This window comes from Agromyces sp. NPDC058484, from assembly GCF_042720415.1.
GTDB lineage: Bacteria > Actinomycetota > Actinomycetes > Actinomycetales > Microbacteriaceae > Agromyces.
Window position 1 is genome coordinate 57,069 of sequence record NZ_JBHXMP010000013.1, and the last position, 55,028, is coordinate 112,096.

Annotated in this window: 59 protein-coding genes and 1 pseudogene (2 of these 60 cut by a window edge); 17 read left to right on the plus strand and 43 right to left on the minus strand. The window is 69.7% G+C overall.

The window, feature by feature from the left end:
• The 4 genes from ACFWN7_RS11940 to ACFWN7_RS11955 form a co-directional block, all read right to left on the minus strand.
• Positions 1-92 carry the start of an ATP-binding cassette domain-containing protein gene (locus tag ACFWN7_RS11940; RefSeq protein WP_376939028.1) on the minus strand. 673 nt of this gene lie to the left of the window's left edge, so 92 of the gene's 765 nt are visible here — the first part of the coding sequence; the start codon lies at positions 90-92; its stop codon lies off the left edge, out of view.
• Positions 89-1,099, minus strand: a complete 1,011-nt coding sequence (locus ACFWN7_RS11945) for an ABC transporter permease (protein ID WP_376939029.1) — start codon at positions 1,097-1,099, stop codon at positions 89-91. The genes ACFWN7_RS11940 and ACFWN7_RS11945 overlap by 4 nt, the downstream gene beginning before the upstream one ends.
• A 30-nt stretch (positions 1,100-1,129) precedes the next feature.
• Entirely contained in the window at positions 1,130-2,167 is a 1,038-nt protein-coding gene (locus ACFWN7_RS11950) for a substrate-binding domain-containing protein (RefSeq protein ID WP_376939086.1), read from the minus strand.
• 219 nt (positions 2,168-2,386) lie between these two features.
• Complete coding sequence (locus tag ACFWN7_RS11955; RefSeq protein WP_376939030.1) at positions 2,387-2,629, minus strand: hypothetical protein; 243 nt, start codon at positions 2,627-2,629, stop codon at positions 2,387-2,389.
• 324 nt (positions 2,630-2,953) lie between these two features.
• Here ACFWN7_RS11955 and ACFWN7_RS11960 point away from each other — a divergent pair.
• Together ACFWN7_RS11960 and ACFWN7_RS11965 are read left to right on the plus strand one after the other, a co-directional pair.
• Positions 2,954-3,166: pseudogene (locus tag ACFWN7_RS11960) on the plus strand (GntR family transcriptional regulator); the annotation flags it as partial.
• 6 nt (positions 3,167-3,172) lie between these two features.
• A complete protein-coding gene (locus ACFWN7_RS11965; RefSeq protein WP_376939087.1) occupies positions 3,173-3,706 on the plus strand; it encodes a GntR family transcriptional regulator in 534 nt (177 codons plus the stop codon).
• Positions 3,707-3,727: 21 nt separating this feature from the next.
• Here ACFWN7_RS11965 and ACFWN7_RS11970 read toward each other — a convergent pair whose 3' ends face one another.
• From ACFWN7_RS11970 to ACFWN7_RS11995, 6 genes are all read right to left on the minus strand, one after another.
• A complete protein-coding gene (locus ACFWN7_RS11970; protein WP_376939031.1) occupies positions 3,728-5,128 on the minus strand; it encodes an L-fuculokinase in 1,401 nt (466 codons plus the stop codon).
• 93 nt (positions 5,129-5,221) lie between these two features.
• The gene (locus ACFWN7_RS11975; protein ID WP_376939032.1) at positions 5,222-6,670 is read right to left on the minus strand and encodes an FGGY family carbohydrate kinase; all 1,449 of its coding nucleotides are present in this window, start codon (positions 6,668-6,670) and stop codon (positions 5,222-5,224) included.
• A complete protein-coding gene (locus ACFWN7_RS11980) occupies positions 6,667-8,109 on the minus strand; it encodes an L-fuculokinase (RefSeq protein WP_376939033.1) in 1,443 nt (480 codons plus the stop codon). The genes ACFWN7_RS11975 and ACFWN7_RS11980 overlap by 4 nt, the downstream gene beginning before the upstream one ends.
• Before the next feature lie 13 nt (positions 8,110-8,122).
• Positions 8,123-8,962, minus strand: coding sequence for a class II fructose-bisphosphate aldolase (locus tag ACFWN7_RS11985; protein ID WP_376939034.1), 840 nt, complete (start codon positions 8,960-8,962; stop codon positions 8,123-8,125).
• Positions 8,963-9,090: 128 nt separating this feature from the next.
• Positions 9,091-10,134, minus strand: coding sequence for an NAD(P)-dependent alcohol dehydrogenase (locus ACFWN7_RS11990; RefSeq protein WP_376939035.1), 1,044 nt, complete (start codon positions 10,132-10,134; stop codon positions 9,091-9,093).
• Positions 10,131-10,880, minus strand: coding sequence for a DUF4386 domain-containing protein (locus ACFWN7_RS11995; protein ID WP_376939036.1), 750 nt, complete (start codon positions 10,878-10,880; stop codon positions 10,131-10,133). Before ACFWN7_RS11995 ends, ACFWN7_RS11990 begins: the two co-directional genes overlap by 4 nt.
• 125 nt (positions 10,881-11,005) lie before the next feature.
• On the opposite strand from ACFWN7_RS11995, the gene ACFWN7_RS12000 reads away from it, so the two are divergent.
• From ACFWN7_RS12000 to ACFWN7_RS12015, 4 genes are all read left to right on the plus strand, one after another.
• Entirely contained in the window at positions 11,006-11,746 is a 741-nt protein-coding gene (locus ACFWN7_RS12000) for a TetR/AcrR family transcriptional regulator (RefSeq protein WP_376939037.1), read from the plus strand.
• Positions 11,747-11,949: 203 nt separating this feature from the next.
• Positions 11,950-13,872, plus strand: coding sequence for a chitobiase/beta-hexosaminidase C-terminal domain-containing protein (locus ACFWN7_RS12005; RefSeq protein WP_376939038.1), 1,923 nt, complete (start codon positions 11,950-11,952; stop codon positions 13,870-13,872).
• On the plus strand, positions 13,869-14,408 hold the full coding sequence (locus tag ACFWN7_RS12010; protein WP_376939039.1) for a hypothetical protein: 540 nt from the start codon (positions 13,869-13,871) through the stop codon (positions 14,406-14,408). Before ACFWN7_RS12005 ends, ACFWN7_RS12010 begins: the two co-directional genes overlap by 4 nt.
• A gap of 3 nt (positions 14,409-14,411) precedes the next feature.
• Positions 14,412-14,936 carry a hypothetical protein gene (locus tag ACFWN7_RS12015; RefSeq protein WP_376939040.1) on the plus strand — a complete coding sequence of 175 codons (525 nt, stop codon included), beginning with the start codon at positions 14,412-14,414 and terminating at the stop codon, positions 14,934-14,936.
• A 303-nt stretch (positions 14,937-15,239) separates the two neighbouring features.
• Here the strand turns inward: ACFWN7_RS12015 and ACFWN7_RS12020 are convergent, their stop codons facing one another.
• On the minus strand, positions 15,240-15,581 hold the full coding sequence (locus ACFWN7_RS12020) for a type II toxin-antitoxin system PemK/MazF family toxin (RefSeq protein ID WP_376939041.1): 342 nt from the start codon (positions 15,579-15,581) through the stop codon (positions 15,240-15,242).
• Positions 15,578-15,778: a hypothetical protein gene (locus ACFWN7_RS12025; protein ID WP_376939042.1), complete on the minus strand. Its 201-nt coding sequence runs from the start codon at positions 15,776-15,778 to the stop codon at positions 15,578-15,580. Before ACFWN7_RS12025 ends, ACFWN7_RS12020 begins: the two co-directional genes overlap by 4 nt.
• A gap of 389 nt (positions 15,779-16,167) precedes the next feature.
• Here ACFWN7_RS12025 and ACFWN7_RS12030 point away from each other — a divergent pair, with 389 nt between their 5' ends.
• Together ACFWN7_RS12030 and ACFWN7_RS12035 are read left to right on the plus strand one after the other, a co-directional pair.
• Complete coding sequence (locus tag ACFWN7_RS12030) at positions 16,168-16,413, plus strand: YlcI/YnfO family protein (protein WP_376939043.1); 246 nt, start codon at positions 16,168-16,170, stop codon at positions 16,411-16,413.
• Positions 16,413-16,715: a type II toxin-antitoxin system PemK/MazF family toxin gene (locus ACFWN7_RS12035; protein ID WP_376939044.1), complete on the plus strand. Its 303-nt coding sequence runs from the start codon at positions 16,413-16,415 to the stop codon at positions 16,713-16,715. Before ACFWN7_RS12030 ends, ACFWN7_RS12035 begins: the two co-directional genes overlap by 1 nt.
• A 99-nt stretch (positions 16,716-16,814) precedes the next feature.
• Here the strand turns inward: ACFWN7_RS12035 and ACFWN7_RS12040 are convergent, their stop codons facing one another.
• Complete coding sequence (locus tag ACFWN7_RS12040) at positions 16,815-18,164, minus strand: hypothetical protein (protein ID WP_376939045.1); 1,350 nt, start codon at positions 18,162-18,164, stop codon at positions 16,815-16,817.
• A 272-nt stretch (positions 18,165-18,436) separates the two neighbouring features.
• On the opposite strand from ACFWN7_RS12040, the gene ACFWN7_RS12045 reads away from it, so the two are divergent.
• A complete protein-coding gene (locus ACFWN7_RS12045; RefSeq protein WP_376939046.1) occupies positions 18,437-20,275 on the plus strand; it encodes a glycosyltransferase in 1,839 nt (612 codons plus the stop codon).
• Positions 20,276-20,289: 14 nt separating this feature from the next.
• Here the strand turns inward: ACFWN7_RS12045 and ACFWN7_RS12050 are convergent, their stop codons facing one another.
• The 5 genes from ACFWN7_RS12050 to ACFWN7_RS12070 form a co-directional block, all read right to left on the minus strand.
• Positions 20,290-21,474, minus strand: coding sequence for a low temperature requirement protein A (locus ACFWN7_RS12050; protein ID WP_376939047.1), 1,185 nt, complete (start codon positions 21,472-21,474; stop codon positions 20,290-20,292).
• A gap of 25 nt (positions 21,475-21,499) precedes the next feature.
• The gene (locus ACFWN7_RS12055) at positions 21,500-22,336 is read right to left on the minus strand and encodes a class II glutamine amidotransferase (RefSeq protein ID WP_376939048.1); all 837 of its coding nucleotides are present in this window, start codon (positions 22,334-22,336) and stop codon (positions 21,500-21,502) included.
• Positions 22,337-22,470: 134 nt separating this feature from the next.
• On the minus strand, positions 22,471-23,058 hold the full coding sequence (locus tag ACFWN7_RS12060; RefSeq protein ID WP_376939049.1) for a hypothetical protein: 588 nt from the start codon (positions 23,056-23,058) through the stop codon (positions 22,471-22,473).
• Between the two features lie 77 nt (positions 23,059-23,135).
• Positions 23,136-23,603 (minus strand): DUF4383 domain-containing protein, encoded by a 468-nt coding sequence (locus tag ACFWN7_RS12065; RefSeq protein WP_376939050.1) that lies wholly within the window; start codon positions 23,601-23,603, stop codon positions 23,136-23,138.
• Positions 23,604-23,750: 147 nt separating this feature from the next.
• The gene (locus tag ACFWN7_RS12070; protein WP_376939051.1) at positions 23,751-25,070 is read right to left on the minus strand and encodes a serine hydrolase domain-containing protein; all 1,320 of its coding nucleotides are present in this window, start codon (positions 25,068-25,070) and stop codon (positions 23,751-23,753) included.
• A 150-nt stretch (positions 25,071-25,220) separates the two neighbouring features.
• On the opposite strand from ACFWN7_RS12070, the gene ACFWN7_RS12075 reads away from it, so the two are divergent.
• Both ACFWN7_RS12075 and ACFWN7_RS12080 read left to right on the plus strand, forming a co-directional pair.
• Positions 25,221-25,628 carry a DUF4383 domain-containing protein gene (locus ACFWN7_RS12075; RefSeq protein WP_376939052.1) on the plus strand — a complete coding sequence of 136 codons (408 nt, stop codon included), beginning with the start codon at positions 25,221-25,223 and terminating at the stop codon, positions 25,626-25,628.
• 11 nt (positions 25,629-25,639) lie between these two features.
• Positions 25,640-26,275 carry a hypothetical protein gene (locus ACFWN7_RS12080; protein ID WP_376939053.1) on the plus strand — a complete coding sequence of 212 codons (636 nt, stop codon included), beginning with the start codon at positions 25,640-25,642 and terminating at the stop codon, positions 26,273-26,275.
• Positions 26,276-26,408: 133 nt separating this feature from the next.
• Here ACFWN7_RS12080 and ACFWN7_RS12085 read toward each other — a convergent pair whose 3' ends face one another.
• Positions 26,409-27,740, minus strand: coding sequence for an ATP-dependent RecD-like DNA helicase (locus ACFWN7_RS12085; protein ID WP_376939054.1), 1,332 nt, complete (start codon positions 27,738-27,740; stop codon positions 26,409-26,411).
• Positions 27,741-27,985: 245 nt separating this feature from the next.
• On the opposite strand from ACFWN7_RS12085, the gene ACFWN7_RS12090 reads away from it, so the two are divergent.
• The gene (locus ACFWN7_RS12090; RefSeq protein ID WP_376939055.1) at positions 27,986-28,993 is read left to right on the plus strand and encodes a hypothetical protein; all 1,008 of its coding nucleotides are present in this window, start codon (positions 27,986-27,988) and stop codon (positions 28,991-28,993) included.
• A gap of 74 nt (positions 28,994-29,067) precedes the next feature.
• Here ACFWN7_RS12090 and ACFWN7_RS12095 read toward each other — a convergent pair whose 3' ends face one another.
• The 16 genes from ACFWN7_RS12095 to ACFWN7_RS12170 form a co-directional block, all read right to left on the minus strand.
• A complete protein-coding gene (locus ACFWN7_RS12095; RefSeq protein ID WP_376939056.1) occupies positions 29,068-31,044 on the minus strand; it encodes a cytochrome c oxidase assembly protein in 1,977 nt (658 codons plus the stop codon).
• Between the two features lie 133 nt (positions 31,045-31,177).
• Positions 31,178-31,465: an HU family DNA-binding protein gene (locus tag ACFWN7_RS12100; RefSeq protein ID WP_376939057.1), complete on the minus strand. Its 288-nt coding sequence runs from the start codon at positions 31,463-31,465 to the stop codon at positions 31,178-31,180.
• A gap of 395 nt (positions 31,466-31,860) precedes the next feature.
• Positions 31,861-32,166 carry a 30S ribosomal protein S14 gene (rpsN, locus tag ACFWN7_RS12105; RefSeq protein WP_376939058.1) on the minus strand — a complete coding sequence of 102 codons (306 nt, stop codon included), beginning with the start codon at positions 32,164-32,166 and terminating at the stop codon, positions 31,861-31,863.
• A gap of 3 nt (positions 32,167-32,169) precedes the next feature.
• Positions 32,170-32,337, minus strand: a complete 168-nt coding sequence (rpmG, locus tag ACFWN7_RS12110; RefSeq protein WP_021760158.1) for a 50S ribosomal protein L33 — start codon at positions 32,335-32,337, stop codon at positions 32,170-32,172.
• Positions 32,337-32,573 (minus strand): 50S ribosomal protein L28, encoded by a 237-nt coding sequence (gene rpmB, locus ACFWN7_RS12115; RefSeq protein ID WP_136708936.1) that lies wholly within the window; start codon positions 32,571-32,573, stop codon positions 32,337-32,339. The genes rpmG and rpmB overlap by 1 nt, the downstream gene beginning before the upstream one ends.
• A gap of 203 nt (positions 32,574-32,776) precedes the next feature.
• Positions 32,777-35,179, minus strand: coding sequence for an AAA family ATPase (locus tag ACFWN7_RS12120; protein WP_376939059.1), 2,403 nt, complete (start codon positions 35,177-35,179; stop codon positions 32,777-32,779).
• 77 nt (positions 35,180-35,256) lie between these two features.
• Positions 35,257-35,460 carry a hypothetical protein gene (locus ACFWN7_RS12125; protein WP_376939060.1) on the minus strand — a complete coding sequence of 68 codons (204 nt, stop codon included), beginning with the start codon at positions 35,458-35,460 and terminating at the stop codon, positions 35,257-35,259.
• A 60-nt stretch (positions 35,461-35,520) separates the two neighbouring features.
• Positions 35,521-35,712, minus strand: a complete 192-nt coding sequence (locus ACFWN7_RS12130; RefSeq protein ID WP_376939061.1) for a hypothetical protein — start codon at positions 35,710-35,712, stop codon at positions 35,521-35,523.
• Between the two features lie 123 nt (positions 35,713-35,835).
• Positions 35,836-36,600, minus strand: coding sequence for a hypothetical protein (locus ACFWN7_RS12135; protein ID WP_376939062.1), 765 nt, complete (start codon positions 36,598-36,600; stop codon positions 35,836-35,838).
• Between the two features lie 31 nt (positions 36,601-36,631).
• On the minus strand, positions 36,632-37,453 hold the full coding sequence (locus tag ACFWN7_RS12140; protein WP_376939063.1) for a BTAD domain-containing putative transcriptional regulator: 822 nt from the start codon (positions 37,451-37,453) through the stop codon (positions 36,632-36,634).
• Positions 37,454-37,594: 141 nt separating this feature from the next.
• A complete protein-coding gene (locus ACFWN7_RS12145) occupies positions 37,595-37,795 on the minus strand; it encodes a hypothetical protein (RefSeq protein ID WP_376939064.1) in 201 nt (66 codons plus the stop codon).
• Between the two features lie 177 nt (positions 37,796-37,972).
• A complete protein-coding gene (locus tag ACFWN7_RS12150) occupies positions 37,973-38,386 on the minus strand; it encodes a Fur family transcriptional regulator (RefSeq protein WP_376939065.1) in 414 nt (137 codons plus the stop codon).
• Positions 38,383-39,225, minus strand: coding sequence for a metal ABC transporter permease (locus ACFWN7_RS12155; protein WP_376939066.1), 843 nt, complete (start codon positions 39,223-39,225; stop codon positions 38,383-38,385). The genes ACFWN7_RS12150 and ACFWN7_RS12155 overlap by 4 nt, the downstream gene beginning before the upstream one ends.
• Positions 39,225-40,100 (minus strand): metal ABC transporter permease, encoded by an 876-nt coding sequence (locus ACFWN7_RS12160; RefSeq protein WP_376939067.1) that lies wholly within the window; start codon positions 40,098-40,100, stop codon positions 39,225-39,227. The genes ACFWN7_RS12155 and ACFWN7_RS12160 overlap by 1 nt, the downstream gene beginning before the upstream one ends.
• Before the next feature lie 22 nt (positions 40,101-40,122).
• Positions 40,123-40,914, minus strand: coding sequence for a metal ABC transporter ATP-binding protein (locus ACFWN7_RS12165; RefSeq protein WP_376939068.1), 792 nt, complete (start codon positions 40,912-40,914; stop codon positions 40,123-40,125).
• Between the two features lie 4 nt (positions 40,915-40,918).
• Positions 40,919-42,037, minus strand: coding sequence for a metal ABC transporter substrate-binding protein (locus tag ACFWN7_RS12170; RefSeq protein ID WP_376939069.1), 1,119 nt, complete (start codon positions 42,035-42,037; stop codon positions 40,919-40,921).
• A gap of 153 nt (positions 42,038-42,190) precedes the next feature.
• Between ACFWN7_RS12170 and ACFWN7_RS12175 the strand changes: the two genes are divergently transcribed.
• Positions 42,191-42,676 (plus strand): GNAT family N-acetyltransferase, encoded by a 486-nt coding sequence (locus ACFWN7_RS12175; RefSeq protein WP_376939070.1) that lies wholly within the window; start codon positions 42,191-42,193, stop codon positions 42,674-42,676.
• 18 nt (positions 42,677-42,694) lie between these two features.
• Here the strand turns inward: ACFWN7_RS12175 and ACFWN7_RS12180 are convergent, their stop codons facing one another.
• From ACFWN7_RS12180 to ACFWN7_RS12195, 4 genes are all read right to left on the minus strand, one after another.
• On the minus strand, positions 42,695-44,194 hold the full coding sequence (locus ACFWN7_RS12180) for a dihydrolipoamide acetyltransferase family protein (RefSeq protein WP_376939071.1): 1,500 nt from the start codon (positions 44,192-44,194) through the stop codon (positions 42,695-42,697).
• 139 nt (positions 44,195-44,333) lie between these two features.
• Positions 44,334-45,293, minus strand: a complete 960-nt coding sequence (locus tag ACFWN7_RS12185; protein WP_376939088.1) for an alpha-ketoacid dehydrogenase subunit beta — start codon at positions 45,291-45,293, stop codon at positions 44,334-44,336.
• 170 nt (positions 45,294-45,463) lie between these two features.
• Positions 45,464-46,597 carry a thiamine pyrophosphate-dependent dehydrogenase E1 component subunit alpha gene (locus tag ACFWN7_RS12190; protein ID WP_376939072.1) on the minus strand — a complete coding sequence of 378 codons (1,134 nt, stop codon included), beginning with the start codon at positions 46,595-46,597 and terminating at the stop codon, positions 45,464-45,466.
• A gap of 16 nt (positions 46,598-46,613) precedes the next feature.
• Positions 46,614-47,738: a histidinol-phosphate transaminase gene (locus tag ACFWN7_RS12195; protein WP_376939073.1), complete on the minus strand. Its 1,125-nt coding sequence runs from the start codon at positions 47,736-47,738 to the stop codon at positions 46,614-46,616.
• A 52-nt stretch (positions 47,739-47,790) separates the two neighbouring features.
• Between ACFWN7_RS12195 and ACFWN7_RS12200 the strand changes: the two genes are divergently transcribed.
• A complete protein-coding gene (locus ACFWN7_RS12200; protein WP_376939074.1) occupies positions 47,791-48,180 on the plus strand; it encodes a phage holin family protein in 390 nt (129 codons plus the stop codon).
• Here the strand turns inward: ACFWN7_RS12200 and ACFWN7_RS12205 are convergent.
• From ACFWN7_RS12205 to ACFWN7_RS12220, 4 genes are all read right to left on the minus strand, one after another.
• A complete protein-coding gene (locus ACFWN7_RS12205; protein ID WP_376939075.1) occupies positions 48,149-49,627 on the minus strand; it encodes a hypothetical protein in 1,479 nt (492 codons plus the stop codon). The genes ACFWN7_RS12200 and ACFWN7_RS12205 overlap by 32 nt on opposite strands.
• Positions 49,624-49,950, minus strand: coding sequence for a hypothetical protein (locus ACFWN7_RS12210; protein ID WP_376939076.1), 327 nt, complete (start codon positions 49,948-49,950; stop codon positions 49,624-49,626). Before ACFWN7_RS12210 ends, ACFWN7_RS12205 begins: the two co-directional genes overlap by 4 nt.
• Positions 49,951-50,048: 98 nt before the next feature.
• On the minus strand, positions 50,049-50,939 hold the full coding sequence (locus tag ACFWN7_RS12215; protein ID WP_376939077.1) for an aminoglycoside phosphotransferase family protein: 891 nt from the start codon (positions 50,937-50,939) through the stop codon (positions 50,049-50,051).
• Between the two features lie 308 nt (positions 50,940-51,247).
• The gene (locus ACFWN7_RS12220) at positions 51,248-51,829 is read right to left on the minus strand and encodes a hypothetical protein (RefSeq protein ID WP_376939078.1); all 582 of its coding nucleotides are present in this window, start codon (positions 51,827-51,829) and stop codon (positions 51,248-51,250) included.
• A gap of 627 nt (positions 51,830-52,456) precedes the next feature.
• Between ACFWN7_RS12220 and ACFWN7_RS12225 the strand changes: the two genes are divergently transcribed.
• From ACFWN7_RS12225 to purB, 3 genes are all read left to right on the plus strand, one after another.
• Positions 52,457-53,572 (plus strand): hypothetical protein, encoded by a 1,116-nt coding sequence (locus ACFWN7_RS12225; protein ID WP_376939079.1) that lies wholly within the window; start codon positions 52,457-52,459, stop codon positions 53,570-53,572.
• A 182-nt stretch (positions 53,573-53,754) separates the two neighbouring features.
• Positions 53,755-54,282, plus strand: coding sequence for a low molecular weight protein-tyrosine-phosphatase (locus ACFWN7_RS12230; RefSeq protein WP_376939080.1), 528 nt, complete (start codon positions 53,755-53,757; stop codon positions 54,280-54,282).
• A protein-coding gene (gene purB, locus ACFWN7_RS12235) for an adenylosuccinate lyase (protein ID WP_376939081.1) crosses the window boundary here: on the plus strand, positions 54,279-55,028 show its 5' portion. The gene runs 660 nt beyond the window's last position; only the first 750 of its 1,410 coding nucleotides appear in the window; it begins with the start codon at positions 54,279-54,281; its stop codon lies off the right edge, out of view. Before ACFWN7_RS12230 ends, purB begins: the two co-directional genes overlap by 4 nt.

A 55,028-nucleotide genomic window follows, 5' to 3' on the forward strand; every position in this document is an offset into this window, starting at 1 on the left:
ACTTCGACGTCCACACCGTCGAGCCCGACGACGTGTCCGAAGCGCTTGGTGAGGCCGCGGGCGGACAGCACGGGGATGGTCGTGTCGGTCATCGTGATCTCCTGATCCACTGGTCGAGGGCGACGGCGAAGAGAACGAGGACGCCGACGGCGAGCAAACGGAATTGCGCGTCGACTCCGGCAAGGGACAGGCCGACGGTGAGCGACTGGACGATGACCGCCCCGATCAGGGTTCCGACCACGCCGCCTCGGCCGCCGAAGAGGCTCGTGCCTCCGATGACGACGGCGGTGATGCTCTGGAGGTTGCCGTCGACGATGCCGTTCGGAGTCGCGGCATCCGCGCGCCCGATGAGCACCCATGCGGCGATGGCGTAGGTCAGGCCCGCCACGATGTAGACGCTGAGGACGACTCGATTGACGCGGATACCGGCGAGGCGGGCTGCCTCGGGGTCGCCGCCGACGGCATAGACGTGAGTGCCCCAGGCGGTGCGGGCGAGCGCGTAGCCGATGACGAGGTACATCACGAGGACTATGACGACGCCGATCGTGAGGCTGAAACTGCCGATCCTGAACGTTTCTCCCGTCCAGGACAGCAGATCCGGCATCTGGTCGGCCGGCGTGCTCTGAGCGCCCGAGATGAGCAGGCTGAGGGCGGTGAAGATGCTCAGCGTGCCCAGCGTGACGATGAAGGGTGGCAGCGCGATTCTGGTGACGAGGGCGCCATTCAGTGCGCCGGCCGCGACACCGACGATGCCGCCGATCAGGAGCACGAGCCAGCCCGGCGTACCGAGGGATGTGCTGATCTCGGCCATCACCAGAGACGAAAGGATGGCGATCGCACCGACGGAGAGGTCGATCCCGGCGGTCAGGATGATGAGCGTCTGGCCGACTGCCAGCGCGGCGATGACGGCGGTCTGCTGGAGCAGCAGGGAGAGGGTCTGCGGGTCGCCGAAGCGAGGGTTGGCGATCGTGAATGCAGCGACGATGATCAGGAGAATGATCGCGGGGCTGAGCGCCGGGTGGCTGTGCAGCAGTCGCTGCACAGCCACCGTGGGGCGCTTCCACGACATGCCCACGGCCGCAGCTGTGGAGTCGGACATGGTTTCGCTCCTAGTCGATAGCGGTTCGGATCAGCCCCAGCAGGTGGACTGAGCCTCTTCGGACGGGGTGAACTCGAGGTCGAAGCCCTCGGCGGCGACCAGCTCGGTGCCGGTGTTGAAGAACTCGAGACCGTCGGACGGTGCGGGCAGCTCGCCGCCGCGGGCGACACTCGCGATGGCTTCGACGCCCTTCTGCGCCATCACCACCGGGAACTGCATCGACGTCGCGCCGAGCTGACCCGAGGCGACGAGGTCGACGCCGTCGCACGCGCCGTCGATGGAGACGATCGTGATCTGGTCCTCGAGCCCGGCGGCTTCGATCGCGGCGTACGCGCCGGCCGCGGCGGGCTCGTTGATCGTGTAGACGAGGTTGATGTCGGAGTTGCCGCTGAGGCACGTCTCCATGGCGGAGCGGCCGCCATCCTGGGCACCGGTCGTCGGCTCCTGACAGGCGATCTCGTACTCGCCGCCCGAATAGTCGCCGGTCTTCGCCTCGTCGCCGTTCACAGCGGGGTCGCCGACGTCGATTCCCATGCCGGTCAGGAAGCCCTGATCGCGGTTCAGGTCGGTCTGGATGACGCGGTCATTGAACTGGTCGAGGAGCGCGATGACCGCCTTCTCGCCGTTCATCTGCTTGGCGGCCCATTCACCGATCTGCTCGCCTGCCGCGAAGTTGTCGGTCGCGAAGGTCAGGTCGACGACGTCGGCCGGGTCGGTCGGCGTGTCGAGACCGATGACGATCAGCCCGGCCTCGCGGGCTCGCTCGATCGCGTCGTTGACTCCCGGACCGCTGGGCAGGATGAGGATGCCATCGTCGCCGCGGGTCATCGCGTTCTCGATCGCCTGGATCTGGCCCTGCTCGTCGCCGTCCTTCGATCCGGCCTCGACGGTGATGTGGACGTTGTCCTTCTCCGCCTGCTCCTGAGCACCCTGCTCGAGAGCGACGAAGAAGGGATTCACCAGGTCCTTGAGGATGAGCGTGACGTTGACCGTCTCGTCCTCCCCGACTCCGCCACCGGCGCTGTCGCCTTGGGCGGCGCCGCTGCAGGCGGAAACGCCGGCCACCATGCCGATCGCGCCAAGGAGCACGATCCCCTTCTTCCAGTTCAGCTGCGCCACGCGCAAACCTCCTTGTTTGTGCCGTTATCTCTCGGTGCCGAGAGGAGCGAACTCCCCCACTTGAGGAGTACCGGTCTCACGATACTGGACATTGTACGGCTTGTCTAGTCTGTACGTACAAGACTGAACGTCGCCTATCGGATGCCGCGATCATCCGGGGTCGAGGGGTCAGTTGACGATCTGCACCTTGACCTGGTCGGGGCGCTTCGCGGCCGCCATCGCGGTCGCGTACTCGTCGAGCGGGAAGGTCGACGTGACGAGTCCGCCGAGCTCGTCTTGCAGGTCGACCATGCGCTCAGCAGCTTCGGGATACTTCTCGGCCAGGGAGTTGGAGCCGATGATGCTGAGCTCCTTCGCGAAGACGTCGTACGGGTACAGCGGGACGGTGGCAGTGGGTGAGGCAACGCCCATCTGGACGAGGCGCCCACGGGGACCGAGCGAAGCGATGGCCTGTCCGATCGCCACGGCGTGACCGCTGGGTGCAGCCGGCGAGCAGGCCGACGGAGAGACCAGCGACTCCGAGACCGGCGAGGCCTCGCTTCCAGTTCAGGTGCGCCACGCGCAACCTCCTTGTTCATGTGCGTGACCGCTCTCGGTGCCGAGGGCGATGCGCCATCGGAACGGCGCGGGAACAACGTAGACCACTCCTGTCCGTGTTGTCTAGGCTGTACGTACATAACTGTCGGTAGGATCAAGACAGTCCGGTTTACTCGATGACGCCGAAGGAGTGTGGCAGTGTCGCAGACGATCGAACGGGACTCGCCCGTCCCGTACTACGAACAGCTCTTCGGGATCCTGCGGGATCGCATCAGCGATGGGGACTTCCAAGCCGATGAGCGGCTCCCCAGCGAGTTGGAGTTGTGTCGCGAGTTCGGCCTGTCCCGCGCCACCGTTCGGCAGACGCTTGCGAAACTCGAGAGCGAGGGATATGCCCGGAGGGTTCCGCGTCGCGGCATGTTCGCCGCCGCACCGGGTGAGTCATCCGGCTGGACGGTGCAAGACACGCAGGGCTTCCTGGAGCTCCAGTTGCGCCACGGCCGCACCGGCGTGGCGACCACGGTGACCGACGCGCGCTTCGTCGATCCTCCGCAGCATGTGGCGAAAGCGTTGCGTTTGCAGAACGGAGAGCGCGTGTTCGCGCTCGAGCGAGTCCGTTCGCTCGAAGGCGAGGTGGCCATGTTCAGCACGAACTGGTTCCCGAGCGAGGTCGGCACGACGATCTCCGAAGCGCGGGACGTGCTCGACGGGAGTGGCTCGCTGAACAGCACACTTCGCGATGCGGGGTTCGTCATCAGCGGCGCGCACCGAATCGTGGATGCCATGCGCGCTCCGGCGAACGTCGCCGCTCACCTGCACATCGACGAGGACCAGCCCGTGCTGCGAGTGCGTTCGCTGTCGTGGGACAGCAACGAACTGCGCTTCGACTACTACGAGACGTGGGTTCTGACCGATGTCGTCCCGCTCGAGGTGAATGTCGTCACAGGCTGAGCACCTCATGGAGCAACAGGCTCACGAGGCGTCGTCCCGGCCGACCGCACTCCTCCCGCTGAGTGCCCGAACCGGATCCGGCGTCCACCCACGCGCTCGCGCGGCAAGCAGCGCGGCGCTGACCGCGGTCACTTCCGGTTCGAGGATCGGTTCGGCCCGGTAGCCGTTGATCGTCTCCTTGATGCTCACCCACCCGGGCGATCGCGCCCACCCGCCGGCGAGCCGCACACCGCTTCCTTCGGCGAGACTTCGAACGGCCTCGACGGCGTCACGACCGGAGCGTGCGAGCGCGCCCAGCACGGCGGATGCGCGAGCGAACGGATCCCGTGGGGCGGCCACGGAGTACGACGGGCGTCCTCCGCCACGTCGCCCGGGAAGGAATGCCCCGGAATCGAGAACTGCGGCAGGCGCGACGCGCCCGTCGAGAAGAGCGCGGATGTGTCGAGCGACCTGCGGGTCCTGCGACGCCCACTCCACGTTTCGCGTGAGTTCCTCCACCCGAAGGAGGGTGGTCCCGTGCGACTGGATTCCGGGCGCGATGTCGACATGCCGCCGTCGCGGCAATCCGACCGGAAGTCGAGACTGGGCGACCACGACCTCGGCGGTGCCCATCGAGTCGAGCACGACTCCGGGGTCCATCTGATCGACACCCCACCCGCCGACCGGATGGTCATGACCGCCCGCCACGACGACCGCATCGCGGGCGATCGCACCGGCTTCCAGTAGTGCGGTCGATCTGAGGTCGCCGACGATCTCGCCGACGGCGAGCACCGTCGGGAGCAGGTCGGCCGATCCCAGCGTCAGTTCGACACGATCCGACGCCCAGCGTCTGTCGCCGGAGTGCCATGCGCCCGTCCGGGATGCGAGGGTGTCGCTCATGAACGGGACGTCGGTCCAGAGGACCGCGGGGAGGTCGGCCAGTCCGATCCAGTAGCGCGCCCGGCCTGGCGGGATCCGGGTGCGAGCCCATTCCCATCCGATGATGGTGCGGGCTGGATCGCTGTCGGTGTCGAAGAGGTCGTCATCGTGGAGGTGCGGACGCAGTCTTCGGAAGATCCCTTGCCGCCGCGGGTCGAACCATGCCAGTGCCGGCGTCAGAGGACGCAGCTGAGCATCGACGAGGAGTCCGTCTTCGCCGACACCGGCAGCGCAGACGCTGTGCACCTCGTATCGGACCCCGCACGCCCCCGCGACCATCTCCTGAAGTGCGGCGGCCAGCGTTTCGACGTCGATCGACAGCCCCTCGGCACCGCGTGGGGTCGGGCGGCTCGCACGGGCGACGACGGATCCTTCTGCGTCGACCGCCACCACTTTGATGTTGGTGCTGCCGACGTCGACGCCGCACGCGACAGGTGTTCGAGAATCGCTTCGCAAGGATGTGAATCCCTTGATGCCGGGGGGTGGGGGCGGTCCGCCGTTCATGGCCCGCCAGCTGGCCGGGCTGCACCAGCACAGCACACACGCTACGCGGCTTATCGTCGCACGAGCGGATGAAGGTCGGTCGTCGACCGACCTTCATCCGATCGGCAGCCGAGCGCTGTTCGTCGTGGCGTATCCCAGGCTGGCCTTCGCAGCCTCGTGCTGTTCGCCGATCCGCGCCTCCAGTGGAGCATCCGTGAGCTCGGTCATCGACAGCGGCCACGACGGGAAGGTTCCCGTCAACGTCGACACCGCTTGCATCGCCGCCCCCTTGGTCACGAGTTCGTCGGAGTGCGGGACGAAGACCGGGACGTCCACCATCTGCGTCAGCACCCTCTGCACGGCCGGGCTCTCGGCCGCACCGCCGATGAGCAGGAGTCTGTCGACACGCACGTCGCATGCCCGAAGCGCGTCGATCATCGCCACCTGGTTCGCCAACGTCCCCTCGATCACGGCGCGGGCGAAGTTCGCGCGAGTGAGATTCGACAGCGAGGCCTCATGCAGGGAGCCGCGCGCGTGCGGGAGATCGGGAGTTCGCTCACCTTCGAAGAACGGCAGCAGCGTGAGTCCCTCTGCGCCGGCAGGCGCTTGCAGCGCGAGATCGGAGAGCTCGGCGTAGGTGCATCCCAGGAGCGTCGCGCCGAGCTCGAAGTTCCGTGCGGCGTTGAGCGTGGCGACCAGCGGCAGGTGGTCACCGGTCGCGTCGGCATAGCTGCATACGAAGCCGGCGTAGTCGTGAACGGCGTGCGCCGATCGGGTGTAGATGACGCCCGAGGTGCCGAGGGACAGGACCGCGTCGCCCCCCGATAGTCCGAGGGCGAGCGCGGCCGCGGCATTGTCTCCGCTTCCTACTCCGATCGGGATGCCGGCGGGGATACCGGGCATCCCGCCCCCTGTCACCCCGGCCGTGTCGAGCGGGTCGAGGATTCGAGGCAGCTGCGCCGCCCGACCGAATGCGTGCTCGAACAGATCCGTGCAGTACTCGCCGGTGTCGCCCGACCAGTACGCAGTTCCGCTTGCCTCGGATCGGTCGGTGGTCAGCAGGTCCAGTTCCCCGGCGCTCGGGCCGAACCCCATCAGCCGCCAGGTCAGCCAGTCGTGGACGACCGCCACCGCGGCGGTCCGCCGTGCAGCCTGCGGGTTCACATCGCGCAGCCAACGCAGCTTCGTGACCGTGTCGGAGAGTGTCAGCGGGAGTCCTGTGCGTCGAATCCACTCGCCCTTGCCGAGCTCGTTGTTGAGATCGACCATCTGCGCGTGCGATCCGGTGTCATTCCACAGCGGCGACTCGCACACCACCTCCCCGGTGGCGTCGAGGAACACGGGCGTGTGCTGCTGCCCGCTCACCGAGATCGCGGCCACATCCTCCAGCCCGCCTGCGCGCCGGACCGCGGTGAGCAGCGCGTCCCACCACGCATCCGGGTGAACGATCGTTTCGGCCGGATGAGCCGCCTTGCCTTCGCGAACCCGCTCTCCGGTTGCGAGATCTCGCACGGTCACCTTGCAGCTCTGCGTGGATGAGTCCACGCCCGCAATCAGCGTCATGGGAGACCCTTCAGGTACTCCCATTGCTCACGTGTCTGCTCGTGCCACTCACCGAGCAGGGCATGCCGTCCGGCATCCACGAACACGTCAGCAGGGTCGCAGAAGCGCCACTCGCAGGATCGGTCGGATGCAAGGGCTTGGGCGCCCTGCGAGACGACCTCGGGGAACCCCGACACGCTCAGCGGCGTTCCCAGCAGATCGGCCTTCAGCTGCAGCCACAGGACATTGCGGCTCGCGGGTCCGATGACCTTGATGCGCTCGGGATATGCGGGGAACAGCTCCAGGACGTCTGTGAACTGCCGTGCCATCCCGAGGAAGAAGCCGAACACGAGATCTTGGGTCGTCGTGTCGGATCGCAGGCCCGCGATCACCCCGCGCGCGGACGCGGACTTGGTCGGCGGGGGGCTTCCGCGGAACTGCGGGAGGACGAGGGGAGTCGCCGTCAGCTCGAGGTCACCTCGGAGGTACCGTTCGTGCACGTCGACGATGCATGCGGACAACTCGGCAGCGCTGATGCCCAACATGCTCTGCAACGTCGCGAACGCCGAGCCGCCCGTCGGGATGGAAGCGAACAGGGTGAACTCCGCACCGGTCGTCGATATGCCGTTCGCCAGCTTGGATTTCGCCGAGTGCTCATCGACGCTGGGCGCGTCTCCGAGGAAGAGCAACCCCTCCGTGGTGCCGGTGGAGTTGAGAAGCTCGCCGCGACCGAGCTCCGCGCCGACGGCGCCCACCATGTGGTCGTGGCCGACGACGTGCACCTGAACGTCATGCGCGAGGCCGACGCTCCCCGCGTAGTCACGCGACACCTGCACGCCCTCGCGGGCTGTGCGCAACTGCGGAAAGACACCGACGTCCAGCCCGACGAGCGCGCTGATCTCCTCGGACCAGGTGCGTGCTCGGAGGTCCAACGCCATCGTCCGGCTCGCCAGCGAGTACTCGGACCATCGATGACCGGTCATCGAGGCAGCCAGGTACTCGGCGATGTTGAGCCATTGGGCGCCGTCGCTCGCGCCGCCGACATGCGCCACCGCCCACGCGGCCTTCGAAAGGCCGTAGTTGGCGTTGACCGGCAGGCCCGTCGTTCGATAGATCGACGCCCGATCTGCGGCGTTCAGTTCGTCCAGGTATGGGGCGCCCCGGTGGTCGTGCCACAGGATCATGGGGGAGGCGAGGGACAGGTCCGCGCGCACCAGGCCTCCGGACTCGCCGACGCCGGTGATCGCGACGCGTCGCACCGCCGCTCGCTGATCCGGCTCGATGCCCTGGATGAATCCGGTCACGGCGGCGCTCAGGCGATCGAGGTCGTAGATCTCGCCCGCATCGTCCTTCATCGTCGGCGTGGGGCAGCGGTCGGATGCGAGCAGCTCACCGCTCGCGTCGAAGTGGCAGCACTTGACGCTGGTGGTACCGACATCGACGGTGATGGTGGGAAGCACGGACTCGTCCCGACTACGCCGCGGTCGGGTTCAGGATTCGGATGCGCCGTTCCACCACATCCGCGATGGCGGCGACCGCTTCCTTCGAGACGCGAATGAGCGACACCTCGTCGGGATTCGCCGCGTACGCCTCCCCGAATGTGCGGATCATCGCGTTGCGGAGGTCGCTGGCCACGTTCACCTTCACGACGCCGAACTCGTGAAGCCGGCCGAGCTGCTCGGCCGGCAATCCCGATCCGCCGTGCACGACCAGCGGGACAGAGCTGGCGGACCGGACGTCTGCAAGCAGGTCGAAGTCGATGCGGGCATCAGGTGCGTATCCGTGCACGTTGCCGACCGAGACCGCGAGCATGTCGCACTGCACCGCCTCGACGAAGTGGCCGACCTGATTCGGATCGGTGTTGCTCGCGTGGTCGGGGCCGATCTCGTCCTCCTTCCCGCCGATGCTGCCGAGCTCCGCCTCCAACGCCACCTCCGGCGGGCACATCTCACGTGCGCGCGCAGACGTCGCGATGTTCTCCTCATAGGGCGCTTCGGAGGCGTCGATCATGACCGAGGTGAACCGGGCGGCCAGCGCCCCCTCCACGGCGTCCAGCGACTTCCCGTGATCGAGGTGCAGCGCCACCGGGACATCCGTCGTCTCGAGACGCCGCCTCACCATGTCGTAGATGTACTCGTAGCCGGAGAGCGCCACGTTCGTGGGAGCCACCTGGATGAAGGTCGGGACGCCGACCCGCTCGATCGCCTGGACGATGCCCATCGTCGTCTCGATGTTCGTGGTGTTGAACGCACCAGCCACGAGGCCGCGGGACAAGCATTCGTTCACCACCTCGGTGCCGCTCACGAGAGCCATTCGGTGTCCTTTCGACAAGTCGTTCGCTGTCGATGGCGGGGAGCTGACGCGTCGCGTCTCGAGTTCCCTGATCGCCGATGACCAGCTGTCAGTTGCCTACTCAGGATAGATCGGCGCGTACGTATTGTCTAGTCTGTCCGTACAAGTTCCGAGTCGAGAAGGTGTCGACTGGTTTCGGTCAGCGGCCCTCGCGGAGTTGCGGCGACGACGCGAACGACGACGTTGCCCTTCTTCCGGCCGGTGTCGACGTAGCGGTGTGCTTCGGCGATGTCGGGGAGGTCGAAGGTCCGGTCGATGACCGGCCGGAAACGGCCTGCTGATGCGAGCCGGGCGATGTGCGCGAGGTTCCCGGCCGTGAATGGGACGTTGCCGGCGGTGACGTGCTTGCCCGTGCGGCGGGCGCGGCTGCCGGCGGTGAGGATCCCCGCAAGGTCGGAGACGACCGAGAGCATCGCCCCCCCGGGCTTGATCAGCGGCTCCAACCGATCGAACGGTACGTTGCCGACGCAGTCGACGACGATGTCGTAGGTCTCGGCACCGTCGGTGAAGTCCTCCCTCGTGTGATCGATCACCCGGACGGCTCCGAGGGAGCGGACGAGGTCGGCGTTGCTCCCGCTGGACACCGCCGTGACTCGTGCACCCGCGAGATGGGCGAGCTGCACCGCAGCAGTTCCGACCGCCCCGGATGCCCCGTTGACCAGCACGGACGCACCGGGTTCGACGCCCGGCCGGCTCAGGAAGGCCCGTGCGGTGATTCCGCCGAAGACCAGGGCTGCGGCCTCTTCGAACGCGAGGTCGGCGGGCTTCGCGGTGATGGCGCCACCATGCGGCACTGTCACGTACTCGGCGTGGCCGCCGAACTTCGCGCCGAGCATGGCGATCACCTCGTCGCCGGGCGCGAACCCCGTGACATCCGAACCGACTGCTTCGACGACACCGGCGATGTCCATGCCGAGGACGGGGATGCGCGGGGTGAAGAACCCGAGGGTGAGGGAGCTGAGCAGCTTCAGTCCGCTCGGCACATCCTTGGTGCGCGCCCGGTGGTCGGCTGCGCTCACGGTGCTCGCGTGAACCCTGACCAGCACTTCGCCGCGGCGTGGCGTGGGCTTCGGCAGTTCCTCGATGCGCACGACGTCGGGGCCGCCGAACCGGTGGGACACCGCGGCCTTCATCGGACTGCCTCGACCGTCGGCTCGGTGCTCGGGGTTGTGAGCCGGGCGAGCGCCTCGGCATTGAATCCCTTGACGACCAGCCAGATGCCCATCCCGAACTCCCAGAAGGTCAGGAACAGGGCGCCGAGACCCGAGAACACCGAGACAGGCCCCCACACGCCGAACAACTGTCCGACTGCGCCGGCGATGAGCAGTGGTGCACCGATGAACCCGAACACGGGCAGCACCCGAGGCAGCAGGCGCGACCGGTACATGAGGGAGCCGAGCAGCAGCGCGTTGAACGCGGGCATCAGCCCCTGGCCGAGCAACGTGGTCCAGGAGTGCTGGGCGAGCAGCGCCTGGCCGGTGACCAGCGCCCCTTCACCAGCGCCGGCCTGCCGGAGGGTGACGATCGACATGAGGGCGACCACACCGGCGAAGATGGCCGCGGCCTCGAGAACCCGTGCGGCGACGAATCCGAGCGCGACGCCTTCGTTCTGTCGCTTCACCACCGGGTACAGGGCGACGCCGGTGCCGATGCAGGCCAAGGCGACGATGACCTCCAGCAGGCCGCCGAAGACGATTGCGGTGTCAGGGCCGGAGCCGGCGATATAGGCCGAGTCGGTCTTGACCTGGTTGTAGAGGAAGAGCGTCGGGATGGACACGAAGGTGAGCAGGTAGAGCGTGCCCGCGACCAGCGACGTCTTCCGATGCGACGTCATGGGCGCGTTCGGCCTGGTTGCCGGGTCGGCGGTGGTGGACTTCATGTCAGGCTCCTGTCTGCTCGGTCGGGGCAAAGGTGTACGGTGTACGCCTTTCTTGCCGTTCACTCTAGGGTGTACGTTGTACACTTGTCAATAGGCCAATACTTCGACCTGTCAGAATGAGCTCGATGACGCAGCAGACGGATGCCGCCCCGCGCGTGCGATTGAACCGAGACCGGGTTCTGCACGCCGCAGTGGCGCTCGCTGACAAGATCGGCATCGACGCGATCAGCATGCGCCGGCTCGCCCAGGAGCTCGACGTCGTGCCGATGGCGCTCTACAAGCACGTCCAGAACAAGGAAGAGCTCCTCGATGGGATGGTCGAGCTCATCATCAGCGAGATCGACCCCCCGCAGCTCGACTCCGACTGGAAAGCTGCGATCCGGAACCGGGTGCTGTCCGCGCGGAGCACTCTCCAACGCCACCCCTGGGCCAGGCAGGCGATCGAGTCCCGCATCCACCCCACGCCTGCCGTGCTGGAATACCAGGATTCGTTCGCCGGCATGTTCCTCGCCGGCGGGTTCACCCCCGACCTTGCGCACCACGTCATGCACGCCCTCGGCGGCCGCATGTGGGGGTTCACCCAGGAGCTGTTCGACGGCTCGGCCGCCCCGGCGGCGCAGACTCCACCTCGGGTCGACCCCGAAGCGCAAGCGGCGATGTTCGCGCAGATGGCGGAGCGGTACCCGAACATCGTGACGATCGCCACTGCGACTCCGCACGACGCCGACTCGGTGGTCGGCCACGGATGCGACGACCAGTTCGAGTTCGAGTTCGCACTGGATCTGCTCCTCGACGGATTCGAGCAGCTGCACCGTCGCGGGTGGAGCTCGACTCGCGCGGCCACCGGGACCCCTGGTTCCGTGTAGCCTGACATCGCCCGTCGATGAACGGCCGGACCCCCCGAACCGGGGCAGGCGACAGATTCGCCGCGCCGCGTAATCTGAGCTGACCGAACGACCTGCCCGGGAGGACCTGGTGGAGCATGCCTGCGCGCACGTCCCGGCGTAGCTGGCCATCTCGGCGCCGGACCGACCTCGAGAGACGCCCCCTCCTTCGCCAGGCGGTGGCGGTGGTCGCCGTCCTCGTGACCACCCTCGGCCTGACGGTCGCGGGCGAAGGCGCCCCGGTGTCGGCCGACCAGCCGCGACGGAGCGTCGCGGAGGGCATCACCGCCGCCGGCGGGCTCCTCGTCGATCCGGCGGGCCGGGTGTGGGTCTCCGACTCGCGTCGCGGGTTCTGCCGGGTGGCCGAGCCGTCGGGGTCGACCCCTGGAGCGATCGAGGCGTCGACGTGCCTTGGGGGCACGTCGGACGCCACCCAGAAGGGCCCGACGCGGCCCGGGGCTCCCGCGCTGCTCGACCCCACTCCCCAGAACGTCGGCAGCGGCGACGAGCTCGCCCTGGTTCCGGATGCCGCGGCGAACTCGTCTGACGTGATTCGGGCGCGCTGGGACGCGCCGTCGGGCACCTTCCGCTACACGAGCACGCTCACGATCTTCGACGGCGACCTGCGCCCCGTCGCCGTCTCCGTCGGGCCCGATCGAAAGGCATACGTCGTCTTCGAGCGCACGCGCAGCGTCGTCCGGATCGTCAATGCGACATCGTCGCAGCCGACCCTGGAGACCGTCGCGTTCCTCGGCGGCAATGGCGCGCGCGCGATCGCGGCGGGCCCGGCCGACGCGTCCGGGCGCATCACCGTCTATGTCGCGGAGGCGACGAGGCTCACCTCGTTCCGTCCGCCGCTCACCGGGAGGTCGGGCGCCGCGACGACCGCGTCGTACCCCATCGGCGCCGTCGCGCGTCTGCAGTACGACCCGGCGACCCGCGTGCTCTACGCCAGCACTGCGGCGGCGACATCCGCCGGGGGCGACTCCGTCACGCGCGTCGTCACCCAGACCGGGCAGGTCGAGGCGAACTGGGCGGCCGGGTTCACCCGAATCGGCGGCATCGCCGTGCGCCAGGGCTTCGTGCTCGCCGCAGACGACCAGGGGCTCATCACGTCGCCGGTGCAGACCGGCAAGGGCGCCGTCCACCTGCTCGGCGAGATCGTGCCGCGAATCACCGCCGGTCCGACGATGGCCGACGGCTCTGCCGCGCCTGATCCGACGATCACGAACGACCCGACGCCGACGTTCACGGTCGCCGTCGATGGCGGGGCGTCGCTGCAGTGCGCGTTCGACAACGCGAACTGGGCGGCGTGCACGCCGGGCGACGTCACCGCATCGCCCGCGCTCGGCGATGGCGAGCATCGCTTCGCGGTGCGGATCGGCGCATCGGGCACGCCCATCGAGCGCACCTTCACGGTCGACACGACCGCGCCGCCCACTCCCGTCATCTCCTCGCCGGCCGCCGACGGGCAGACGCTCACGGATACGGCGACGTTCGAGTTCTCCGCGGCATCCGGAGCCGGGACCAGCTTCCGCTGCGGGATCGACGGGCAGCCCTTCGAGGCCTGCACCTCGCCCGAGAGCTACACGGGCCTCACCGCGGGCGCGCACACGTTCACCGTCGAGGCGCGCACAACCCTCGGCAACACCGCAACGGCGGCGCGCACGTTCCAGTTCGCGATTCCCGACACGACGGCACCCGTGGTGACCGCTACGCCCACCGGCGGCACATTCGACGCCGGGCAGCAGATCACGCTGAGTACCGACGAGCCCGCGACGATCCATTTCACCACCGACGGCTCGACCCCGACCGCGTCATCGCCGCAGTACACCACCCCGATCGTGCTGAGCGCCGACTTCACGTTGCGCTCGTTCGCGATCGACGCCGCCGGCAACGCGTCCGCTCCGGCCGCGCAGAGCTACGTCGTGCGCACCTCACCGCCGCCGTCGGGTGATCCGCACGACTACCACGGCGACGGCAACGTCGACGTCATCGCCCGCAACAGCAGCGGCGCGCTGCTGCTCTACCCCGGCAACGGAACCGGCGGATGGCTCGCGGCGCGCCAGATCGGCTCGGGCTGGAACGCGATGGCGGTGATCTCATGACGGCGCTCTCCGCGGCAGGCCGTCGGGGCATGATCGCCCTGCTGGCCCTCGCGCTCGTCGGATGCGCGTCGCCGGCCGGCATCGACGGGACACGCAGCCCGACCCCGACGACAACGCCGTCGACGACCACCGCGCCGACCACGCCTCCGCCACCGGGCGGCGACGAGGCACGGTTCCTCATCGAATGCTTCTACCCCGACGGCAGCGCGGTCGGCACGTTCACCCGACTCGAGGAGGCGTGGGCGTCGACCAACTACGTGCGCATCGACCACTGCGAGGCGCGAGTCGCGGCATCCGGCACGCTCGAACTCAGCGACGAGGAGCAGGCGGTCGCGGCGGTCGCCGAGGCAGGGCTCCCCGGCGAAGACCCCACCGAGCTGTTCCTGCGCACCCTCGCCGCGTGCGTGCGAGTGGTGCCCGAGGGCACGCAGGGCATCGCGACGTACCCCACCTCGATCCTGCAGGCCGCGCTCGAACTGTGCCCCGAGGCACCGCACGCGGGACTCATGCAGGACGAGCTCGGAACGAGGGGGTGACGGATGCCGCTGCTCTCGTCTTTCGCCAGCCGGCGCGCCGTTCTCCGACTCGGCGTGGCTGCGGCGTGGTCTCTCGGCGCCCTCACCGTCACGCCGCGCCTGGGCGCCACGGCCGCGCCGCAACCGTGGCTCACGGCATCCGGGCCCGGAGGAGCGGAGCCACCCCGCTACCGCTTCGACTGCATCACCCCGGTGCCCGGCTTCGCGCCGCTCCACAGGCTGGAGGAGGTGTGGGCGAGTCCGCGGTACATGACGTTCACCGACTGCGTGGTCGGTTACTTCGGCGAGGAGCCGTTCCACCTCACCGCGCAGGAGTCCGCGATCGTGCGGGTGGCGGAGGAGGCCGGGGCGACGGTCGACGACCGCGAGGGGCTCTACCTGCTCATTCTGGCGACGAGTTCACGCATCGATCCCGCCAGGTTCGATGAGAAGCTCGCCGAACTCGGGCGACCCGTCGTGACCGCGTCGCTGGCACTCGCGCCCGAGGCGCCGCAGGCGGCGGGGTTCGCGGCGTGGTTGGAGGCGTGACGTCACCCGATAATGGCGGCGGAACCGCGGTATCGACCCGGTCGCAGTCGACGGATCGGCAGGAGATTGACCTTCTCGCTGCATCGGACACGAGTTCCGCAGTTGGGACTACAGCCAAGAGGTCGCGATCGGCCCGTTCACCCTCGCGATCCCGCGGCACGGCATCACCGCGCTGGTCGAACCGAACGGGACAGGCAAGTCCAAGTTGCTGACGATGATCGGGCGGCTCCTCGGCATCGACAAGGGATCAAAGAAATGGAGTGACCGGCCATGCCCCGCTGGGGGATCGGTCTGCGGGACCACCTATGAAGGTCGGGGTGTGGTCGCGTCCTGGACTCCGAGGTAGTGAACCAGCGCGAGTTCGACCTCTGCGAGTTGATCGCCGGTGAGGTAGGCGACGGGGTCGCCGACGACGTAGTCCACGTCGATCGATCGGATCTGATCGACCAGCATTCGCGTGAGTCGACCAGCGACTTCGAGTTCGGGACGATGCACGGATGAGCCGGCCGACGTCGAGGTGGGAACCACGGTGACCACGGACAGCGGCGAGTCAGACGGGGATACGACCAAGCCCAACCGTTTGCCGCCCTGCTCGTGGCCCCGCGGCCGACCCAGGTCGATCCGGTAGACGCCCCCGCGGATCACCAGGCCTCAGGCTCCGTGTTGACGTCTTCGCCCTTCAGCGGCTCAGCGTCTGCACGGAACTGGACCAGCCAGCGTTCGTGATCCAGCAGCCGAAGTGCACGGCGCAGCGTGTCGGAGGTTGTCTCGCCGGGCAGCGCGGACTCGCGCAGGATGCGCTCGTCGTCCGGCGTCGGACGGAAACCGATCGATGAAGGCATGGCACCCATCCTACCGAATGTATGACAATTGTTGAACACTGGCAGCCGCACCAGTGCCCGCAAGTGGATACCTCATCGCCCACGTCCGCTGAACACCCCCGACCGTGCGCTGAGCCAGCTCGCCCGGTTTGTCGGGACCTGGAGCATGGAGGGCCGGCTCGAGGGGCAGGAGGTGGCCACCATCATCCGTGGACGCACCACTACGAGTGGCTGCCCGGGGGCTTCTTCCTCAAGCAGCATATGACCATGGACTTCGCCGGCTACGTCGAGATCGACAGCACCGAGATCGTCCGCTACGACCCCGAGACGGGCACCTTCCCGTCGGGATCCGCTACCGGAACGTAGTCCCGCCGAGATCAGACGCCATACCGTAGTGGTATGATGCTGGTATGTCCGTTCAGATGACGATCCGAGTTGACGACGACCTGGCCGCCTTCATCGACCAGGCAGCCAAAGCTGGCGAGGGCAGCCGTGCCGACGTGATCAATCGCGCGATCAAGCGAGAGATTCGGCGTCGCGCCGCCCAACGGGACGCGCAGATCTACGCATCCGGCGCCGATCTCGACCTGGAGACAGACGCCTATGCGGCATGGGCCTCCCGCAATGCCAGCCGGGTGTGGTCTGAACTCGACTGATGCACCCGATCTGGCTGGCCCGACTCGACAAGACACGCCCGGTGCTGGTGCTCACCCGCGAGGAAGTGAGGGCCGTGCGCCAACTGGTCACAGTCGCGCCGATTACCAGCACGGTGCGCGGCTTGCGCAGCGAAGTGCTCGTCGGGCAACGCAACGGGCTTTACCACGACTGTGCCGTCAACCTGGACTCCATCACCACCGTCCCACGGGAAGTGCTGGTGCGCCCCCTCGGTGCACTGTTGGAAGACCAGGAATATGACCTGACACGAGCGTTCCACGAGGCGTTCGACCTCGAAGGCTGAGGGCAGACAGCGAGAGCGATGATTCACCGCCACAGGCGACGGCCTGACCATTCGGCGTCATAGCTCGTGCTCGTGCCCAGCTCTCGCCCTTGCTCATGCTCAGGCGAGCTGCGCGACCAGGGCGTTGATGACAGCGGACTCCACGCCCGAACCTCCGGCGCGGAAGTGCCCGATCTGCGGATAGACGGTCATGCTGCCTCCGGCGATGCCCGGAAAGTCGGGATCCCAGCCGCCCTCGTAGCTGCCCCATGACGGCGCCAGCGGCGGCAGGAAGTTGTTCGCCGGAATGTAGCTGTTGGTCTCGTTGGCGTAGCCGCCGATGAAGAGCCGGTTCGCTCCGCCGTACCGGGCGCGGAAATAGGCCCCGTACCCGCTCACCAGCTCGCCCCCGACGAACGCCATCTTCAGCGACTGGCTGCCGCTGATGTGCCACACCTGCGACGGATTGGGCACGGTCGTCGAGTACGAGCCGCTGTCGATGCGCGCGATCATCTTCTCAGCGTGACGCTGGTACCACGCAGGCTGGCCCGCCGGATTCCCCATCCGTGTGACGAAGGCGGCGCGCACGGCGGCGAGGTTGGCCGGAGTGGGCGTGATGTCGAGCGGGAGGGACACGTCGCGCATCTGCGAGTAGATCGGCCCGGGCAACACTCGACCCGTCGACTTGGCGGAGTTCACGACGGCGTATCCGAGCGAGTTGCCGTGGTCGTCGCGCAACGCCCAGCTGCGGACTCCCGATGGGTCCTGGTCGCCCGCGGGGCCCGGGATGAACAGGGCGAAGGCCCCCGTCTCATCCTCGACGACGTCGCATGCCTCGCCCGGCCAGTCGCCGTCCCACCGCTCCTGCCAGCCGGCGCTGACCGGGTGGCATCCGTAACTGAACAGCACGGCGCGCAGCGTGCCGTTGCTGCGGCGGGCGGTGAGCACGGGCACGGCCGTCTCGACGGTCGGCAATCCGACCCGGTTGTAGGAGAAGTTCATCGAGGTCACGCGGTACTCGAGGGTCACCGCCGTCCGTGTGGCCGCCAAGGCGCTGGACACGACCGCGACGATGCGATCCTGCAGCCATTTCGTGTACGAGTTGACGAGGCCGAGGTCGGTGAGGTCGTACGCGATGTAGGGATCCAGCATGTTCCCGACCACCGGCCCGTTGTGCGTGTGGGTGGCGACCAGCACGATGTCGGACGACGACCAGTTGGTGAGCTTGATCAGGCGCGGTCGCACCGCCTGGTGCACGGCTCGCGGAATGCCGAGGATGTCGAGCGAGACGATCGCATTGGGGTACCCGCTGTCCCAGAGCACGACGCACCGGGCGTAGAGCGGCTGCGAGTACGGCGTGTCGCTCTCGACCGTGCGCGGGGCTCCCTGAATGCCGTAACCGCCCATGTACGGGTTCGCGCCCGCGGCGGGCGTGATGTCGACCTTCGCCGTCGAAACCTGGAAGCTCATCGGACCGACCCCTCTCGGGAGACACTCTGCGTGTCACCGCGGTTGCGAATGGCGAGCCGTCGCCCACTCGGTTCAGTGTGTCGTCCAGTTCGATGGTAGCGACGGTGCCACGCCGCCTCTGCCGCCAGTTCTGGGGTCCGGGCGGGTGCGAAGCGTCACGGATGCCACGACCGGATGCCACGACCGGATGCCACGACCGGATGCTGCGACCGGATGCCACGACCGGCGACGGATGCCGCGACCGGCCGCCGCGGCATTGGTACCGTGGGAGCATGACGGGCCGCGCCACCTCCGACGCGGAGTCGAGCGGGTCCGTGCTGCCCGCGGGCCGCCACCTCGCGGTGACGTGGGGCATCCCCGACCGGTACGGCGGCATGACGTCGGCGCTCCTGCACCGGTCGCGGGCCTTCGTGCGCCTCGCCGGGCGCGAGGTCGACGTGGTGACCTTCGACACGCGCCCCGACTACGCCGAGGTGCGCGAGCGTCTCGCCGACGCGGGCGAGCTCGTTCGGGGCATCCGGCTTCGCAATCTCTACGAGGACCTGCGGGCCGTCACGCCCGAGCCCTCACCGATCGCGCACCGCCCCGGCCGGCCGGGCGATCCGGGCCACGACGAGCTCGAGGTCACCACCGCTGCCGACGGGTCGGGCCTTCGCGTCGCCCGTCACGACGGGCGGCCCACCGTGGTCGAGCACGTGCGAGCCGACGGCACGATCGCCGTGCGCGACGAGCTTCGGCGCGCCGACGGTCCGAAGCGGCTGATCACCGCGTTCGCGCCCGGCGGCGAACCGGTGCGGCAATGGACGACCCCCTGGGCCTGTTACGCCGACTGGCTCGACGGCGTGCTCGGCGGCGAGCGCGCATTCGCCATCACCGACAGCAAGAGCATGGCGCCGTTCATGGCCGACTACCGCAGGCCGAACGTCGTCACGCTGCACGTCGTGCACAACTCGCACCTCGCGGGCGCCGACGCACCATACGGCACGCTGCGTCCGTCGCGCCGGTCGGTGCTCGCGCACCTCGAGCGCTTCGACGGGGTCGTGTTCCTCACCGCGCGGCAGCGCGACGACGTCGCAACGCTCCTCTCGGATTCGGGCAACCTCGCGGTGGTCGCGAACGGGATCGACCTTCCGGCCGAGGCGGGTGCGGCGGATGCGGCGGCGCCCGGCGACCGCGACTTCGACGACCGCGACCCCGAGTCGGGCGTCGTGGTCGCCGGGCTCACCGCGCGCAAGCGCGTCGACCATGCCCTCGATATCGTCCGGGCATGCCGGGCGGGCGGCGTGCCCGCATCGCTCACGGTGTACGGCGACGGGCCGGATGCCCCAGCCCTCCGCGCCGGCGCCGCCGATGCCGGGCTCGCCGGCGCCGTCGCCTTCGCCGGCCACCGCCCCGATGCCTCGCGCGCGTTCGAGCACGCATCGTGGACACTCCTCACCAGCACCTTCGAGGGCGCGCCGCTGGTGCTCGCCGAGGCGATGGCCCGCGGATGCCTCCCCATCGCGTACGACATCCGGTACGGCCCGGGCGACCTCATCGTCGACGGGGTGAACGGGTTCCTGGTGCCGGCGGGCGACCGCACGGCCGCGGCCGACGCCATCGCGCGGCTCGTCGCGCTCTCCCCCGAGCGGCGGGCGGCGATGCGGCGGGCCGCCCGCGAGACGGCGGCGCGCCACGACGACGACGGCATCGTGACCGAATGGGGGCGCGCCCTGCGCGCCGCCGCGCGGCGACACGACCGCGGGCGGCGGCCGTTCGAGGCATCCGTCACCCGGTACCGACTGCGATCCCGGCGCGGCCGGCTCATCGTCACGGCGCGGCTCGCCGGCGTTTCTCGCGACGCACACGTCTTCGTCACCCTGCGGCGGCGAGACAGGGATGGCGCGCTCCTCCGCGCCCGCCGCCCGGCGCGGCGGCGCCTGCGTTGGCGGCTCGACACGGCCGAGACGGCGTTCCTCGGCACGAGGCATCCGCTCATCGGCGCGATCGTCGTCGAGGCCGGCGCGAGCCGCGTCGAGCTCGAGCTCGGCACGCTGCATCCCGACACCCGATCGCCGATGCGCCGCCTCGCGCAGCGCGTCACGGGTCTGCGGCGCGCCGGCGCGACCTGAGGTCGCGCGGAGCCTCAGCCGCCGCTACGCCGGCCCCGCCGCACCCGGTCGACGGTCTCCATCGCGGCGACGGCCACCAGCACGGCGGTCGACGCGCCGCCGACGGCAAGCGGAGTGAGCACGGGCGAGACGGCCGCCACTCCGAGGAGTCCGAGGATGCCGGCCAGGTGGGGCGCGACCCAGCGGTGCTCGAGCAGACGCCGGAAGCAGAGCGTTCCGACGAGGAACAGGAACGGGCCGCCGAGCACCGTGACGACGGCCGAGACGCTCTGCTCGGCCGGATGCTTCAGCAGCTCCTTGTCGCCGACGCTCGTCAGCACGATGCCGGCGATGACCAGCAGATGCACGTACGTGTAGGCCGTGCGAACGAGGCGGCCCGGGGCATCCGCCGCCTCGATCGCCTCGGAACCGATGCGTTCGCCGTGGTCGAAGTAGACCCACCACATCGCCGCCGCCGAGACGAACGCGATCACCATCGCCGTGGTCGCCGGGACGGTGATGTCGAGGTCGACGAACGCGAAGCCGGTGACGAGCAGCCCCTCGCCGAGGGCGATGAGCACGAACAGCGCCGAACGCTCGGCGATGTGCTGACCCGAGAGATCCCACCGCTCGAGACGCACCCGGCCGATGCCCGGCACCGGAAAGCCGAGCCGCGTTCCGAGGTACTCGACGCCGAGGGCCGCCGCCCAGAACGGCAGCTGCGCCGGCAGCGGCAGCAACGCACCGACGATCCAGAGCACGCTGCCCGCCGCGGTCCAGATGAGCAGGCAGGTGAAGTCGAGTGCGGTGCGCCGGTCGTGACGCCACATCGCGAACACGATGAATCCCGTGCGACCGAGTTGCAGCACCACGTAGGCGACCGCGAACGCCCAAGCGCGGTCGCCGAATGACTCGGCGACCGAGATGCTCATCACGAGCGCCACGAACGCCAACGCGACGACCGCCCCACGGACGGGCAGCTTCACGGGATCGAGCCAGTTCGTCACCCAGGTCGTCGACACCCACGTCCACCACAGGGCGAGCACCATGATCGCGCCCTCGAGCGCGCCGAGCGGCGTCTGGTGCTCGAAGAGGTACGCCGAGAGCTGGGTGAGCGCGAACACGAAGACGAGATCGAAGAAGAGCTCGACGTACGTGACCCGATCGGCGCGCGACGAGTCCGTGGGGCGGAGCACGTCGCGGCGGAGTCCGAAGGGCATGGCCCATGATGACATGTGGTCGGCGTCACTCGGCCAGGAACGGCTCGTGATGGTAGCCGTCGGCGTCGAGCGTCGCGGCGGTCGACTCGGGCACCTCGACGAACACCCCCGGCACGTCGGTGAGCGGTTCCGAGACCACGACCCGCGCGCGGTCGCCGAAGTCGCGCAACCGCTCGACGTCGGGGTACATCTTCCGCAGCGTCGGGATGTCGGCGGAGTGGAACAGGGTGCGCGTGCGCCCCTGCGAGGAGTACCGGAACACCCAGATCGTCTGGCCGTCGGACACCGCGACGGTGCCCTGCCACGGGAACATCACGTCGTGCTGGTGGCCGACGGACTCGACCATGCGGATGGCGCGCCCGACCGCGCCGATCGGATCGTCGCGCAGCCCCAGCGTGAGCGCGAGGTGGAAGAGCACCTCGGAGTCGGTCGTGCCGTGCACATGCGGATAGAGCGCCGGATCGATCGCGAAGGTGAGGTCGCGCTTCACCGTGGGCCAGCCGGCGATGGCGCCGTTGTGCATGAACATCCAGTTCTCATAGCGGAACGGATGGCAGTTGGTCTCCTGGATCGGCGGCCCCGCGGCGGCACGCACGTGGGTGAAGAAGAGCGGACTGGTGATCGCCCGGGTGAGCTCGCGAAGGTTCTGGTCGTTCCACGCGGGCTCGATGCTGTGGAAGAGCGCGGGTTCGGTTCCCGCGGCCGCGTCGGTCGGATACCAGCCGAAGCCGAAGCCATCGCCGTTCACCGTCTCGGCGCCGAGCGGCGAGTCGAGCGACTGCGCCACGATCGAGTGCTTCGAGTGGAGCACGATGGTGGAGGGGCGCAGCGGCTCCCCCAGGTACGCCAGCCACCTGCACATGCGCTCACCCTCCCTGCACGTTCCGGCCTCCAGCGGAACCACGGACGTCCATGCAGGGCTGGACCACGGTTCGACCATGGTAGGGCGGATGCCGCGGCGTCGCCAGCGGCCTCGCCAGCGCCGCGGCATCCCGATCAGTTGTCGGCCGGCACCGGCACGTCCTGCACCGAGACGACCTCGAGGCGGTCGAGCGCGTCGTGGGTGCCCGGCTTGGTCTTGCCGCACGCGTCGCGGGGGTAGCGCACCGGGATGAGGGTGCCATCGGAGCCCTCGAGCCAGAGCGGCGACACGATCTCCATGTCGGCGGTGCACGCGAGATCGGCCGGCACCGGGTCGTCGGGCTCGGCGAGCGCGGCGAGCAGCGGTGCGAGGTCGCCCTCGAGTCGTTCGACCTGCACGTACGCCCTTCCTCCCGAGGTCGGCTCCTCCACGCGGATCCAGTCCACCGAGCAGCGCAGGGCGGCGGACGCCTCGAACCCGTCGGGCACGCGCCCGGGCACCGGGATCGAGGGGTCGGGGGTGGCCGGGGCATCCGGCAGCAGCATCCAGGTGCCCTCGGTGCGGCAATCGATGGCGGCGGCCGGGGCGGCCACGGGCGGCGGGGCCGGCGGCGCGGCGGGCGCGCCGCTCGCGCAGCCGGCCATGGCGAGTGGGACGAATGCCGAGACGGCGGCGGCGAGCGCGAACGGATGCCGCCCCGAGATGTGGCGCGTGGTGGGCATGGAGGTGCTCCTTCCCTCACCTCCTCAGACGAACACGCGGCCTGGAACGTTGGGGCGGGCGGGGCGGGGGGGGCGGCTCAGGCGGTGGCCTCCGTACGCTCGCGGCGTCCGAGCAGCACTCCGAGCAGGATCATCGCCACGGCGAGCCCCGCGTGCAGCCAGTTGTCGGCGACGTTGATCGGCACGAAGTTGCCCGCGTGCTCGGCACCCGCGACGAACAGGCCGTACAACAGCAGCACGGCGTAGATGACCCCGCCCCAGATGAGGTAGGCGCGGGAGCCGGCGAAGCTCGTCGCGAGCCAGAGACCGGCCACGCCGAACAGGAGGTGCACGATGTTGTGCAGGATCGACACCTGGAAGAGCCCGAGCAGCAGCGCACCCGACTCGTGGCCGAAGAACAGGATGGTGTCGACGTCCGTCGTGAGGCCGGGGATGAATCCGGCGATGCCGAAGAACAGGAACACGACGCCGAAGACGGCGGCGACCTTCTGCACGGGCGTTCCGGCGTATCGCGTGGTGCCGGCTTGATGGGCGGTGGCATGCATGAGAAACCCCCTCGTCTCATCTCCCGGCGCTGGTCGCCGGACGTTGCGGAGACTCGGCTCCGCTCATGGCCCATGATCCTCCTGTTCGGGCCGAATCGCGAGGGGTTCCACACCTCGGTGCACGCGCGCTCGCCCGAGGTAGGACCGTCAGCCGGCCTGGATCGGCTCGGGCGCCTCCTCGGTGGGGCGGGGACACTTCGCCCACTCCGTCATCTTCGTCGTGGCCTGCTCGAGCGACCACGGCAGCTCGATCATCGGGCGCTCATGGTCGGCAGCGGCATCCGTCTTCGACGCGATCGATGCGAGCGCGAACGCAACCTCGCGCGCGAACTGCCCACCCGAGGTCGAGTTGTTGAGCGCCACCACGACCGTCAGTCCGCTGCCGGGGTCGGTGAACGCCGCCGTGATCGCACCCGCGTTCTCTCCGGCCACGCCGCGCATCGGCCCGAACTGCAGGGCCCCGAGGCCTGCCTTCTGCCAGGCGGGGGCGTCCCCGCCGAGGGGCACGACGGCCCACTGCCTGCGTTCGGTCTCCTCGCTGAGCAGCGCGCCGGTGGCGAAGGCCTCGGCGATGCGCCGGGTGTCGTCGAGGTCGGACACGGCGCCGCCCGCCGCACCGCCCATCGAGCTCGACTGCGAGGAGTCGTCGACGAGCACGGCGCAGTCGACGGCCCCATTCGGCGCGACGGCGGCGGAATAGCCGCCGAGCACTCCCTCGAGATCGGTGTCGGCGGGCCCGGGCAACCGTGTCGCATCGAGGCCGAGCGGGCTGAACACGTACTGCCTCGCGAGGTCCGACCACGACCTGCCGGTGCGCCGCTCGAGCGCGATCGCGAGCAGGAGGATGCCGGTGCGCGATTCCCGCACCAGTTCGCCGGGCGGGCCGGTGCGCGTGAGCGCGAGCCCGTTGGACACGAGCTCTGACGCGGGCCACGGCCGCTCGGGGTTCGACACGAAGTGGCTCTTCAGCCCCGGGTAGTAGTCGGCGAGTCCCGACGTGCCCTGGCACAGGTGCGCGAGCGTGATGCCGTCGAGCGACGGGATCCAGTCGACGATGTCGGCGACCTTGTCGTCGAGCGAGACGGTCCCCTCGTCGACGAGGCGCAGCAGCACCGTGCACGTGATCTCGGTCGTGACGGTGGCCAGGTGGAACCCGTCGTCGGGCTGCACCCTCGGCGAGCCCTCGCCGAATCCGACGGTTCCGGATGCCCCGGTCCACTCCCCCGCCCACGGCGCCCACACCCCGGCGAGCCCGCCGCTCGAGCCGCTCAGCGTGATGGCCTGGTCGAGCACGGCCTGGAGCTTCGCCGTCGTCTCGTCGCCGAGCGGCGCGTCGACCGGATCGAAGTCCGCCGCCGGGTCGACGACCCCGCCGGTGCATCCCGAGAGCGCCGACAGCGTAAGGGCGACGACCAGCGCGGCGACGGGTGCGACCCGCCGCCGTCGAGTATCCGTTCGGTCAGCCACAAGCCCCCCTAGCCATGTGTCCGGTCAGATTGTAACCCGCATGGGCGGCGGCATCCGTATTCGCGTCGAACCGATGCCAATCCGTTCTCCAGACCGCGTCGAACCACCCTCATACCCGGCGAGCGCCGGGCCCATCGAAGGAGGCACCTCATGCGCAACTCCCCGAATCGCATCGTCGCAACCGTCTTCGGCGCGGTCTACGTGCTGGTCGGGCTGCTCGGCTTCGCCGTCACGGGCGGAGTCGGATTCATCGCCACCGAGGGAGGACTGCTGCTCGGTCTGTTCCAGGTGAATCCGCTGGCCAACATCGTCCACATCGCCATCGGCGCGGCGTTCCTCGTCGCCGGATTCGCGAACGCGGCGGCAGCCAAGACCGTGAACATCGTCGTCGGCGGCACCTACCTCCTGCTCGGCATCGTCGGGTTCTTCCTCGCAGGCACCGCGGCGAACATCCTCGCACTCAACACGGCCGACCACTTCCTGCACCTTGCGAGCGCCATCGTGCTGCTCGGCGTCGGGCTGGGGGCCGAGCGGTCCGCACGCGTGGCGACGGCATAGGGAGCCGCGCCATGAACGCACTGGCGTCGCTCGCGCGAACCTGGCCGATGCTCAGCGCCCTCGGCGCGGGCCTCGTGCTGCTCGCCCTGGCCGCCGGTGCAGGGGGAATGGCGGGGGTCGTCCTGGCCGGAGCCGGCATCGCCGGCCTCGGCTGGGGCGTGCTCTCGCTCCGGGCCGGCCGCGCCGTCGTCCCACGCGCCGCGCTCGGCGTGAGCGCGGCCCTGCTCGTGGGGTCGGGTGCGCTCGTCGGCACCGGCCTTGCCGAATCGGCGGATGTCGCGGTGGGCCCTCTGCTCGCGGCATCCGCGTTCACCGCTGTCGTCGGCGGGCACGCCGCGTTCCTCGTGCGCCGCAGCGCCCGTGCCGCGCGACCCGCACCGGACGCGGTGCGCCCCACCGTGCACGCCCGGCCCACCGTGGCCGCGGCCCGCCCCGCCCCGCACGCGGCGCGGCACACCGTGGCCGCGGCGCGCCCCGCCGTGGAGGGACGCCTCTCGCTCGTGGGCCTCGTCGTGGGCGCCCTCCTGGTGTCGGCGCTGGCCACTCCGGCGCTCGCGGCGACCGAGGCGGGTGAGCTCGCGGTGCCGCACGGCTGGCACGGCGGCTCCGGCGGGCACGGGACCACCGGCGGGCACGGCGGCCACTGAACTTCACGAACGGCGGCCGGGGGTTGCGTGGCGATGACTCCCCCGGCCGCGCTTCCTTGCCCGGCCTCCCCGCGCTGCCCCGCTTCCCACGCGTGACGACCCTTCGACGGCTGACGCTGTTTGCGAAGCGTCGTCAGCGCGCGAAAGGTCGTGGCTCCGCCGCGGCATCCGCCCCGATCTCACGCAATGCACCGGCCATGAACCGCTCGACGTCGCGATCGACGATGATGTCGCTCGGCTTCAGCGGACGGCTGAGGAACAAACCGTCGAGCGCGGTGAGCCGACTGAGCGCGACATAGGTCTGCCCGGGGCTGAACACGCGCGACCCGAGGTCGACGATCGCCGTCTCGTAGCTCGCGCCCTGCGACTTGTGGATCGTCACCGCCCACGCGAGCCGCAGCGGGAACTGCGTGAACTCGGCGATCACCTGACGCTCGAGCTTCTTGCGCGCGGCATCCCAGCTGTACTTGTACTTCTCCCAGGTGACCGGCTCGACCTCGTGCTCGTCGCCCTCGATGGCGACGCGCACCTCGCGGTCGAGCGACGTGACGGTGCCGATCGTGCCGTTCACCCAGCGCTGCCCGTCGGGCCCGATCGCGGTGTCGTTGCGGAGGAACATCACCTGCGCCCCCACCTTGAGCTCGAGCCGCTCGTCGGCCGGGAAGGCGCGCCCGCCGAAGTCGCCGTTCACCTCGGCCTCGTTGGCCTGCGAGTGCCCCGGCAGCCGGTGCAGCTGCGTGGCGTTGATGCGGTTCACGGTGTCGTTGCGGGTCGCGAGCGTGATGGCGCCGTGCTCGGGCAGCGGCCTTCGCGCCCCCACGTCGTTGAGCACGCCCGCGATCTCGGCGGTGACCTGCCCGTGCCGCACCGCGTTCAGCATGATCTTGAACTCGTCGTCGTGCTGGCGATGCACCTCGCCGAGCTCGTAGATGCGCAGGTCGGCCGCGCGCCACACCCTCGCGTCGAAGAACCACATCGACCGGTAGGTGTCGGCGAAGTAGGCCCGCTCGTCGCCGTCGCCCGGCACCGGCGCCAGCTGGTACGGATCGCCGAAGAGCACGACCTGCGCACCCCCGAAGGGCTCGTGCGGCCGCTGACGGGCCTGCCGCAGCGAGCGGTCCATCGCGTCCATGAGGTCGGCGTTCACCATCGACACCTCGTCGATCACGAGGGTGTCCATGGCGTTCAGGATCTTGCGCACTGCGTCGTTCTGCTCGATGTCGTGGTCGGCGATGACCCCGATCGGCAGCCGGAACAGCGAGTGGATCGTCTGGCCTCCGACGTTCAGGGCGGCCACGCCCGTCGGCGCGCAGATCACGATCTGCTTCTGCGTGTGCCAGTTGAGGTGGTTCAGCAGTGTCGACTTGCCGGTGCCGGCGCGCCCGGTGACGAACACGTGCTCGCGCGTGCCCTCGATGGCCTGGAACACCGCGGCCTGTTCGCGGGTGAGGGTCACGTTCTGCACGAGGTCGCTTTCGAGCGGGGGTCGGATGCCGCGGGCTCGCGTCGCGGCGATGGCGCCCGTGCGGGCGCCCTCCCACTTTAACCGCGGACTCGACGCCGACGGCCGGCCGGGACGCGATCGGGGAGAGAGTCCGGAGCCGCCTGTGGATGGATCCGGCGCAGGCGTAGGGCCGCAGACCGTCCGTGCACCCCCCATAGACTGTCCGGGTGGGGAGCTCGGGCGCGCGTGGAGGTCGGCTGTCGCCCGTGTCCGTCGTCGGGTGGGTCATGCTGGCCCTGCTCCTCGTCGGCGCGTTCCTCGCCGCGCTCGGTTCCCTGAACCGGACCTTCTACGGCGCGTCGACCTTCGTCGAGCGCTACCTGACCGCGGTCGCAGACGACGACATCGCGACGGCGTCGACGACCCCCGGGGTGGCACTCGACGCCGAGGAACTCGCCGCGCTCGGCCTTCCCGCCGACGTCTCGACCGCGATGTTCCGCTCGGATGTCATCGAATCCGGGCCCGAGGACATCCGAATCCTGAGCGATGTCGCGCTGCCCGACGGCTCGCACTCGGTCACCGCGAGCTACCGCCTCGACGTGTCCATCGTCGAGACGACGTTCGACGTTCGACCCCTCCCGCCGCTCTACGGCGTGCTCAGCCGATGGGAGTTCTCGGTGAGCCCGATCGCGGTCGTCGACGTCACCGCGGCGAACAACCCGATGTTCACGGTGGGCTCGCTCACGCTCGACACGCGCGCGACGAAGAGGGGCGACGAGCTCGCCGCATTCACGCAGGTCACGCCCTACCTCGCGATCGCGCCGGCCGTCTACGAGTTCGGGTACACGTCGCCCCTCCTCGAGGCGGTGCCCACGGCGACGCCCGTCGAACCGTCGGCACGCACCGCGGTCGCCGTCACCTCGCTGCCCACGCCGACGTTCGTCGAACGCGTGCAGGTGCAGGTCGACGACTACCTCGCCGGGTGCGCGGCGCAGCCGGTGCTGCAGCCCGCCGCGTGCCCGTTCGGCATCGAGATCGACGATCGCGTCGTGGGCGAACCCACCTGGACGATCGTGGCCCCTCCCCTCGTCACCCTCACGCCCGGCCCGAACGCGTTCGAGATGCCGCCGACCGAGGGCGTCGCGCACATTTCGGTCGAGGTGCAGTCGCTCTTCGACGGCGAATTCTCGCAGGTCGAGGAGGATCGCCCGTTCACGCTCGCGCTGACCGCGAGCATCCGCCCCGACGGCAGTATCGCGATCCAGTTGATGTAGCGCCCGCTGGTCGAGGAGGGCCGCACGGCAGCCCGACCACGGGCGAACGGATGCCGCGGCATCCGTCGACCGGCTCAGCCCTGCCGGTCGTGCTCGGCGATCGCCGCGAGGCGCGCGTTGTACTCCGCCAGCTCGGCGTCGCCCGTGCGGTCCGCGTGCCGGTCGCGGCGCCTCGACTCCTTCTCGTCGCTTCGCGCCCACTGCACTGCCACGGTGATCGCGAGGGCGACGGTCGGGATCTCGCCGATCGACCACGCGATGCCGCCGCCGAGCTGCTGATCGGCGAGCGCGTCGGTGCCCCACCCCATCGCCCCGTACCAGTCGGCCAGCAGCAGCCCCGTGCCCGACATGATCGCGAGCCCGAAGAACGCGTGGAACGCCATCGTGCCGAGCAGCAGCAGCAGCCGGAACGCGTACGGCAACCGGAACGGCACGGGGTCGATGCCGATGAGCGACTGCACGAAGAGATATCCGGTGATCAGGAAGTGCACGATCATCCACTCGTGCCCGATGTGGTCGACCATCGTCCAGCGGAACAGCGGCGAATAGTAGAACACCCAGAGGGAGCCGGCGAAGAGCACCGCCGCCACGATGGGGTTGGCGATGATCGACGCGAACCTCGAGTGCACGGCGAGCAGGATCCACTCGCGACCGCCGCGCGAGCCGTCCTTCCGGGGGCGGATCGCCCGGGACGCGAGCGTGACCGGCGCACCCGGCACCAGCAGCACCGGCACGGCCATCGTGAGCACCATGTGGCCGAGCATGTGCGCCGAGAACAGATACTGCTCGTACACGCTCACGCCGCCGTTCGTGACGAACGCCAGCAGGAGAAGCCCCGCCACCCAGAGCACCACGCGGTAGGCCGGCCAGTGATCGCCGCGCCTGCGAAGACGCAGCACGCCGGCGAGGTAGAAGAAGATGCCGAATCCGCACGCCAGGAGCCAGATGAGGTCGGGGCTCCACTCGGTGAAGTAGCGCGTCCAGTCGGGCCACGGCGGCAGCGGCTCCCCCGTGAGGATCTCGGCGGGTGTGCGCGCGAGCGTGCCCGTCTGCTCGGTGACAGGGGTCGGGGTGCGGGCGAGCGCCGCCGCGACTCCCGAGGCGATACCCATGAACGCGAGCTCGGCGACCACGAGCACCCAAAAGTCGCGACCGACGGATGCCGCGGCACCGCCGCGCGACATCCGCCCGATCAGGAACCGGCGCTGCGCCGCGCCGAACAGGCCGAGGGCGATGAGCGCCGCCACCTTCGCGACGACCAGCACACCATAGGGCGTGCCGAGTTCGCCCCACGTGCCGATGCGCAGGGCCGCACTCGCATACCCCGACAGGGCCACGACGATGAAGCAGATGAGCGCGACCGTGGAGTATCGGGCGAGCACCACGGGAAGCCGGCCGTCGTCGAGCCGGTTCCGCAGCAGCACGATGGTGAGGAGTCCGCCGACCCAGACGCAGACGAACACGAGGTGCAGTCCGAGGGCCGAGACGGCCGCGTCGTGCCCGGCCGCTCCGGCGGCATGGCCCTGCTGCGCCATCGGCACCAGCGTGACGGCGGCGAGCACGGTGACGAACACGAGCGCGGTGTGGTTGCGCACGGCGAAGCACAGCACGGTCACCGCCGCCGCCACGAGGGTCGTCGTGAGCCACGCCTGCCCCAGCTCGATGGTCGTGACGAACTGGCCGAGCTTCTGCCCGAACGCCTCGCCGAAGTCGAGCGGTTCGCCCGTCACCACGAGGAAGGTGAAGATGCCGGTCGCCGCGCTCGCGACGGTGAGCACGGCAGCGGATGCCGCAGCCACATCGAGTGCGACATCGAACTCACGCCGTTTCGGGGTGAGCGCCCACACGGCGAGCACGAGCGCGCCGATCATGCCGGCTGCCCCGAGGTTCACGATGAGCTTCGAGACCGGAAGCCCGAACCGAGCCACCGGACCCGGGTCCTGGATGGGCAGCGGCGCGGCGCCACCGCCGTACGCGAGGCCCGCGAACGTCGCGAGGAGCGCGACGGCGAGGAGCACGGCGGGGCCGAGCACGCGAACGGAGCGGGGCACCGAACCAGCCTAGACGGCGCCACCCGTGTGCCGCCTCGAAGCGGGACTCGCGGCATCCGTCAACCGGCGACTGCGCCGCAGACGACGAGGGGGCGAACGGCCTCAGCCGCACGCCCCCCGGGAGTCTCGGATGCTACTTGGCGGCGGCCTTGAGCTTCGAGCCGGCCGAGACCTTGACCGAGTAGCCGGCCGGGATCTCGATGGACGCACCCGTCTGCGGGTTGCGGCCGCTGCGCGCGGCGCGGTGCGTGCGCTCGACGGCGAGCCAGCCCGGGATGGAGACCTTGGTGCCCGACCCCACGGACTCGGCGAGCGCGTCGAAGAGACCGCCGAGCACGGAGTCGACGGTGGCCTGGCTCTGGCCGGTCGACGCAGCGATCTTCGCGACGAGCTCGGTCTTGTTCAGCGACTTGTCAGCCATTGAATGTCCTCCTCGGACTTCCGCTGTTCGGTACAGCTATCTATGAGTACTCGGGAACGATCGTTGGTCCGCCCCCGGTGGCCGATTCAGCCGCCTCGAATGTAGCAGAGAACCGCGGAAACTCGCGGATTTCCGGCACTTCGGGGCATTCGGGCGTCGGTGTGTCGCACCGCCGAGCGCGTCGCGTTGCGACATCCGTCACCGAGACCCTGTGCGCACGGAACTGTGCTCCGGGGGTGGTTTTCGGCCGGAATCGCGTGGGATCGCCCGCGCGGGTGGCCGGAATGCACCCCCGGAGCGAAAGCGCAACACCCCGACGCGTCGCGGCGGCCCGCACTCGCCGCGAACGACGAAGGGCACGTCCCGGAGGACGTGCCCTTCGTGTGAATCGGGTGCTACCAGCTCGACTTGGTGATGCCGGGCAGCTCGCCGCGGTGCGCCATGTCGCGGAAGCGCACGCGCGAGACGCCGAACTTCGAGAGCACGCCACGGGGGCGGCCGTCGATGGCGTCGCGCGAGCGCAGGCGAACCGGCGACGCGTTGCGGGGAAGCTTCTGCAGGCCGACGCGGGCGGCCTCGCGGCTCTCGTCGGTGCCGTTCGGGTCGACGAGGGCCTTCTTCAGTTCGAGGCGCTTCGCCGCGTAGCGGTCGACGACCTCCTGGCGCTGGTTGTTGCGCGCGATCTTGCTCTTCTTCGCCATGTCTTAGCGCTCCTCACGGAAGTCGACGTGCTTGCGCACCACGGGGTCGTACTTCTTGAGCACGAGACGGTCGGGGTTGTTGCGACGGTTCTTGCGGGTCACGTAGGTGTACCCGGTGCCGGCCGTCGACCGAAGCTTGATGATCGGGCGGATGTCCTGCTGCTTGGCCATTAGAGCTTCACCCCACGTGCCTGGATGTCCTTGACGACCGCTTCGATGCCACGGGCGTCGATCACCTTGATGCCCTTGGCGGACACGTTCAGGGTGACGTTACGACGCAGCGACGGCACGTAGTAGGTCTTCTTCTGCACGTTCGGGTCGAAGCGGCGCTTCGTCCGGCGGTGCGAGTGCGAGATGTTGTGTCCGAAGCCGGGAACGGCTCCGGTCACCTGGCACACTGCTGCCATTGGTCTTTCCTCCAATACCGAGGGGCGGATGCCCCTCCCAAGGTCTCTTGTCTGCTGACGCTCCCCATGCCGATGCCCGCGATTCCTCGCGGTTCAGGATGGGGGTCGTCGCGGTCTGGGCAGTGGAAGTACCCAGCCAACGGGACAGTCTACCCGATCCCGAGGATTCCCCCGAATCGGTCGGATGTCGTGGGGCTGCCCGGTCACAGCCCGGTTGCGACGGCGGCCCCGGCGGTGAGCCACGCCTGTTGAGTGGCCGGGGCGAGCCGGTCGAAGCGGAGGGGTCCGCCGTGCAAGGCGCGGTCGAAGGGGATGGTCACGACCGCCCTGGCCAGCGGGGTGAAGCCGTCGGCGATGCGCCTGGCGTCTGCCGCAGCTGCGTCGTGCTCGGATTGCAGCACGATCACGACCGCGTTCTCGGCGAGGCGGGCCGACGCCTGGTCGCGCTCGCGGAGGGCCTCGAGAAGGAGTGCACCGGATTCGGCCGGTTCGCCGAGCGCGGTGGTCGCCACCACGAGCTGGTCGGTGAAATCGATCATGCGCAGCCAGCGTGGTGCGGACTCGTCGTTTCCGGAATCGAAGAACACGACCCGGAAGTACTTGGTCGCCACCTCGTGCAGGGCGTCGAAGTCGTCACGGGTGAGGCGCTGCCTGGTTGCGAGCAGCTCGGGGTTGGAGCGCAGGACGTCGTATTTGTCGCTGGACTGGTGATGCACGTACCGGGCGAGCTCCGCGCTCTGCGCCGAGGGCGACAGCAGCCGATCAGTCGCGGGCAGCAGATCCTGCAGGGTCGCCTCGTGGTCGGACTTCTCGGTTCGCCATCCGAGGGTGCCCCGGGTGTCGTTGTTGTCCCAGGCGAGCACGCCGGTGCCGCCGTTGCGCGCGAACACCGCGGCGAGCATCGCGGTCGTCACGGTCTTGCCCACACCGCCCTTGCCGTTGACGACCGAGATCGTGCGCGGTCCGGGCCAGTGCCGGCTGACCTGCTCCACGAGTCGGCGGTGGTCGCGTTCCGCCGCCGAGGGTCGCATGTCCAGTCTCGTCGAGCGGGTGACCAGACCCCGCCAGCCTTCGGTGGCCGGAAGCTCGCGTTCCTCCTCGGCGATGAAGGAGGCGCGTGCTGCGCGGGCCTCCGGCACGTGCGCCGCCGAGGGGGTTTCCGCGCCTGCGCTCGTCGCCAGTCCGGCGGGCGGAGCCGTCGGAGCCGTTGGTCGCAGCGTCTCGAGCGTCGATTCGGCCGGCTGCGTCCCGTTCGAGGGGAGCGGCGTGATGGTGCTCATGATGTCCGTCCTTTCGGGTGCTTCGGTGCGCGTGCGCGTCCGCCGCAGGCGGACGGTCGCGAATCGTGCCAGCATGCCTGCCAGCCGCACCAGCACGATGGCCAGGCCGGCGAGCGGGAGGATGAGGAACAGGATCGAGAGGACCCCGAGGATCAGGTCGGCCGGATGCCCCTGCTCCCACGCCGTCACGACGGACCCGACGTGCACCGTGATCGCGGCGACGGTCTGGGTGACGATGACGGGAAGGATCCACAGGGTCCACGCCAACGCGATCACGAGCAGGGGGATGACCGTGACCACCCAGACGGTGACGATCCGTCGTGCCGCCGGCCGGAGCTCGGTGACCTTCGGATCGGGCGCACGGCCGGGGATGAGGCTGACGATGACCGGGCGGACGCGGGCGAACAGGTCCGGCACGCCGGCGAGGTCGGCGAGGATGAAGTACCCGTCCAGTCGGATGGTCGGCGGCAGCTGTTGCAGCATCTGGAGTTGCATGACGATGACCACGAGCAACAACACGCCCTCACCCGTCGCGAGGTAGCCGAGCCCCGCCGCGACGACGCACCAGGTGTTGAAGTACAACCCTCCGAGGTCGGTGCGCAACCTGCCGACGCGGCCGAGCCGGTAGGAATCGGTGACGTTCGTGAAGAAGGCCGGGAACACCAGGTAGAGGCCGAAACCGATCATCCCGGGGCGGGCGCCCCCGTATCGGCACGCGGCGGCGTGACCGAGTTCGTGGATGAGGGCGCCGACGGTGAGCAGCCCGAACAGGCCGAGGAGGAGTACGGGAGTGACCAGCACCTGCTGCAGCGCGCCGAACCCGTCGCCGATGACGATCAGGGCGACGTCCACCGCGACGAGGGCGACCAGCGCGACGACGACGACCGGGGTCGCGTACAGCGGTGCGAGCCAGGAGGCGAGCCGGTTGACGGCCCCGGCCGGGATCAGGGTGATGCGCCCCCGCAGAGCGAGGAGGGGATCGGCAGTGGGAAGCCTGCCGGCGGGTTCGGCGTCCGAGTTGGCGTCCTCGATCAGCCCGAGCGGCACGAGCTTGGTGTCCAGGAGGTGGTGGAGGCCATCCGTGGTCAGTTCCCTGCCGTACGCGGCGCTGACCGTGCGGGCGAGCTCGTCGGCCGGCTTGCCCTGCTCGGCGGTCGCGAGGACGAGGTTCAGCAGCTCCGAGAGCTGCACGACCTGGCCGTCCTGGCGTTGCACGAGGCAGGTCTTGTGGGTCAGTCCCGAATCGGACACGGGTCCGAGCAGCACCACCCCCGGAGCGCGCTGCCAGGATTGCGGGCGAGCCGGCATCGTCGGTTGCAGGGTCATCACTCCCCCTCTGCGTCGGCATCAGCCGGCGGACACGATCCCGAGGGGTCGTCTCCGCCGGCCGAGGCTGCCCGTTCTCAGTACTGAACGACCACCATGTCCTGCCAGGCACCCGCGTTCGCGACGGAGCCGATGGTCGCCGCGTTGATCGCCAGCGCGATGTTCACGCCGACGACCGGCGCGACGTTGATGTCGAAGTCGAGGTACAGCGTCTCCCGCCGCGGCAGGAGCTCCGCGGTTTCAGCCTCGAGTGCCTCGATCGTCATGACCTGTGTGCCCATGTCGTCCCCCTTTCCGATCGGTCCGGCGCCGCACACGCGGCGCCGGACCTTTGCGTTCGACTAACCCTGCACGACGGCGATGTTCTGCACCGCCGCGCTGTTCGCCGCGGACAGGATGGTCGCCACGTTGACCGCAGCCGACGAGTTGGACGCGTACACGGCCGCCCAGTTGCTGTCGAAGAACAGTGTCTCCTTCGTCGGCAGCAGTTCGACGGACTGTGCGTCGAGCTCAGCGAGTGTCATCTTCAGCATTTCGGTTACCCCCTGCATCGATACGATCGATCTCGAATCAGACCGACTGGGGCCAGTCAACGGAGCCCGCGTTATCGCCGCGTTATCGCCGCGTTATCGTTTCGTTACCCAGTCGGTGCGAGCTCAGCCGCCGACCTGCACGTCGACCGAACGCTGCAGCGACACCTCCACGCCCAGGTCCGAAAGGATGATGTCCTCGAGTTGCTGCGCGGTCTCCTCGACGAGATCCTCCGAGCTCGCGCCGTCACGCTGGCGCGCGTCGGGCTGGGCCGCGTCGGGCTGGGCTGCGCCTGCGAGACGGTCCGCGAGCTGCTCCTCGATCTCGGCGATCAGCTCTCGCGCCTGCGTCGACAGGTCGTGTCTGGTGCCGCCTGCGAGCACGAACTGGATGGCGGCCGAGGTCGTCGTGCAGCCGTCGCACGCCACGTTCAGCGCCAGTGCCCGGTTGTTCACCGTGATCGTCTCGGGGTGGCGGATCACCACGAGTTGCACGGAGACCGACGAGGAGGAGCATCCGACACAGCTCGACCACGCTGTCGCGCTGTTGTCGGCGGATGCCGCGCCCCTCCCATTGAAGTACACGACCTGGAACACCGTGGACCGGCCGTCGCATCCGTCGCAGTCGCTGGTGGCGACAGCGGACGCGACCCCCTTCAGGTCGGGTTTCCTCACCCGGACCTCCGAGACCGCGTTGTCGGCGACCGCCGGGTTCTCCGCCGTCGGTATGGCGGCCGCCGCCGTGTCGAGACTGGACGAGATCCGATCGTGGCGGTCCGTCCAATCCCACACCCAGTCGCTCGGCACCGCGGCGTTCGCGGCAGTCCCCACCAGCGTGCCGACGATCACGACTGCAGCGCTCAGCGATGCAACCCTGGCTCTCATACGCATCTCGAACTCCTTCGTTCTTCCCTGTGTGTTGCTATTTCCAACCTCTGTGCGCGACTTCCAACGGTGTCGGCGTGGGCTCCGTGCCTCGGGCGTATGCCGGCACGTCCGACCGGTGTGCGAGCAGCTCGGCGAACCGTGATGACGGCTCGACGCCCAGCTCGCGTTCGAGATCATCCCTGAGACGCCTGTAGGCGATCGCCGCGGCGACGTGGTTGCCCGCCAGCAGATGCCCCTCGACGAGCCGCAGGTGGGCACTCTCACGCAGCGGCTCGATCGCGATGGCCGCCATCGCCGCGCGGATCGCGGGGTCGGGGTCCCCCCGGGCGATGGAATGCTCCGCGAACACGTCGAGCGCGGACAGCCGCTCCTGCGTCCAGCGTTCCTGCTCGAACACGACCCAGTCCTCATACCAGTCCGGCAGGAGGTCGGCACCCGACAGCGCGTCCACGAGGTCGGCTCGAGTGGAGGCGTCACCGTTCGACGCGAGCCCACGGACGAGGCGGCGCAACGCGTCGACGTCGACCGAGACGCCCTCCGACATCGCCACACTCCCGGCATTGCGCCGGATCAGTGCGGGGAGCTGGTGCGACACCTCGAACAGGCAGGTGCGAAGGTTGCCCGCCGCGTGCACTTCCGAGCTCTCCGGCCACAACAGGCTCGCGAGGTGCCGTCGCGATCGCGGCCCCAGGAGCGCGAGCGCCGCGATCAGCCGCTGCTGCCGCAATCCGACGTCCACCGGCTCTGCGTCCCGAGCGAGCCCCCAGCTGCCGAACAGGCGCAGCTCCCACCCCCCGGCAGAAACCGTCCCCATTCCGTCACCCCCCCGGCGAGAATGTGCCGCCAGCGCGACCACCGTGGCGGATGTCGCGGCAAGCCCTCCCAGAGTGCTCGCGCCCGGGCCGCCCTGTCAACCGCGGCACGCCGAACCGTCCGACACGGCCGGTGCGCCGACGGGCGAACGATGAGGTGACTCGGACGTGGGATGCGGGGCGCGCTACCCGACCCCGCCGAGTTCGTCGCCGGCCTGCATTCCGCCACAGGCGGCGAGCCAGGCCCGCACGAGCTCGAGGACCTCCTCGGCATCCGCCGTGACGATCGACTCCTCCATCGCACCCACGGCCCCGTACGTCAGGCGCGCACGAAAGGCATCCCCCTGGGCGGGTTCGTCCCAGACGCGGATCACCATTGTCGCCATGAACGGCCCTTCTCGCCGGAGTCGTACCTATGAACAGTGCCACGACGACGACGACGGGTCAGCCGATCACCGACCCCCAATTCGGAGGACAAACGTTCGTTTCGGGTCGCGTGCGGTGCGCGCGATCGGGATCCCGGGTTCAGTCGCAGAGGATCCCGGGGTGCGTGCCTTCCTCGCTCACCGAGCGGTGCCGGCCGCGCCCGACGCCCTCGTCGTGCAGTTCGCGCAGAGGCCGAAGATGTCGACGATGTGCGCCGCACCGGTGAACCCGTGTTCGGCGGCGACGCGCTTCGACCACGTCTCGACCTCATCGGCGGCGATCTCGACGGTGAGGCCGCAGTTGCGGCAGATCAGGTGGTGGTGATGGCCGGTCGTCGAACAGGCGCGGTACAGCGCCTCGCCCTCGGGCGACTGCAGCGAGTCGGCCTCCCCGTTCGCCGCGAGGTCGCCGAGCGCCCGGTAGACGGTCGCGAGGCCGATCGGCGATCCGCTCGCGTGCAGCGCGGAATGCAGCGCCTGCGCGCTGATGAAGCCCGCGACGTCGTCGAGTGCCTCGCGAACGGCTTCGCGCTGCCAGGTGTTGCGTTTCATGCGATTCGTGCGTCCTCTGCCGTCTCCACGGAAATGGCGGCCCGATTCCACGGTAGTGCGCGGAGCTTGGCGATTCCCAGCGCGAGGAGGAAGAATCCGGCCGCCGCCAGCGCAATGCTCGGTCCGGCTGCGACGGCGAGCGCTCGCGAGGCGAGCACTCCGATGACTCCGGATGCCGCGCCGATCACGGGTGCCGCGAGGAGGATGCCGCGGTACGTCGGCACCACGACCCGGGCCGCCGCAGCGGGGGCGGCGATGAGCGCGATCGCGAGGATCGCGCCGACCGCGGGCAGCGCACTCACGACCGTCGCGGCGGTGAGGCCGAGCACGAGCAGTTCGATCGGCCACTCGCGGTAGCCCGCGGCCCGGAATCCGGGCTGGTCGAATGTCGAGAACGCGATCTCCTTGCCGAAGAGCGCGACTGCCACGACCGCGACGACGGCGACGGATGCCGCGAGCAGAATATCGCCGTCGGTCACCGTGAGGATCGAGCCGACGAGCAGCGACTCGGCGCGCACCGGAAGCCCGGGGATGACCGCCTGCAGGATCGCGCCGGCGGCGAAGCCGCCCGTGAGCACGATGCCGGCGGCGACCTGCGCGCCCTGGCGCCGGATCCGCGCGATGCCCGCCATCACGACGACGAGCACCACGGATGCCGCAGCAGCACCGAGCGGCACGCTCAGGCCGAGGGCGGCCGCCGCGACCGCGCCCGGGTACGTGCCGTGCGTGAGCGCCTGGGCGAAGAACGTGCGCCGGCGCAGCACGACGAGCGCGCCAACGAAGCCGGTGCCTGCGCCGATGACGATCGCGGCGACCAGGGCCCGCTCGAAGTAGCCCATCAGCGCACCGCCCCTGCCCTGAGACTCCGTCGGCGACCCGCGATCCAGTGCGCCAGCAGCACGACTCCGTAGCCCGCGACGAAGACCGCCACGATGGTGCTGCCCGCGGGCAGGTCCACCCCGCCCGCGAACGAGCCGGCGAACCCCGCCGCGAGACCGAGCCATGCCGCGAGCCCCGCGAAGACGGCCGCGGCGGGGAACAGCCACCAGAGCCGTTCGGTGAGCAGTCGCGCGGCGGCGCCCGGCACGATGAGCAGCGCGAGCACGAGCAGGGTGCCGACGGTGCTCGCCGCGGCCACCACCACGAGGGCGACCGCGGCGTTGAGCACGAGGTCGAGCACGAGCGCCGAGTCGCCTGCCGCCCGACTCCCCGAGCGGTCGAAGGCACGGAAGAGCTGCTGCTTCAGGCTCACGGCCACTCCGACGGCCGCGACGAGGCAGACCACGATGACGGGAACCACTTCATCGGGCGGGATCGTGAGCACTCGCCCGAACAGCAACGCCTCGAGCTCTCCGGCGTAGTCGTCGCTCTTCGACACCACGATCACGCCGGCGCTGAACATCGCCGTCAGCACGATCGCGACGGCCGCGTCCGTGGTCACGCCGGCCCGATCGAGCCACGTGAGCACGACGGCCGCCGCGAGGGCCGCGATCGCGGCACCCGGCACGAGTCCGGCCGTGCCGCCGAGCGCGAGCCCGATCGCAAGCCCGGGGAAGACCGCGTGCGTCAGCCCGTCGCTGATGAACTCGAGCCCCCTGAGGTTCACCAGCACGCCGACGGTGCCGGCGACGACGGCGAGCACGAGCATCACGAGCAGCGCCCGCGCCATGAACGGCAGCGCGAACGCTCCGAACAGGATGTCGATGAGGGTCATCCGTCGCCGCTCCCCCGCGACATCAGTGGCCCTCGTGACCGGGCACCACGAGCGTGTGCTCGTCGAGCTCGACCTCGACGCCCTCGAAGCACTCCTGCACGTTGCCGAGGGTGAGCACCTCGCCGACGGGACCGAAGGCGAGCTGCACGCCGTTCACCAGCACGACGCTGTCGCAGACGTCCTTCGCGAGCTCGAGGTCGTGAGTCGAGACCACGACGGCCACGCCCTGCCGCTTCAGGGCGCGCAGGGTCTCCACGAGCGCATCCCGGTTCGCCTGGTCGAGTCCGTTGAACGGTTCGTCGAGGAGCAGCAGCCGCGGCTCGCCCGCCAGTGCCCGCGCGAGGAGTCCGCGCTGACGCTGCCCGCCCGACAGCTCACCGAATCGCCGCTTCGCCAGCGCCTCGAGGCCGACCGTCTCGAGGGCGCGCCGCACCGCGGCGCGATCGGCGCGCCCCGGCCACCGCACGAGCCCGAGACGCCGGTAGCGTCCTTGCATGACGACCTGCTCGAGGCTGATCGGGAAGTCGGGGTCGAGCTCGGTCGACTGCGGGAGGAAGCCGATCATTCCGTTGCGGGCATGTACTGTGCCCGACACGTTCGCCGTGGCATCCGTCGATCCGATCTCCATCGTGCCCGCGGTGAGCGGCACGAGTCCGAGCACCCCCCTGAGCAACGTCGACTTGCCTGCCCCGTTGGGGCCGATGAGCGCGACCGCCGCGCCGGCCGGCACGGCCAGCTCGAGCTCGGACACGCCGCCGCCGGCCGGATGGGTGAAGGCTGCGCCGACGAGCCGGAGCACGGGGGAGTCGCTCATGCGCTCATCCTTGCAGCAGGTCTGGAAGCGGGGAAGGCTCGAGGCCCCACGACTCGAGGATGAGTCGCGCGTTGTTCGCCTGGCTGCCGAGATAGGTGTCGCCATCGGAGCCCGCGGGCCCGAGGGAGTCGCCGTACAGCGCGGCGTCGCCCGAGTACACCGTGACGCCGGCCTCGCGCGCAATGGTCTCCGCGGTCTTCGCCGAGATGGATGCCTCGGAGAACACCGCCCGGACTCCGGTGGCTCGGATCTTGGCGACGAGGTCGTCGATGTCGGCGGCGCTCGGTTCGGCGTTGTCGTCGAAGCCGGGGATGACGCTGCCGACATACGTGATGTCGTATGCGTCGAGGAGGTAGGTGAAGGCGTCGTGGTTGGTCACGAGCAGTCGCTGCTCGACCGGGACCCGCTCGACGTTCTGCTCGATCCAGTCGTCGAGCGCTCCCAGCCGTTCGAGATAGGCGTGCTCGCTCGCGGCGACCGCGGCCGCGTCGATGCCCGGGACGCCCGCCAGGCCTGCGCCGATGTTCTCCACCATGTGCCCGGCGAGCTCGGGGTCGGTCCAGATGTGCGGATTGCCGTCGCCGTGGTCGTGATCGGCATGGCCGGCGTCGGCATGGCCGGCGTCGGCATGGCCGGCGTCGTCGTGCTCGGCGTCATCGTCCGAGGCGTGGCCGTGCGAGGCATCCGTTGCGGAGTCGCCATGCGACCGCTCGTCGTGGTCGCCGGTGCCGTAGACGTCGATGCCCGTGCTCGCGTCGACGAGCACGCCGTCGAAACCAGAGGCGGCAACGGCGTCGTCGAGCCAGCTCTCGAGGCCCGCGCCGTTCACGACGAGCGCGTCGGCCCGGGCGAGCGCCAGAAGCTGCGCCGCCGAAGGGTCGAAGCCGTGCGCGCTCAGGCCGGGGGCGATCAGCTGGGTCACGTCGGCCGTGTCGCCGACGAGCTCGCGCGTGAAGTCGCCGACCTGCGTCGTCGTGGCCACGATCGCTGGGCCGCCCGATTCGCCGGTGGCGGATGCCCCGGGCGTCGAGCATGAGGCGAGCACCATGACACCGGCGGCGAGCACGACTCCGGCACCGAAGGCGTCACGGACGCGGTGGAGCTGGCCTGCTCGATGGTTCATGACTCGACCGTATCGCTTATTGATAATGATTGTCAAAACCAAGTGGCGCGCTGGTGTCGACTCGATGAACAATGTCGGCCGGATGCTGAGACTTCCCGCCATGTCTGTGGACAGTGCTGGCGAGTGTCACACCGACATGCGAGCATGAAGCACGTGGTTACCACGACGACCCCCCTCACCCTGCATCCGTTCACCCTCGCCGATGCCGAGCGCGTGCTCTCCGGCGAGGTCGACGCGAACGACGGGTGGGAGGGCGGCTACGCCTTCACCGACGAGCCCGAGCTGCTCCGCGAGTACGTGCGAGCCGTGCACGAATCCGGCGATCCCGCACCGTTCGGGCCCCACCTCGTGCGTCGCGCGCACGACGGGGCGACGATCGGCGGCATCAACCTGTTCGGCCCGCCCGATGCCGACGGCGCGGTCGAGTTCGCGTTCGGACTCGTGCCCGCAGTGCGCGGCCAGGGCCTCGCACTCCACACCGTGCTCGAGGCGATCTCCCTCGCCCGATCGACCGGCGCCGCGATCGCACGTGCAGAATGCGAGATCGCGAACCTCGCCGCGCGCCGCGCGCTCGAGAACGCCGGTCTCGCCGAGGTCGGCCGCACCTTCGACTCGGTCACCTACGAGATCCGGCTCTGAGCGGACGTCTCGCGGTGCTCACTCGAGGAGCAGCGCCGGCTCCTCGATGATCGACGCGACATCCGCGAGGAACCTGCTCGCGACGTCGCCGTCGACGACTCGATGATCGAACGACGCCCCGATCGTGGTGACGAACCGCGGGCGCACCTCGCCGTCGACGACCCACGGCTTCTGCTTGATCGTGCCGAGCGCCACGATCGCCACCTCGCCCGGATTGAGGATCGGCGTGCCCGTGTCCATCCCGAATACGCCGATGTTCGTGATCGTGATCGTGCCGCCCTGCATCTCGGCGGGCTGGGTCCTGCCTTCGCGTGCCGTGAGCGTGAGCTGCTCGAGCGCCGTGGCGAGTTCGACCATCGTCATGGCCTGCGCCTCCTTGACGTTCGGCACGATGAGCCCGCGTGGCGTCGCCGCCGCGACGCCGAGGTTCACGAAGTGCTTGACGATGATCTCCTCGTCGGTCCACTGCGCGTTCACCGTGGGGTTGCGGCGCACCGCCCACACCATCGCCTTCGCCATGACCAGGAGGGGTGACACCTTGACGCCCGCGTAGTCGGGGGAGGCCTTCAGTCGCTTGATGTATTCCATCGTGCGAGTGGCGTCGACGTCGACGAAGACGCTCACATGCGGCGCCTGGAATGCGCTCTGCACCATCGCGGCCGCGATCGCCTTTCGCACCCCCTTCACGGGAATGCGATCCTCGCGCCCCTCGGGCCACTCGGGAGTCTGGATGTTGCGGAAGACGCTCGCCTGGCTCGCCTCGCGGATCACGTCGTCGCGGGTGATGTCGCCGATCGGCCCGGTGGGCGCGACCCGGGAGAGGTCGACGCCGAGGTCTTTCGCGAGCTTGCGGATCGGGGGCTTCGCGATGACCGGCACACGGGAGTCGGGGCGAGCGCCGGCCGGGGCGGCCGGGGCGGCTTTCGTGGCATCGGCGGCAGTCGTGCCGGCGGCGGCTGCAGTCGTGGCGGCAGCCGTGCCGGTTGCGGCCGCGTCGACCCGGTCGGCGGGGGCGGCCGGACGGGCCGCGAGGTGCTCGTGCGCACCGCCCGGTGACGGATGCCGCTTCCGCCGCGTCGCGGAAGGGCCCGACGACCCGTGGCCGACGAGCACGGCTCCGCCGCCCTCGGACGAGGCGGGGGCATGCGAGGCGACGGTGCCCGACGGGGGAGCGGCGACGGGCATCTGGGCCGCAGGGGATGCGGCCGCCGGCGCCGAGACGGGCGCCGCGGCATCCGTGCCGGGGGCATCCGTGCCGGCGGCGTCCGTGCCGGCGGTGTCCGTCTGGATCACCAGGATCGGCGTGCCCACGTCGATCGTCCTGCCCTCCTCGACCAGAAGCTCGGACACGATCCCCTCGAAGGCGCTCGGCAGCTCGACGAGCGACTTCGCCGTCTCGATCTCGACGAACACCTGATCGAGCGCGATGCGATCGCCGGGCGCGACCCGCCATTGCACGATCTCGGCCTCGGTGAGTCCCTCGCCGACGTCGGGCAACGGGAACCGGATCTCGCTCATCTCACGCCTCTTTCACTGAAGGGGTGCTTTTCGGCCACCCTGACGAGCCGATCGCCCTGGCGCCGGCCGAAAACCACCCCGGGAACGGGATACGGAGCCCGGAACAGGGATGCTGAGAGCAGGCCGGCATCGGGTCGCATCAGTACGCCAGGGCGCGGTCGACGGCCTCGAGCACGCGATCGGGGCTCGGCAGGTACTCGGTCTCGAGCGCGGCCGGCGGGAACGGCGCATCGAAGCCCGACACCCGCAGCACTGGTGCCTCGAGCGAGTAGAACGCACGCTCGGCGACCGTCGCGGCGATCTCGGAGCCGAGGCTCACGAATCCGTAGGCCTCCTGCGCGACCACGAGCCGGCCGGTGCGGTGCACCGAGTCGAGCAGCGGCCCGTAGTCGATGGGGGAGAGGGAGCGAAGGTCGACGACCTCGAGGCTCGTGCCCTCGCCCGCGGCGATGTCGGCGGCCTGCAGCAGGGTGGAGACCATCGCACCGTGGCCGACGACCGTGACATCCGTGCCCTGACGGATGACGCGGCTCGCGTGCAGCGGCACGCCCGAGTGGTCGTGGTCGACCGGACCCTTCGGCCAGTAGCGGCTCTTCGGCTCGAAGAAGAGCACGGGGTCGTTCGAGGCGATCGCCTCCTGGATCATCCAGTACGCGTCGTGCGGGCTCGACGGGCTCACCACGCGCAGCCCCGGCGTGTGCGCGAAGTACGCCTCGGGGCTCTCCTGGTGGTGCTCGATCGAGCCGATGTGGCCGCCGTACGGCACGCGGATCACGACGGGCATCGAGAGTGCCCCGTCGTGCCGCAGCGTGAGGCGCGAGAGCTGCGTGGTGATCTGGTCGAACGCGGGGAAGATGAACCCGTCGAACTGGATCTCGATGACCGGCCGGTACCCGCGCATCGCGAGCCCGATCGCCGTGCCGACGATGCCCGACTCGGCGAGCGGCGTGTCGAGCACCCGCTTGGCACCGAACTCGGCGTGCAGCCCCTCGGTCACGCGGAACACGCCGCCGAGCGGGCCGATGTCCTCGCCCATGAGCAGCACCTTGTCGTCGGCGCGCAGCGCCTCGCGGAGGCCCGCCGTGATGGCCTTCGCCATCGACAGGGTGTGCACGCCGCGCAGGGCGTCCCCCGCTGGTCGAGCAGCCGCCGAGGGCGCATCGAGACCGGCGACGGATGCCGCGGCGGGCACCTGTTCGACCGGCGCCGTCTCGGCCACCGGTGCGGCGGCGGCATCCGTCGTACGGCGCCCCGCGTCGGTTCGTGCGCTCACGCCTCGCTCCCCTCGAATCCGGACTCGTAGGCATCGAGCCAGGCCGCCTGCTCCTGCATGAGCGGGTGCGGCTCGCTGTAGACGTGGGCGAAGATCTTCTCGCGCGTGGGTGCGGTCAGGTCGAGCGCCCGCCGGCGCAGGTCGGCCGCGACATCCGCTGCCTCGGTGTCGACGTCGTCGAAGAAGGCGGCGGATGCCCCGCGGCCCTCGAGCCACGCGCGGTACCGCGTGATGGGGTCGCGCTCGGACCAGTACGCCACCTCGGCGTCGGTGCGGTACTTCGTGGGGTCGTCGGCCGTCGTGTGCGCGCCCATGCGATAGGTGAGGGCCTCGATGAGGCTCGGTCCGGCGCCGGCGCGAGCCTCCTCGAGCGCGTGGCGGGTGACGGCGTAGCTCACGAGCACGTCGTTGCCGTCGATCCGGAGGCCCGGCATGCCGAAGCCGCCGCCGCGGAGCGACAGCGGGCTGCGCGACTGCGTGGAGACGGGCACCGAGATCGCCCACTGGTTGTTCTGCACGAAGAACACCTGCGGGGTCTGATAGCTCGACGCGAACACGAGCGCCTCGTTCGCGTCGCCCTGAGAGGAGGCGCCGTCGCCGTAGTAGACGAGCACCGCGGCATCCGTCTCGGGATCACCGGTGCCGACGTTCCCGTCGAACTGGATGCCCATCGCGTAGCCGGTGGCGTGCAGCGTCTGCGATGCGAGCACGAGCGTGTAGAGGTGGAAGTTGCCGTTCTCCTCGGGGTTCCAGCCGCCGAGCGTCGCGCCCCGGAGGAGCGAGAGGATGTCGACGGGATCGAGGCCGCGGATCATGCCGACGATGTGCTCGCGGTACGAGGGGAAGATGTGGTCGTGGGGGCGTGCCGCGCGGGCTGAGCCGACCTGGGCGGCCTCCTGCCCGTGGCTCGGAACCCAGAGCGCGAGCTGACCCTGTCGCTGGAGGTTCGCGCACGTGAGGTCGATGCGGCGCGAGATCGCCATGTCGCGGTGGAACTGCTCGAGCGTCGCGTCGGGCAGGGCCTCGACGATGGGGAGATAGGGCTCGGCCTCGGGGCTCGGATGCAGTTCTCCGGCGGGGGTCAGGAGCTGGACCGTCGGCGCGGTGAAGTCTCTCTCGAGGGCTGGCACCGTTCCACGCTACCCGCTAGGCCGGGTGTGCTTCTTGTGAGGCCGGTACAAGCTCCCCGAGAATCGTGAGGAGGGTTTCGACAGACTCGGGCTCGCCCACCGAAATCCGGATCCCGTCGGGCGGGAACGCCCTCGTGACCAATCCGGCGTCGAACAGCCGCGCGGCGACGGCGGCGGTGGCCTCTCCGGTCGGCAGCCAGATGAAGTTGCCCTGCGCGGCCGGCACCGGCCAGCCCTGCTCGATGAGCGCGGCGCGCAGGCGGTCGCGTCGGGCGACGATCGTGTCGACGCGCTCGAGGAGCTCGGCCTCGGCGGCGGGCTCCAGCGAGGCAAGGCCGGCCGCGGTCGACGCCGCCGTGACGCCGAGCGGGATCGCCGTCGACCGTGCCGCGTCGAGGATCGGCACCGGGCCGACCGCATACCCGACGCGCAGGCCGGCCAGCCCGTAGGCCTTCGAGAAGGTGCGGAGGATCACGAGGTTCGGGTACCGCCCGATGAGGGTGCGCCCGTCGACGGCGCGACCCACGGCGCCGGGCTCGTCGCGCACGAACTCGATGTACGCCTCGTCGAGCAGCACGAGCAGGTCGCTCGGCAGCTGCGCCATGAATTCGTCGAAGTCGGCGGCGGTCACGACCGTGCCCGTCGGGTTGTTGGGGGAGCAGACGATGACCACGCGCGTGCGATCGGTGACGGCGGTCGCCATGGCGCCGAGGTCGTGCGAGTGATCGGGGCGGTTCGGCACCGTCACGCTCGCGGCACCGCTGACGGTGACGAGGCCGGGGTAGGCCTCGAAGGAGCGCCACGAGTACACGACCTCGTCGCCCGGGCCGGCGGCGGCCGCGATGAACTGCGACAGGAGCGAGACCGACCCCGCACCGACGATCACCTCGTCGGATGTCACGCCGAAGCGTTCGGCGAGCCGCTCGCGCAGTGCGAGGGCGGTGGCGTCGGGGTATCGGTTGATCTCGTTCGCGGCGGCGGCCACGGCGGCCGCGACGCCCGCGAGTGGAGGGAACGGGTTCTCGTTGCTCGAGAGCTTGTAGCCGTCGGCAGGGGCCGGCCGGCCCTGTCGGTATGGCGGAAGGGCGGCGATCTCGGGGCGCAGGCGAACGCTCGCCCCCGTGGGCTCCGGTGCGGTCACGGATTCCACCGTACCCCTTCGATCGGCGCGGCCGGTCTGACAGAGTTGGCGCATGAGGTTCATCGTCAAGGTCATCGTGGTCGCGTTCGCACTCTGGCTCACGACCTTCATCGTCACCGGCGTCCGGGTGGTGCCGTACGAGGACACCCAGCTCGCCACGGTGCTCACGTACCTGCTCATCGCACTGATCTTCGGTCTCGTGAATGCGATCGTCGGCACCTTCGTTCGGGTGGTCGCCTTCCCGCTGTACGTGCTCACGCTCGGCCTCATCTCGTTCATCGTGAACGGGCTGCTGCTGCTGCTCGTCGCGTGGATCAGCGATCTCATGGGCTTCGGCCTCGTCATCGACGGGTTCTGGTGGGGCGTGCTCGGCGCCCTCGTGCTGGGCCTCATCAGCTGGCTGATCGGGCTCATCGTTCGCCCGGCGTCGTCGCCGGACTGAGGTCGCGGGTCGCGATCCAGTCCGTGCGTTCGCCGGCACCGCCGGCCACCTGGTCGACGAGGGCCCGGAATCCTGCGAGCCGCGCCTCGTCCGACTCGTCGACCAGCGCTGCCGTCTCCCGATAGCGCGCGAGCTCGTGCGCGGGCAGCGGGGCGTCGTACTGCCGGCCCCGCTCGAGCACGCTCCGCGACACCTCGACGCGCTCCGCCGACGGATGCCCCGAGCCGCCCGTTGCCGGCACGACATCCTCCTCGTGCTCGATCGACAGCAGGCCCACGCCGTCGCGCGTGGGCGCGGAGGCGACGGGGCCGCCCAGGTTCACCGCCCCGACCACGTTCAGCTCGGGGTCTGCCGCGAGCTTCGCGGCGACGATGCCGCCGCCGGAGTACCCCACGGCGAGAAGGGGATCGCCGGCCTGCACGCCCGCCTGCCGCATCGCCTCACGCACGGCGCGCTCACCGGCGCCCGATTCGGCGCCCGCCCATCGCAACTCATCGAGCGGGTCGTCGTCGGCCACGCCGTACAGGTTGCTCGTCATGTCGAACGGCTGCTCGCCGGCCGTGAGCCCCAGTTCGACGGTGCCGCCGATGTACACGATGAAACGACGGTCGTCGCCCTCGCCGTAGCGCTCGATGCGGATCTGCGGGGCATCCTCCCCGCCCGACGGCACACGGTCGGCCAGGCCGCCGACGCCCGACGGCGATCGCACCGTGCGCGATGCGGATCGCTCGACCGTGACCGGTGCGTCGACCAGCGTTCGACTGCCGATGAGCCCGAGGACGCCGGCGACGCCGAGTGCCATCGATGCGTTCTCGGGTGCCCCGATGTTCGCGCCGATCACCGAGACGAGCGGCGCGGGGATGGGCAGATGCAGTGCGCCCGCGAGGAACTCGTCGGTGTGGTCCGCCGCGATTCGAACGAGCCGCACGACCTCCGGGTCGGAGAGGAGGTCGTGGTGATCCCCGAGCCACGTCTCGAGCGGCGTCTGGCCGAGACCGGCGGCGTGCCATGCCCTCGAACCCGCCCATTGCCCGCCCGCCGCGAGCAGCGCGCCCCCCACGACGAGCGGCGACGTCAGCGCCATGCCGAGCCACGGCGCCGCGAGACTCGCGCCCAGCTGCCAGAGTCCGTCGATCATGCGCTCGGTCGCGCCGTACCGTTCGGCCGCCGCGACGAGCGCCGTCTGAACCTCCCGTGCCTGATCCGCCGCGCCGTCGAGGCACACGCCGACGGAGCGCAGCACCCACATCGGCGACGCTGTGCCCCACGCGGTCATCGGGTCGACGAGTCCGAGCCCGTCGAGCCCGCGCTGGATCACGCCCAGCCGGTCGATCCAGTCGAGCACGATCGATTCGGTCGCCCCGAGGCGAGCGGCGTCGACGAAGAGCTCGTCGACCGCCACCGCGGTCGACCCGCCTCCGGACACGACAAGGTCGTCGCCGTTCATCGCACGACCGGCGACGCGGCCTTCGTCGAGTCGAGCTCATCCTGCATCCGCCGGATCCGCTCCTCGAGTGAGTACACGGCATCGGCCAGCCGATCCTTGGCGCTGAAGAGCCGCCCGCGCAGGTCGTCGAGTTCTTCGAGGTATCGGTCGGCGGCGTCCGAGCGCCAGGAGCCCGCGTTCGGGAGAGCGAGCGTCGGCACGGTGCCGCGCACGTCTTCGAGCAGGGCGCAGAGCATCACGAGGTGACGGCGGGCCGCGTCGATGCGTTCGGGCGTCACGGCGCGGCCGAGGATCGCGGAGATGACGGAATCGTTGTCGTGCATGCCACGAGCATCGGGCAGCGACGCAGCCCGCAGGCGAGGAGGCGCGGCATCCGTGCACCGATTGCTCGGAACACCCACCGTGGAGGACGAGATGCAACTCAGTCGAGCAGCACCTGTTCGAGCGCGGACGCGCCCATGCGCCCGAACGCGCTCGACGTGCCGGCCTGCGCGACGACGGCCGACGCGATCAGCAGCGCCCACCCGCGCGCCCGATCCCAGGTCGCCGCGTCGACTCCGCGTCGCCGCTCGATCTCCTCGCGGAAGATCCGCCGCGACTGCACGTCGAACGTGAGCCAGGCGGTCGCGAGGTCGGTCGCCGGGTCGCCCGCGGTCACGTCGCCGAAGTCCACGACGGCGGTGAGGGCACCGGATGGCGCGAGCAGCAGGTTGGCCGGGTGCAGGTCGCCGTGCAGCCAGACGTCGGGTCCAGGCCAGACGGATGCCGCAAGCGCCCGCTCCCACACCGCACCGAGCCGCGCGGCACCTGGTACTCGTCCGCTCGCCAGGCGGGCGCGCACGTCGGCGTCGCGCGCGGCGAGCGGAACGCCCCGATACGGGTTCGCCGGGGCATCCCGAGGCGCGGGCACGCCGAGATCGGCGACGAACGCCGCGAGCGCGGCGGCGGCGACCCCCCGCGTCGCAGCGTCGAACCCGACGGCGCTCTCGCCGGCGAGCCACGGCACGATGCTCCACGGCGCCTCGTAGCCGAGTTCGGGCGTCGGCCTGCCCACGCGAACGGGTGACGGGATCGCGACAGGCAACCGCGGCGCGAGCTGCGGCAGCCAGCGATGCTCGTTGAGCGCGAGCCCGACCGCGAGCGCGCGCCGCGGCATCCGTACCCCATACCGATCGCCGAGCCGGAAGATCGCGTTGTCCCACCCGTTCGCGACGAGCCGCACCGGGCCGGCGAGATCGGGATGCTGCGCGGCCACGAGCCGCGCCACCAGCACGGCGTCGACGTGGAGGTCGGGCACAGGGGCATCCGCCATAATTTCGTCCTTCCGGTCACAGAGCTCGACTCAGCGGCGGACTAGGCGGTCAGGGAACACAGTTCCACGGCAATCGTCCTCAATCCTGGTGCTCGGGGTCCGCGACAGATGTCGGATTGCTACGCGTCACACTCTGGCTGTCTCCGCTCGAGGGCGCAGCAACGGCGATCATGTGCTGGCTCCTTGAAGAAGGGGCGAGCGACTCAAGGTAACTATGGTTTGCGCCCTTAGCTACGGGGCTTGCGTCGATGGTCCGTTGCGGCTGAGCTAGTTGACATGGCTCGGCCCACAGGGCCGACCGACCGGAGTCAGCTGCGCAAGGTCAGGCTGCTGGTTGAGGACTTCCCCATCACTGGTGTCGTGGCCGCATTGGCCGCCTGTCCCCAGACTGTGAACCTGTATATACAGCCGGACTGCAGGTCCAAGGTGTTGATGTCGTAACCGACGGTCAGGCTACTCGGAGCCTGAGTATCCGTCACCTCCCCCTCCGCGCGTGCGGCCGGTTTGCCGGTGAGGCCGCCGGGCGTCGACTGACTGAGGTCATCCCCGATCGGGCAGGTCTCCCCGATCGTCATCCAGAGTTCGACATAGCTCACGCCTCCTGGGTCGTCGGCCTTCACCGTGATGGTTCCTCCCGGCATCGTGAGCTCGATGTCCTTCCCCTTCCCGAAGGGGACGGTCAGCAGACCCGTGTCCACTTCCTTGGCAGCAGTGACCGTCAGCGACAGCTCAGGGGCGGAGGTGTCGCCAGCGTCGCGGGTCACCGGCGGACCTGCGCAGGCCGTCAGCAGCAGGATGAGGCTGGCGCCAACCCCAAGCACGATCGCCGTCTTCTTCCTGATCCGGCACATGTCACGCCCCCCGCGTCCGTAGCGCCCTTCTGCGTTCATGGTCTCCCAAGCCCAGAGCCCGGTCAATACCGCCCGCGTCCTCAGGAGGGTACCGCGTGCCGGCCAGGACGGCCTTCGGTGAGTTCCCCGCTCGCTCCAGCGCGCTTCGAGGCGCCCCTTGGTGCCAATACGGCGGTCGTCTTCGACTACGTCGCCTCGTTTCTGCTGCTCTCATTCACGCTCCCTGCGGAGCATGACCCTCGGTGTCACGTCTGGGATCGGGCCGCCGCGAGCGTCGCCCTCACCGCGGGGCTGAGCAAGTTCCTTCTATTTCCGCAGGTCGGTTCCGCAGTAGTTGGCAGATCCCTGTAGTCCGGCCTTGAGATGAATCCAACGACCGCGGGTGAACTGCCGCAGTTGACGACGCGCCATTACGGGAGGATGCTCTGGTCCGGGGGCACCATGTTCAAGCGGCTGCGAAAGACGACGTTCAGGCTGGCGAGCGAAGCTGGGAAACCACGGGTCCGTGGACGGAGACGGGCGGCAGCCGCCCTAGCGGGTTTGGCGCTTCTGGCGACTGGCTGCGCAGGGGGAGGCTTCGAGGGATTCGGGGATGGGCGCCCAGATCCGGACGGCACCAACTGTCCATCGAATAGCCACTGCTACGCCACCGCGGGGATCAACCCGATGTGCGGCGACACGTCCATCTGCCTGACGGGGTTCCAGACGTTCATCTCCTTCCCGAACAACGTCCAGCGTGGCGACGGGTATCTCACCCAGGAGTTCTGGCTCGTAGGGTTCGATTGTTACTGCTGGATCGAGACCGGATGGCTGGTCTCCGCTAGCCAGTCATCGCCAGTGCTGTTCTGGGCTCAGCAGTCCGGCGACGGGACGGAGTTCGCCACCCTGGCCACCGCCCGGTACGTCGGCGTGGTCGATGCTGCCGACGGGAACTCCGGCAGGTTCTACGTCGTGAGGCAGGCCGATCGCAGCTTCGATGTGAGGATCGACACCGCAGAAGTCGCACACCGGGCCACAACCCGTAACCCGATGTGGGACGACCGCGAATACGGGTACGTCAACATGGGCATGGAGCTGGTCGCCTCATCTGGGTCCGCCACAGGGTTCACGTTCTTCACCGGGAACCGGTACTGGACAGCGCCCCGGGCAACCGCGTATGTCGGAGCTTGGGCCGCTGCCGACGACAGCGACGACCCGCCGTACGGGGAATGGCTGCTGCCGCCGGATGAGCCAGCCGACGAGGGTGGCGTCTACTTCACCCAGTGTTGCCTGCCCCTGTACGGCGCTGAGGCAGCTGGCCCGAACACCGACGGGGCGAAGGTTCAGAATGTCGACGCCGCGGCCACCGAAGATGCCGGTCGGCCGGAACCACCACCGCCACCAGACGAGTCGCTGTTCGACCGGCCCGACACCTCGCTCGAAGGGGTCCCCGCCCTGGATACGGGCTCGACCGGGCAGGTACTGGGGTTCGACCCCGAGGCGCTGGCGGCATGGATGGCCACTGCCAGCCTGGGCGTCCCGTACGAAGGCGAAGTCACCACGTCACCGAAGACGGTATGCCCGGTCACCGCGGCGGAGGCCGACGAGCTTCTTCCCGAACCGACCGGTCTTGAGCCAGACCGGCTCCTGTGCGTCGCAACGGCCGAAGGCTCGTTTACCATAAGCGCTCCGACCAGGCTCGGGGACCCCCAACCGGAGTCTCTGACTGCCGACCAGGCGTACGTGGTCGTGGACGCGGCCACGGGCAACTTGCTGGTCGCCGGCGCATTCCGGCGCGGATAGACGTACCTGTTGTCGGGAGCGAAACCCACAGCAAGAGGCGAATCGGCCATTTGCATGACCAGTGTCGTGGGACCCGCCATATTCACGTGGAACCTACATCCTTGTCGACTCAGCGGGGACCAGCGTATCGAACCGAGCAATTGCCTGCTGTGCAAGCGGAGCATTTCGTCCACAATGGGAGCATGACGCGGAGGGAACCCGTGGGGGGCGCCGCGCAGCCGTTCCGGGTGTCCTTCGTGTGCACCGGAAACATCTGCAGGTCGCCGATGGCAGAGGTCGTGCTGCGCTCGCTCGCGGAGCGCGCCGGTCTCGGCGATCGCATCGCCATCGAGTCGGCCGCGACGGGCGATTGGCACGTCGGCGAGCGCGCCGACGTGCGCACCGTCGATGCGCTCGCGCGCGCGGGATACGACGGCTCGCACCACCGGGCGCGCCAGTTCGAGGCCGTGGACTTCCCGGCGCTCGACCTCATCGTGGCGTTCGATCGGGGGCAGGCCCGCATCCTGCGCAATCAGGCGCCGTCGGAGGTCGACCGGGCGAAGGTGCGGCTGCTGCTCGAGTTCGACCCCGAACTGGCCCTGCTGCATGACGTGCCCGACCCCTACTACTCGGACCCGGCGACCTTCGATCGAGTTCTTGGGATGATAGAGCGGGCGACACAGGCGCTCTTCCGGCAACTCGCCCCAGCACTCAGACAAGGAAACCGATGACTTCGCTGCCCCCCCAGCCGCTCAGCCCCCTCGACGGCCGATACCGCTCGGCGGTCGGCGAGCTCGGCGAGCACCTCTCCGAGGCGGGCCTCAACCGTGCCCGCGTGCAGGTCGAGGTCGAGTGGCTCATCGCGCAGACCGACCGCGGGTTCTTCGGCTCCACGCCGCTGTCGGCCGAGCAGAAGGCTCGGTTGCGGTCGATCGTCGCCGAGTTCGGCCAGGCCGACATCGACGAGCTCGCCTCGCTCGAGGCCACGACACGCCACGACGTCAAGGCCGTCGAGTACTACGTGCGCCGGCGGCTCGCCGACCTCGGGCTCGACACGATCGCCGAGCTCACGCATTTCGCCTGTACCAGCGAGGACATCAACAACCTCGCATACGCGATCACGGTGCGCGACGCGGTGCGCGACGTGTGGCTGCCGAAGTACCGTGGCGTCATCGACGCGATCGCCGCACTCGCGCGGGAGCACCGCGACGCGCCGATGCTGTCGCGCACGCACGGCCAGCCCGCCACGCCGACGACCATGGGCAAGGAGCTCGCCGTCTTCGCCCATCGCCTCGGCCGCATCTCGACGCAGATCGAGGAAACCTCGTACCTCGGCAAGTTCTCGGGGGCGACCGGCACGTTCGCGGCGCACGTGGTCGCGGCACCGGATGTCGCGTGGCCCGCCGTCTCGCGCGAGTTCGTCGAGTCGCTCGGGCTCGACTGGAACCCGCTCACCACGCAGATCGAATCGCACGAC

Coding starts and splice junctions, on each gene's coding strand:
- ACFWN7_RS12230 (WP_376939080.1), top strand. CDS start 53,755: ATGACGCGGAGGGAACCCGTGGGGGGCGCCGCGCAGCCGTTCCGGGTG.
- ACFWN7_RS12170 (WP_376939069.1), bottom strand. CDS start 42,037: ATGAACCATCGAGCAGGCCAGCTCCACCGCGTCCGTGACGCCTTCGGT.
- ACFWN7_RS12040 (WP_376939045.1), bottom strand. CDS start 18,164: ATGAGCTTCCAGGTTTCGACGGCGAAGGTCGACATCACGCCCGCCGCG.
- ACFWN7_RS12150 (WP_376939065.1), bottom strand. CDS start 38,386: ATGAAACGCAACACCTGGCAGCGCGAAGCCGTTCGCGAGGCACTCGAC.
- rpmB (WP_136708936.1), bottom strand. CDS start 32,573: ATGGCAGCAGTGTGCCAGGTGACCGGAGCCGTTCCCGGCTTCGGACAC.
- ACFWN7_RS11965 (WP_376939087.1), top strand. CDS start 3,173: ATGTTCGCCGCCGCACCGGGTGAGTCATCCGGCTGGACGGTGCAAGAC.
- ACFWN7_RS12180 (WP_376939071.1), bottom strand. CDS start 44,194: ATGAGCGAGATCCGGTTCCCGTTGCCCGACGTCGGCGAGGGACTCACC.
- ACFWN7_RS11970 (WP_376939031.1), bottom strand. CDS start 5,128: ATGAACGGCGGACCGCCCCCACCCCCCGGCATCAAGGGATTCACATCC.
- ACFWN7_RS12205 (WP_376939075.1), bottom strand. CDS start 49,627: ATGAACGGCGACGACCTTGTCGTGTCCGGAGGCGGGTCGACCGCGGTG.
- ACFWN7_RS12125 (WP_376939060.1), bottom strand. CDS start 35,460: ATGGGCACACAGGTCATGACGATCGAGGCACTCGAGGCTGAAACCGCG.
- ACFWN7_RS11945 (WP_376939029.1), bottom strand. CDS start 1,099: ATGTCCGACTCCACAGCTGCGGCCGTGGGCATGTCGTGGAAGCGCCCC.
- ACFWN7_RS12025 (WP_376939042.1), bottom strand. CDS start 15,778: ATGCCTTCATCGATCGGTTTCCGTCCGACGCCGGACGACGAGCGCATC.
- ACFWN7_RS12000 (WP_376939037.1), top strand. CDS start 11,006: ATGACGCAGCAGACGGATGCCGCCCCGCGCGTGCGATTGAACCGAGAC.
- ACFWN7_RS12055 (WP_376939048.1), bottom strand. CDS start 22,336: ATGTGCAGGTGGCTGGCGTACCTGGGGGAGCCGCTGCGCCCCTCCACC.
- ACFWN7_RS12045 (WP_376939046.1), top strand. CDS start 18,437: ATGACGGGCCGCGCCACCTCCGACGCGGAGTCGAGCGGGTCCGTGCTG.
- ACFWN7_RS12225 (WP_376939079.1), top strand. CDS start 52,457: ATGTGCGGCGACACGTCCATCTGCCTGACGGGGTTCCAGACGTTCATC.
- ACFWN7_RS12075 (WP_376939052.1), top strand. CDS start 25,221: ATGCGCAACTCCCCGAATCGCATCGTCGCAACCGTCTTCGGCGCGGTC.
- ACFWN7_RS11990 (WP_376939035.1), bottom strand. CDS start 10,134: ATGAAGGCCGCGGTGTCCCACCGGTTCGGCGGCCCCGACGTCGTGCGC.
- ACFWN7_RS12145 (WP_376939064.1), bottom strand. CDS start 37,795: ATGGCGACAATGGTGATCCGCGTCTGGGACGAACCCGCCCAGGGGGAT.
- ACFWN7_RS12185 (WP_376939088.1), bottom strand. CDS start 45,293: ATGGCGAAGGCCATCACGGCGGGCCTCCGCGAGGCGCTGCGCGCCGAC.
- ACFWN7_RS12130 (WP_376939061.1), bottom strand. CDS start 35,712: ATGCTGAAGATGACACTCGCTGAGCTCGACGCACAGTCCGTCGAACTG.
- ACFWN7_RS12200 (WP_376939074.1), top strand. CDS start 47,791: ATGAGGTTCATCGTCAAGGTCATCGTGGTCGCGTTCGCACTCTGGCTC.
- ACFWN7_RS12135 (WP_376939062.1), bottom strand. CDS start 36,600: ATGCGTATGAGAGCCAGGGTTGCATCGCTGAGCGCTGCAGTCGTGATC.
- ACFWN7_RS11995 (WP_376939036.1), bottom strand. CDS start 10,880: ATGAAGTCCACCACCGCCGACCCGGCAACCAGGCCGAACGCGCCCATG.
- ACFWN7_RS12215 (WP_376939077.1), bottom strand. CDS start 50,939: ATGGCGGATGCCCCTGTGCCCGACCTCCACGTCGACGCCGTGCTGGTG.
- ACFWN7_RS11985 (WP_376939034.1), bottom strand. CDS start 8,962: ATGGCTCTCGTGAGCGGCACCGAGGTGGTGAACGAATGCTTGTCCCGC.
- ACFWN7_RS12210 (WP_376939076.1), bottom strand. CDS start 49,950: ATGCACGACAACGATTCCGTCATCTCCGCGATCCTCGGCCGCGCCGTG.
- ACFWN7_RS12060 (WP_376939049.1), bottom strand. CDS start 23,058: ATGCCCACCACGCGCCACATCTCGGGGCGGCATCCGTTCGCGCTCGCC.
- ACFWN7_RS12165 (WP_376939068.1), bottom strand. CDS start 40,914: ATGAGCGACTCCCCCGTGCTCCGGCTCGTCGGCGCAGCCTTCACCCAT.
- rpsN (WP_376939058.1), bottom strand. CDS start 32,166: ATGGCGAAGAAGAGCAAGATCGCGCGCAACAACCAGCGCCAGGAGGTC.
- ACFWN7_RS12035 (WP_376939044.1), top strand. CDS start 16,413: ATGCACCCGATCTGGCTGGCCCGACTCGACAAGACACGCCCGGTGCTG.
- ACFWN7_RS12155 (WP_376939066.1), bottom strand. CDS start 39,225: ATGGGCTACTTCGAGCGGGCCCTGGTCGCCGCGATCGTCATCGGCGCA.
- ACFWN7_RS12160 (WP_376939067.1), bottom strand. CDS start 40,100: ATGACCCTCATCGACATCCTGTTCGGAGCGTTCGCGCTGCCGTTCATG.
- ACFWN7_RS11975 (WP_376939032.1), bottom strand. CDS start 6,670: ATGACGCTGATTGCGGGCGTGGACTCATCCACGCAGAGCTGCAAGGTG.
- ACFWN7_RS12015 (WP_376939040.1), top strand. CDS start 14,412: ATGCCGCTGCTCTCGTCTTTCGCCAGCCGGCGCGCCGTTCTCCGACTC.
- ACFWN7_RS12050 (WP_376939047.1), bottom strand. CDS start 21,474: ATGCCCTTCGGACTCCGCCGCGACGTGCTCCGCCCCACGGACTCGTCG.
- ACFWN7_RS11955 (WP_376939030.1), bottom strand. CDS start 2,629: ATGGGCGTTGCCTCACCCACTGCCACCGTCCCGCTGTACCCGTACGAC.
- ACFWN7_RS11950 (WP_376939086.1), bottom strand. CDS start 2,167: ATGGTGGCCGGCGTTTCCGCCTGCAGCGGCGCCGCCCAAGGCGACAGC.
- ACFWN7_RS12100 (WP_376939057.1), bottom strand. CDS start 31,465: ATGGCTGACAAGTCGCTGAACAAGACCGAGCTCGTCGCGAAGATCGCT.
- ACFWN7_RS12065 (WP_376939050.1), bottom strand. CDS start 23,603: ATGCATGCCACCGCCCATCAAGCCGGCACCACGCGATACGCCGGAACG.
- ACFWN7_RS12120 (WP_376939059.1), bottom strand. CDS start 35,179: ATGACCCTGCAACCGACGATGCCGGCTCGCCCGCAATCCTGGCAGCGC.
- ACFWN7_RS12010 (WP_376939039.1), top strand. CDS start 13,869: ATGACGGCGCTCTCCGCGGCAGGCCGTCGGGGCATGATCGCCCTGCTG.
- ACFWN7_RS12220 (WP_376939078.1), bottom strand. CDS start 51,829: ATGAACGCAGAAGGGCGCTACGGACGCGGGGGGCGTGACATGTGCCGG.
- ACFWN7_RS12080 (WP_376939053.1), top strand. CDS start 25,640: ATGAACGCACTGGCGTCGCTCGCGCGAACCTGGCCGATGCTCAGCGCC.
- rpmG (WP_021760158.1), bottom strand. CDS start 32,337: ATGGCCAAGCAGCAGGACATCCGCCCGATCATCAAGCTTCGGTCGACG.
- ACFWN7_RS12030 (WP_376939043.1), top strand. CDS start 16,168: ATGTCCGTTCAGATGACGATCCGAGTTGACGACGACCTGGCCGCCTTC.